General features: G+C 72.0%; 56 protein-coding genes and 1 pseudogene (2 of these 57 only partly in view). 28 read left to right on the plus strand and 29 right to left on the minus strand.

Going from position 1 to position 54970, the window contains the following annotated elements; translation table 11 throughout:
• Positions 1–170, minus strand: the 5' portion of a protein-coding gene (locus AB0F15_RS05005; RefSeq protein WP_360265317.1) for a methyltransferase. 616 nt of this gene lie to the left of the window's left edge; only the first 170 of its 786 coding nucleotides appear in the window; it begins with the start codon at positions 168–170; the stop codon falls past the left edge of the window.
• Between the two features lie 28 nt (positions 171–198).
• Here AB0F15_RS05005 and AB0F15_RS05010 point away from each other — a divergent pair, with 28 nt between their 5' ends.
• Both AB0F15_RS05010 and AB0F15_RS05015 read left to right on the plus strand, forming a co-directional pair.
• Positions 199–1647: a PLP-dependent aminotransferase family protein gene (locus tag AB0F15_RS05010; RefSeq protein WP_360265320.1), complete on the plus strand. Its 1449-nt coding sequence runs from the start codon at positions 199–201 to the stop codon at positions 1645–1647.
• Positions 1648–2142: 495 nt separating this feature from the next.
• Positions 2143–3912, plus strand: a complete 1770-nt coding sequence (locus AB0F15_RS05015; protein ID WP_360265322.1) for an MFS transporter — start codon at positions 2143–2145, stop codon at positions 3910–3912.
• 72 nt (positions 3913–3984) lie between these two features.
• Here AB0F15_RS05015 and AB0F15_RS05020 read toward each other — a convergent pair whose 3' ends face one another.
• A complete protein-coding gene (locus tag AB0F15_RS05020; protein ID WP_360265325.1) occupies positions 3985–5085 on the minus strand; it encodes an acyltransferase in 1101 nt (366 codons plus the stop codon).
• A gap of 327 nt (positions 5086–5412) precedes the next feature.
• Between AB0F15_RS05020 and AB0F15_RS05025 the strand changes: the two genes are divergently transcribed.
• The gene (locus AB0F15_RS05025) at positions 5413–5829 is read left to right on the plus strand and encodes a hypothetical protein (RefSeq protein ID WP_360265328.1); all 417 of its coding nucleotides are present in this window, start codon (positions 5413–5415) and stop codon (positions 5827–5829) included.
• 153 nt (positions 5830–5982) lie between these two features.
• Here AB0F15_RS05025 and AB0F15_RS05030 read toward each other — a convergent pair whose 3' ends face one another.
• Together AB0F15_RS05030 and AB0F15_RS05035 are read right to left on the minus strand one after the other, a co-directional pair.
• Entirely contained in the window at positions 5983–6642 is a 660-nt protein-coding gene (locus tag AB0F15_RS05030) for a peptidylprolyl isomerase (RefSeq protein WP_360265332.1), read from the minus strand.
• Positions 6643–6667: 25 nt separating this feature from the next.
• A complete protein-coding gene (locus AB0F15_RS05035; protein WP_285989316.1) occupies positions 6668–6925 on the minus strand; it encodes a DUF2631 domain-containing protein in 258 nt (85 codons plus the stop codon).
• 94 nt (positions 6926–7019) lie between these two features.
• On the opposite strand from AB0F15_RS05035, the gene dxr reads away from it, so the two are divergent.
• From dxr to AB0F15_RS05055, 4 genes and pseudogenes are all read left to right on the plus strand, one after another.
• Positions 7020–8222: a 1-deoxy-D-xylulose-5-phosphate reductoisomerase gene (gene dxr / locus AB0F15_RS05040; protein ID WP_360265335.1), complete on the plus strand. Its 1203-nt coding sequence runs from the start codon at positions 7020–7022 to the stop codon at positions 8220–8222.
• Between the two features lie 3 nt (positions 8223–8225).
• Positions 8226–9458 (plus strand): annotated as a pseudogene (locus tag AB0F15_RS05045) (site-2 protease family protein).
• A gap of 113 nt (positions 9459–9571) precedes the next feature.
• On the plus strand, positions 9572–10723 hold the full coding sequence (gene ispG, locus AB0F15_RS05050) for a flavodoxin-dependent (E)-4-hydroxy-3-methylbut-2-enyl-diphosphate synthase (protein ID WP_360265338.1): 1152 nt from the start codon (positions 9572–9574) through the stop codon (positions 10721–10723).
• A gap of 34 nt (positions 10724–10757) precedes the next feature.
• Positions 10758–11351, plus strand: coding sequence for a class I SAM-dependent methyltransferase (locus tag AB0F15_RS05055; RefSeq protein ID WP_360265341.1), 594 nt, complete (start codon positions 10758–10760; stop codon positions 11349–11351).
• On the opposite strand, the gene AB0F15_RS05060 is transcribed toward AB0F15_RS05055, so the two are convergent.
• Entirely contained in the window at positions 11340–11594 is a 255-nt protein-coding gene (locus AB0F15_RS05060) for a hypothetical protein (RefSeq protein ID WP_086853692.1), read from the minus strand. The genes AB0F15_RS05055 and AB0F15_RS05060 overlap by 12 nt on opposite strands.
• An 84-nt stretch (positions 11595–11678) precedes the next feature.
• Here AB0F15_RS05060 and AB0F15_RS05065 point away from each other — a divergent pair, with 84 nt between their 5' ends.
• Positions 11679–12485: a helix-turn-helix transcriptional regulator gene (locus AB0F15_RS05065; RefSeq protein WP_360265345.1), complete on the plus strand. Its 807-nt coding sequence runs from the start codon at positions 11679–11681 to the stop codon at positions 12483–12485.
• Complete coding sequence (locus AB0F15_RS05070) at positions 12482–12874, plus strand: VOC family protein (RefSeq protein WP_360265348.1); 393 nt, start codon at positions 12482–12484, stop codon at positions 12872–12874. Before AB0F15_RS05065 ends, AB0F15_RS05070 begins: the two co-directional genes overlap by 4 nt.
• Before the next feature lie 13 nt (positions 12875–12887).
• Here AB0F15_RS05070 and AB0F15_RS05075 read toward each other — a convergent pair whose 3' ends face one another.
• Positions 12888–13094 (minus strand): DUF4177 domain-containing protein, encoded by a 207-nt coding sequence (locus tag AB0F15_RS05075; protein WP_360265350.1) that lies wholly within the window; start codon positions 13092–13094, stop codon positions 12888–12890.
• 100 nt (positions 13095–13194) lie between these two features.
• On the opposite strand from AB0F15_RS05075, the gene AB0F15_RS05080 reads away from it, so the two are divergent.
• The 3 genes from AB0F15_RS05080 to map all read left to right on the plus strand — a co-directional run bounded on the left by AB0F15_RS05080 (position 13195) and on the right by map (position 16782).
• Positions 13195–14049, plus strand: coding sequence for a GNAT family N-acetyltransferase (locus AB0F15_RS05080; RefSeq protein WP_360265353.1), 855 nt, complete (start codon positions 13195–13197; stop codon positions 14047–14049).
• A 61-nt stretch (positions 14050–14110) separates the two neighbouring features.
• Positions 14111–15901: a penicillin-binding transpeptidase domain-containing protein gene (locus AB0F15_RS05085; RefSeq protein ID WP_360265356.1), complete on the plus strand. Its 1791-nt coding sequence runs from the start codon at positions 14111–14113 to the stop codon at positions 15899–15901.
• A 23-nt stretch (positions 15902–15924) separates the two neighbouring features.
• Entirely contained in the window at positions 15925–16782 is an 858-nt protein-coding gene (gene map / locus AB0F15_RS05090) for a type I methionyl aminopeptidase (protein WP_360265359.1), read from the plus strand.
• Positions 16783–16786: 4 nt separating this feature from the next.
• Here map and AB0F15_RS05095 read toward each other — a convergent pair whose 3' ends face one another.
• The 5 genes from AB0F15_RS05095 to AB0F15_RS05115 all read right to left on the minus strand — a co-directional run bounded on the left by AB0F15_RS05095 (position 16787) and on the right by AB0F15_RS05115 (position 20725).
• Positions 16787–17590 (minus strand): ABC transporter permease, encoded by an 804-nt coding sequence (locus AB0F15_RS05095; RefSeq protein WP_360265363.1) that lies wholly within the window; start codon positions 17588–17590, stop codon positions 16787–16789.
• Positions 17590–18546: an ATP-binding cassette domain-containing protein gene (locus tag AB0F15_RS05100; protein WP_360265366.1), complete on the minus strand. Its 957-nt coding sequence runs from the start codon at positions 18544–18546 to the stop codon at positions 17590–17592. Before AB0F15_RS05100 ends, AB0F15_RS05095 begins: the two co-directional genes overlap by 1 nt.
• A 27-nt stretch (positions 18547–18573) precedes the next feature.
• A complete protein-coding gene (locus AB0F15_RS05105; protein WP_360265369.1) occupies positions 18574–19416 on the minus strand; it encodes a DUF4097 family beta strand repeat-containing protein in 843 nt (280 codons plus the stop codon).
• A gap of 55 nt (positions 19417–19471) precedes the next feature.
• Complete coding sequence (locus AB0F15_RS05110) at positions 19472–19960, minus strand: hypothetical protein (protein WP_360265372.1); 489 nt, start codon at positions 19958–19960, stop codon at positions 19472–19474.
• Positions 19961–20041: 81 nt separating this feature from the next.
• Positions 20042–20725, minus strand: coding sequence for a FadR/GntR family transcriptional regulator (locus tag AB0F15_RS05115; protein WP_360265375.1), 684 nt, complete (start codon positions 20723–20725; stop codon positions 20042–20044).
• A gap of 48 nt (positions 20726–20773) precedes the next feature.
• Between AB0F15_RS05115 and AB0F15_RS05120 the strand changes: the two genes are divergently transcribed.
• Complete coding sequence (locus AB0F15_RS05120; RefSeq protein WP_360265378.1) at positions 20774–21991, plus strand: MFS transporter; 1218 nt, start codon at positions 20774–20776, stop codon at positions 21989–21991.
• Between the two features lie 10 nt (positions 21992–22001).
• Here AB0F15_RS05120 and AB0F15_RS05125 read toward each other — a convergent pair whose 3' ends face one another.
• On the minus strand, positions 22002–23396 hold the full coding sequence (locus AB0F15_RS05125) for a mycothione reductase (RefSeq protein WP_360265380.1): 1395 nt from the start codon (positions 23394–23396) through the stop codon (positions 22002–22004).
• Between the two features lie 95 nt (positions 23397–23491).
• Positions 23492–24349, minus strand: a complete 858-nt coding sequence (locus tag AB0F15_RS05130; RefSeq protein ID WP_360265383.1) for a M15 family metallopeptidase — start codon at positions 24347–24349, stop codon at positions 23492–23494.
• A gap of 161 nt (positions 24350–24510) precedes the next feature.
• Between AB0F15_RS05130 and AB0F15_RS05135 the strand changes: the two genes are divergently transcribed.
• Together AB0F15_RS05135 and AB0F15_RS05140 are read left to right on the plus strand one after the other, a co-directional pair.
• A complete protein-coding gene (locus AB0F15_RS05135) occupies positions 24511–25335 on the plus strand; it encodes a serine protease (protein ID WP_360265386.1) in 825 nt (274 codons plus the stop codon).
• 19 nt (positions 25336–25354) lie between these two features.
• Positions 25355–25786 carry a GNAT family N-acetyltransferase gene (locus AB0F15_RS05140; protein WP_360265389.1) on the plus strand — a complete coding sequence of 144 codons (432 nt, stop codon included), beginning with the start codon at positions 25355–25357 and terminating at the stop codon, positions 25784–25786.
• Positions 25787–25795: 9 nt separating this feature from the next.
• Here AB0F15_RS05140 and AB0F15_RS05145 read toward each other — a convergent pair whose 3' ends face one another.
• The 3 genes from AB0F15_RS05145 to AB0F15_RS05155 form a co-directional block, all read right to left on the minus strand.
• Positions 25796–26971 carry an 8-amino-7-oxononanoate synthase gene (locus AB0F15_RS05145; RefSeq protein WP_360265392.1) on the minus strand — a complete coding sequence of 392 codons (1176 nt, stop codon included), beginning with the start codon at positions 26969–26971 and terminating at the stop codon, positions 25796–25798.
• A gap of 99 nt (positions 26972–27070) precedes the next feature.
• Positions 27071–28612: a DEAD/DEAH box helicase gene (locus AB0F15_RS05150; protein ID WP_360265395.1), complete on the minus strand. Its 1542-nt coding sequence runs from the start codon at positions 28610–28612 to the stop codon at positions 27071–27073.
• Positions 28613–28936: 324 nt separating this feature from the next.
• The gene (locus AB0F15_RS05155) at positions 28937–29905 is read right to left on the minus strand and encodes an RIO1 family regulatory kinase/ATPase (RefSeq protein ID WP_360265398.1); all 969 of its coding nucleotides are present in this window, start codon (positions 29903–29905) and stop codon (positions 28937–28939) included.
• A gap of 271 nt (positions 29906–30176) precedes the next feature.
• On the opposite strand from AB0F15_RS05155, the gene AB0F15_RS05160 reads away from it, so the two are divergent.
• Entirely contained in the window at positions 30177–31706 is a 1530-nt protein-coding gene (locus AB0F15_RS05160) for an NAD(P)/FAD-dependent oxidoreductase (protein WP_360265400.1), read from the plus strand.
• A gap of 9 nt (positions 31707–31715) precedes the next feature.
• Here the strand turns inward: AB0F15_RS05160 and AB0F15_RS05165 are convergent, their stop codons facing one another.
• Complete coding sequence (locus AB0F15_RS05165; RefSeq protein ID WP_360265403.1) at positions 31716–32609, minus strand: MBL fold metallo-hydrolase; 894 nt, start codon at positions 32607–32609, stop codon at positions 31716–31718.
• 81 nt (positions 32610–32690) lie between these two features.
• Here AB0F15_RS05165 and AB0F15_RS05170 point away from each other — a divergent pair, with 81 nt between their 5' ends.
• The gene (locus tag AB0F15_RS05170) at positions 32691–33542 is read left to right on the plus strand and encodes a LysR substrate-binding domain-containing protein (protein WP_360265405.1); all 852 of its coding nucleotides are present in this window, start codon (positions 32691–32693) and stop codon (positions 33540–33542) included.
• A 27-nt stretch (positions 33543–33569) separates the two neighbouring features.
• Here AB0F15_RS05170 and AB0F15_RS05175 read toward each other — a convergent pair whose 3' ends face one another.
• Entirely contained in the window at positions 33570–34124 is a 555-nt protein-coding gene (locus AB0F15_RS05175) for a suppressor of fused domain protein (protein ID WP_360265407.1), read from the minus strand.
• 83 nt (positions 34125–34207) lie between these two features.
• On the opposite strand from AB0F15_RS05175, the gene AB0F15_RS05180 reads away from it, so the two are divergent.
• Positions 34208–35278: an FAD-dependent oxidoreductase gene (locus AB0F15_RS05180; RefSeq protein ID WP_360265410.1), complete on the plus strand. Its 1071-nt coding sequence runs from the start codon at positions 34208–34210 to the stop codon at positions 35276–35278.
• Between the two features lie 5 nt (positions 35279–35283).
• On the opposite strand, the gene yaaA is transcribed toward AB0F15_RS05180, so the two are convergent.
• Positions 35284–36030 carry a peroxide stress protein YaaA gene (gene yaaA / locus AB0F15_RS05185; protein WP_360265413.1) on the minus strand — a complete coding sequence of 249 codons (747 nt, stop codon included), beginning with the start codon at positions 36028–36030 and terminating at the stop codon, positions 35284–35286.
• A gap of 55 nt (positions 36031–36085) precedes the next feature.
• On the opposite strand from yaaA, the gene AB0F15_RS05190 reads away from it, so the two are divergent.
• Entirely contained in the window at positions 36086–37039 is a 954-nt protein-coding gene (locus tag AB0F15_RS05190; protein ID WP_360265416.1) for a GNAT family N-acetyltransferase, read from the plus strand.
• Between the two features lie 19 nt (positions 37040–37058).
• On the opposite strand, the gene AB0F15_RS05195 is transcribed toward AB0F15_RS05190, so the two are convergent.
• Positions 37059–37961: a 2-hydroxyacid dehydrogenase gene (locus AB0F15_RS05195; protein WP_360265418.1), complete on the minus strand. Its 903-nt coding sequence runs from the start codon at positions 37959–37961 to the stop codon at positions 37059–37061.
• Between the two features lie 251 nt (positions 37962–38212).
• Between AB0F15_RS05195 and AB0F15_RS05200 the strand changes: the two genes are divergently transcribed.
• From AB0F15_RS05200 to AB0F15_RS05210, 3 genes are read left to right on the plus strand one after another with little or no spacing between them, the layout of a single operon-like run.
• Positions 38213–39961, plus strand: coding sequence for a proline--tRNA ligase (locus AB0F15_RS05200; protein ID WP_360265421.1), 1749 nt, complete (start codon positions 38213–38215; stop codon positions 39959–39961).
• Positions 39961–40821, plus strand: coding sequence for a hypothetical protein (locus AB0F15_RS05205; protein ID WP_360265424.1), 861 nt, complete (start codon positions 39961–39963; stop codon positions 40819–40821). Before AB0F15_RS05200 ends, AB0F15_RS05205 begins: the two co-directional genes overlap by 1 nt.
• Before the next feature lie 28 nt (positions 40822–40849).
• Positions 40850–41524, plus strand: a complete 675-nt coding sequence (locus AB0F15_RS05210; protein WP_360265427.1) for a hypothetical protein — start codon at positions 40850–40852, stop codon at positions 41522–41524.
• On the opposite strand, the gene AB0F15_RS05215 is transcribed toward AB0F15_RS05210, so the two are convergent.
• Entirely contained in the window at positions 41502–43562 is a 2061-nt protein-coding gene (locus AB0F15_RS05215; protein WP_360265599.1) for a DUF2156 domain-containing protein, read from the minus strand. The genes AB0F15_RS05210 and AB0F15_RS05215 overlap by 23 nt on opposite strands.
• A 174-nt stretch (positions 43563–43736) precedes the next feature.
• Complete coding sequence (locus AB0F15_RS05220) at positions 43737–44432, minus strand: haloacid dehalogenase-like hydrolase (protein ID WP_360265430.1); 696 nt, start codon at positions 44430–44432, stop codon at positions 43737–43739.
• A 104-nt stretch (positions 44433–44536) separates the two neighbouring features.
• Here AB0F15_RS05220 and AB0F15_RS05225 point away from each other — a divergent pair, with 104 nt between their 5' ends.
• Complete coding sequence (locus tag AB0F15_RS05225) at positions 44537–45538, plus strand: ABC transporter permease (RefSeq protein WP_360265433.1); 1002 nt, start codon at positions 44537–44539, stop codon at positions 45536–45538.
• Here AB0F15_RS05225 and AB0F15_RS05230 read toward each other — a convergent pair.
• The 6 genes from AB0F15_RS05230 to AB0F15_RS05255 form a co-directional block, all read right to left on the minus strand.
• Complete coding sequence (locus AB0F15_RS05230) at positions 45476–45886, minus strand: secondary thiamine-phosphate synthase enzyme YjbQ (RefSeq protein WP_360265435.1); 411 nt, start codon at positions 45884–45886, stop codon at positions 45476–45478. The genes AB0F15_RS05225 and AB0F15_RS05230 overlap by 63 nt on opposite strands.
• A 16-nt stretch (positions 45887–45902) precedes the next feature.
• Complete coding sequence (locus tag AB0F15_RS05235; RefSeq protein WP_360265438.1) at positions 45903–46547, minus strand: response regulator transcription factor; 645 nt, start codon at positions 46545–46547, stop codon at positions 45903–45905.
• 9 nt (positions 46548–46556) lie between these two features.
• Positions 46557–47825 (minus strand): sensor domain-containing protein, encoded by a 1269-nt coding sequence (locus tag AB0F15_RS05240; RefSeq protein WP_360265441.1) that lies wholly within the window; start codon positions 47823–47825, stop codon positions 46557–46559.
• A gap of 195 nt (positions 47826–48020) precedes the next feature.
• On the minus strand, positions 48021–48221 hold the full coding sequence (locus AB0F15_RS05245) for a hypothetical protein (protein ID WP_360265444.1): 201 nt from the start codon (positions 48219–48221) through the stop codon (positions 48021–48023).
• A 7-nt stretch (positions 48222–48228) separates the two neighbouring features.
• Positions 48229–49338 (minus strand): acyl-CoA desaturase, encoded by a 1110-nt coding sequence (locus AB0F15_RS05250; RefSeq protein WP_360265447.1) that lies wholly within the window; start codon positions 49336–49338, stop codon positions 48229–48231.
• Positions 49339–49348: 10 nt separating this feature from the next.
• Positions 49349–50416, minus strand: a complete 1068-nt coding sequence (locus AB0F15_RS05255; RefSeq protein ID WP_360265450.1) for an FAD-binding oxidoreductase — start codon at positions 50414–50416, stop codon at positions 49349–49351.
• Between the two features lie 93 nt (positions 50417–50509).
• Here AB0F15_RS05255 and AB0F15_RS05260 point away from each other — a divergent pair, with 93 nt between their 5' ends.
• From AB0F15_RS05260 to AB0F15_RS05280, 5 genes are all read left to right on the plus strand, one after another.
• The gene (locus AB0F15_RS05260; RefSeq protein WP_360265452.1) at positions 50510–51169 is read left to right on the plus strand and encodes a TetR family transcriptional regulator; all 660 of its coding nucleotides are present in this window, start codon (positions 50510–50512) and stop codon (positions 51167–51169) included.
• A gap of 123 nt (positions 51170–51292) precedes the next feature.
• Entirely contained in the window at positions 51293–52405 is a 1113-nt protein-coding gene (locus AB0F15_RS05265; RefSeq protein ID WP_360265455.1) for a Re/Si-specific NAD(P)(+) transhydrogenase subunit alpha, read from the plus strand.
• Positions 52402–52713, plus strand: a complete 312-nt coding sequence (locus tag AB0F15_RS05270) for an NAD(P) transhydrogenase subunit alpha (RefSeq protein WP_285989380.1) — start codon at positions 52402–52404, stop codon at positions 52711–52713. Before AB0F15_RS05265 ends, AB0F15_RS05270 begins: the two co-directional genes overlap by 4 nt.
• Positions 52710–54098, plus strand: coding sequence for an NAD(P)(+) transhydrogenase (Re/Si-specific) subunit beta (locus tag AB0F15_RS05275; protein WP_360265458.1), 1389 nt, complete (start codon positions 52710–52712; stop codon positions 54096–54098). The genes AB0F15_RS05270 and AB0F15_RS05275 overlap by 4 nt, the downstream gene beginning before the upstream one ends.
• Positions 54095–54826, plus strand: a complete 732-nt coding sequence (locus tag AB0F15_RS05280; RefSeq protein WP_360265461.1) for a lipoate--protein ligase family protein — start codon at positions 54095–54097, stop codon at positions 54824–54826. Before AB0F15_RS05275 ends, AB0F15_RS05280 begins: the two co-directional genes overlap by 4 nt.
• Before the next feature lie 108 nt (positions 54827–54934).
• Here AB0F15_RS05280 and AB0F15_RS05285 read toward each other — a convergent pair whose 3' ends face one another.
• Positions 54935–54970, minus strand: the end of a protein-coding gene (locus AB0F15_RS05285) for a histone-like nucleoid-structuring protein Lsr2 (protein ID WP_360265464.1). It continues 498 nt past the right edge of the window; the window shows 36 of its 534 coding nt (coding positions 499–534); the start codon falls outside the window, past its right edge; it ends in the stop codon at positions 54935–54937.

Below are 54970 nucleotides of genomic sequence, written 5' to 3' on the forward strand. Positions count from 1 at the left end.
CGGGCCACGAGGTGGACGGTCTGGGCGCCGACGCCACAGCCGACCTCCAGCACCCGGCTCCCGGCGGGGTAGGCCGTCCCGGCGTGCAGCAGCCCGGCCAGGGTGTCGGCCTGGTCGCCGAGCCGGCGGGCCTCGGGTGCGGTGTATCCGTGCACGTAAGTGGTGTCCATGAGCCCAGCGTCCTGCGACAATGGTCCGATGGACAGAGCCAAAACCTCGTCCTCCGAGGGGTCCATAGGGTCGGACTTCCTCCAGTTGGACGTCCGCGCGGCGCCGCCGGGCGGCCGCGCGGACTGGCTCGCCGGGCAGCTGCGCGCCGCGATCGCCGACGGCAGGCTGCCGGTCGGCGGCCGGCTGCCCGCGTCCCGGGTGCTGGCCGCCGAGCTGCGCGTGTCGCGCGGGGTGGTCACCGAGGCCTACCAGCGGCTGATCGACGACGGCCACGCCGCGGGCCGCGGCCGGGCCGGCACCGTCGTCGTCGCCGCGCCCGTGCTGCCGCCGGACCCCGGGCCGGACCGGTCACCGGCGAAGGTGATCACGCGGTCGCCGGACGCCAAGGTCTTCGACGAGGTCCGTGCGGCCCCGGCCCGGATCGACCTCACTCCCGGGGTGCCGGACCTGACGGCGTTCCCGCGTGGGGCGTGGCTGCGGGCGGAACGCGCGGTGCTCGACGAGCTCGAGCCCGCCCACTTCGGCTACGGCGATCCGCGCGGCGCGCCGGCGATGCGGCTGGCGGTGTCGCACTGGCTGGCGCGCTACCGCGGGATCCGCGCCGACCCGGGTGAGATCATCGTGGTCGCCGGGGTCGCGCAGGCGCTGACGCTGCTCGGCGAGGTGCTGCGGCAGCACGGCGTCGACGCGATCGCCGTCGAAGACCCGGGGTCGCTCGGCGCCCGGCAGCACCTGCAGCACTGCGGCCTGGCGACGCCGCCGGTCCCGGTGGACGACGACGGCCTGCGCGTCGCCGACCTGCACGCCCCCGCTGTGCTGCTGACCCCGGCCCACCAGTTCCCGATGGGCGTGGTCCTGGGGGGCGAGCGCCGTCGCGACCTGATGCGCTGGGCGGCCGACGGCGGCATCGTCGTCGAGGACGACTACGACGCCGAGCACCGGTACGACCGCGCGCCGGTGCCCGCCGTCCGGTCCATGCTGCCCGAAGTCTGTTACACGGGCAGCGTTTCGAAGCTGCTGGCGCCCGCGCTGCGCGTCGGCTGGCTGCTCGCGCCGCCGCGGTTCCGGGACGACCTCGTGGCCGCGAAGCGCTTCGCCGATCTGGGCAACGCGGTGCTGGCGCAGCTGGTGCTGGCCCGGCTGATGGAGACCGGCGAGCTGGAGCGGCAGCTGCGGGTGGTGCGGGCCCGGCACCGCCGCCGTCGCGACGCGATGGTCCGGGCCCTCGCTGCGGAGCTGCCGTCCGCGGTGGTCCACGGCGCGGCGGCGGGCCTGCACCTGACGATCACGTTCGACGCCGGGGTCGACGACGTCGCCGTGGCGGCGGCCGCGCTGGCGGAGGGGGTGAAGGTCCAGCCGTTGTCGTGGCACCGCCAGCGGCCGGGCCGTCCGGGGCTGGTCCTGGGCTACGCGGCGCGGACGGCGACGGAACTCGCCGACGGTGTCGCCGTACTGGGCCGGCTGGTCCCTCGGTAAAGTCCTTGGCGGGCTGGGCGGCCACGGTCTCTGGTCTCTCATGTGAGAGAGCCGTGCCCGCTGCGTGCTGGTCGCGCGATCCGATTCCTCTCAACCCGGCACACCGCACCTGATGAGGTCGCCGTGCGGCGCGTGGCCGGACGGGTCGACGTGTCGCACGGTGTGGCCGGCGACTTCTCGCCGTCGCGTCCGGCCAACTCACCGACCGGACCGGCCAACTCGCCGCCGTTCCCGGTGAGTTGGCCGTTGGGGGCATTGAGTTGGCCGTTGGGGGCACAGAGTTGGCTTCACCGGTGAGCGGCAAGTCGCGCGCTCGAGTCGTCCACAGTCCCCTGGAGTCATCCGAGTTGCCCGCAGCCGTTCAGGTAAATAGTCCTCAAAGGACAGTCAAGCGCCTGTGATCATGCTCTCCCCGGCATTTCGCGCCGTTGGTTGCCATACGCAAGCAAGTTGCTTAGCCTAGCTAAGGGACTTTGCGAGCGGAAGGGCTGCACAGTGGCGGAACGCCGGACGTATTCGATCGCGGAACTGGGGCCGCGGTACAAGTGGATCGCGCTGTCCAACACGACGCTGGGCATGCTGATCGCCACGATCAACTCCTCGATCGTGCTGATCGCGCTGCCCGACATCTTCAAGGGCATCGGCATCAACCCCCTGGAACCGGCCAACACGAGCTACCTGCTCTGGATGATCATGGGCTTCCTCGTGGTCACCGCGGTGCTGGTGGTGAGCTTCGGCAGGCTCGGCGACATGTACGGCCGCGCGAGGATGTACAACCTCGGCTTCGCCGTCTTCACCGTTTCTTCCGTCATGCTGGCCGTCACCTGGTTCGGCGGCGATGCGGCCGCGTTGTGGCTGATCGGCTGGCGGATCGTGCAGGGCGTCGGCGGGGCCTTCCTGATGGCGAACTCCTCGGCGATCCTCACCGACGCCTTCCCGGCCAACCAGCGTGGGCTCGCGCTCGGCATGAACGGCGTCGCGGCCATCGCGGGCTCGTTCCTCGGCCTGGTCGTGGGCGGCGTGCTCGCCCCGGTCGACTGGAACCTGATCTTCCTGGTGTCGGTGCCGTTCGGCGTGATCGGCACGATCTGGGCGTACCTCAAGCTGCACGACACCGGCGTCCGCAAGCACGCGCGGATGGACTGGTGGGGCAACATCACCTTCGCCGTCGGCCTGATCGCGGTGCTGATCGGCATCACCTACGGCATCCAGCCCTACGGCTCGTCGCCGACCGGCTGGGGCAGCCCGTTCGTGCTGAGCTGCCTGCTCGGCGGCCTCGCGGTGCTGGTCGCGTTCGTGGTCATCGAGTCGAAGGTCGACAACCCGCTGTTCCGGCTGTCCCTGTTCAAGATCCGGTCGTTCACCTGGGGCAACGTCGCGAACCTGACGGCGTCGCTCGGCCGCGGCGGGCTGCAGTTCATCCTGATCATCTGGCTGCAGGGCATCTGGCTGCCGCAGCACGGCTACACGTTCGAGCAGACGCCGCTGTGGGCGGGCATCTACATGCTCCCGATGACGGTCGGCTTCCTGCTGGCGGCCCCGACGTCGGGCATCCTCGCCGACCGGATCGGCAGCCGCCTGCTGGCCTCGACCGGGCTGCTGATCACGGCGATCACGTTCCTGCTGCTGATCATCCTGCCGGTGAACTTCGACTACTGGGCGTTCGCGGGGATCCTGCTGATCAACGGCATCGGCATGGGCATGTTCTCCTCGCCCAACCGCGCCGAGGTGATGAACAGCCTGCCGGCGGACGCGCGCGGCTCCGGCGCGGGCATGATGACGACGTTCCAGAACGCGGCGATGGTCCTGTCGATCGGCTTCTTCTTCAGCCTGATCATCTCGGGCCTGTCGAGCAGCCTCCCCTCGACGATGAAGGCGGGCCTGCTGGCCCACGGCGTCCCCGACGCGGCGGCGTCCCAGGTGGCGAACCTCCCGGCGGTGGCGGTGCTGTTCGCGGCGTTCCTGGGCTACAACCCGATCCAGCAGCTCCTGGGCGGCCAGCTGTCGGCCCTGCCGCCGGACCAGGCGGCGTTCCTGACCGGACGCAGCTTCTTCCCGAACCTGATCTCGGGCCCGTTCCAGTCGGGTTTGGCGGTGGCGTTCGGCTTCGCGATCGTCGTCTGCCTGATCGGCGCGGTGGCCTCGCTGCTGACGAAGGACGCCCGCCCGGGCGGCCGCGAGTCGGTGGGTGAGGAACTGGCCGCCGTGGCCGGGGAGTCGGGGAGCGGGCCGAGCGAACTGGTGTCGCCGGCCGGCGAACGCTGAGGCGGGTGGTTTCGGAAGCCGGGTGCCGCGGTGGCACCCGGCTTTTCCGTGCGCGGGGATGGCCCGCGGGCGTCAGGCCACGACGAGCGCGGGCTCGGCGACCTCTTCGGTCACCGGCGTGGCCTTCCTGGCCCGGCGCCGGGCGATGATCCGGCGTCCGACGTCGATCATCGGCACCTCGACCCAGCGGTAGAGCAGGTCGGCGGCCAGCAGCCCGGCGATCGTCACCGCGACCGCGGTGAGCGTCCGGTGCGGCGCGAACTGCGGCATGGCCGCTCCCACCGCCACCGCGACGACGCCCTGCATGAGGTAGAGCGAGTACGACCGCTCCCCGACGAACCGCATCGGCCGCCGCGAGAGGGCCCAGGCCAGCGGGCCACCGCCGGCGACCAGCGACGGCACCAGCAGGGCGGCGAGCAGGATGTAGCCGGTGCCGGTGATCGAGCCGCCGTCGTCGTGCAGGAAAGCGCCGATCTCGCCGAACATGGTCTGCACCGCGATCAGCGCGGCGGCGACGACCAGGCCGACGGCCGGGCGGGTGAACAGCCGGAGCGCGGCGAAGCCCTTGCGGTGGTGCAGCACGATCGCGAGCGTGCAGCCGATCAGGATCGGCGAGTACGCGCCGGCGTACGGCATGAAGGGGATCAGCGCGAGCATGATGGCGACGAGGCCGAGCGAGAGGCTCAGCCGCTTGACGAAGCCGAGCGCGCCCAGGCCGAAGGCGAGCAGCGGCCACACGAGGTAGAACTTCTGCTCGACGCCGAGGGTCCAGGCCTGGCCGAACAGGGCCATCTGGTGGTATTCGCCGACGAAGGCGACGTTCCACGGCAGGGCGGCCACGATGCCGCTGTGCCGCAGGCCCATGCCGCGGAAGTAGGCGAAGACGACGACCACGCCGATCACGACGTAGTAGACGGGAAGAATGCGGAAAGCGCGGCGGATGTAGAACTCCGGCAGCGAAACCCGGCCGGTGCGGGCTTCCTCGCGCAGCGCGAGCGTGGTGATCAGGTAGCCGGAGAGCACGAAGAACAGGTGCACCCCGATCCAGCCGTTGGCCCTCGCCCAGCTGGGCCCGCCGTAGTGGAAGACGACCACGAGCACGGCGGCGACGGCACGCACGCCGTCGAGGGCCGGAAATCTTCGGGTCGCCAGGTACTCGTCGTGCGTCATCATCGCGTGATCCCCCCACGAAGCCAGCGGCTGAACCCGCCCAATGTAATCGGGCGATCCCGGCATTAACTCGTTGGGGTGAGATTTCGGTGAGGTTGGTGATGGACGGTGCGCGGAGGTGGATCGCTGCCGGTCGTGGTGAGCGGCTTGCCCGGTGTCATGTCCGCCATGGCTGGACACCGACTGAGTTGCCGGCCGACCACGGCTCGCTGGATCTTCACCGGGTGCGCCGGCGCCCCGTCGAGCGGCCCGTCGGGGTCCGTCGGGGTCCGTCGGGATGATCACTGCAGGACGAGCGCGGTCGCAAGTTTGCTCGGCGGCCGACAGGACTTGCTGAACATCTACGGTGGGTTCCTCAAGCAGATCCTGGACCCGAAGAACCCGGTCGTCCACGACGTGGATCCGCCGACCCCGTCCCCGCTGCTGCCGGCCCAGGCCTCGGCATGGGACAACTGCGGCGGCGGGGTGCTGCGGGACGATTTCAACGGCGGAACCAGGAGGACCGGCTACGCCTGCGACGCTTCGGATTCTTCCGCTCAAGCCGGTGGTCGTAGCCAGAACCTGGGCAACAGGCTGCAATTGCCGGTCTCGGTGGTGGGGTCCAGGGCCTGTGGTGCTGCCGGCCCGCTCTCGGACTGGGATTATGTCACCACAGGAATCGACCTTTTATCCGGAATGAGGCGAAGTGAGCGAAAATATCGCAAGAGTTTACGGCCGACGTGGAAATTACGCCTTGGCGCAGCTTGATGGCCGAAGATATCCGGGTCTGCTGATTCAGGGTGACTCCCTGAAGCAGGTGGAGGTCCTCGTCGACGAGGTTATGGGTGAAGCGCGGCTCGGATTGCCGTACTGAGTTGTGGCGCCGGAAGACCTCGTGTCCGGAGTGGGGAGCTGGCCGGTCTACCAGCCGACCGTGGCCCGCTGAATCTTCACCGGCTTTGCCGGCGCCCCGTCCAGCGGCCCGTCCGGGTCGGTCGGGATGATCCCGTCGGCGACCATCCGGTCGATAGCCGACATCCCCCGAACCACCCGCCCCAGCACCGAGTAGTTGGCCGGGATGTTCGCGAACGAGTGCACGATGAAGAACTCCGATCCGTTCGTCCCCGGCCCCTGGTTCCCCATCGCAATGGTCCCCCTCGGGTACGTCTCGGCCCCCGATACCTCATCCGGGAACTCGTACCCCGGCCCACCCTTCTCCACCTCATAGATGTCCCCGCACTGAAGAACACCAAGGCGAGCGGAGTTGGAAAGCCGCCAGCACTGCGACCGGTCATAGAACCGTTGCAAAACCAGCGAAACCATGTTGTGCACCGCACAAGGCGCCGCCCCGCCACGATCCAGCCGCACCGTCACCGGCCCATAGTTGAACCGGAACGTCACATCGACAGTCCCGCGCGTCGAAGCGAAGGGCAGCGGGCGCACCACCGCACGCGCCGCCGGGTTGTCCGGGGTGGGCGTGAACGTGCACCGGACCACCGGCACCGAAGCCGAGGCCGACGCAGGAGCCGCCACCAGGGCACCCAACACTGACAAAACAGCCAAACCCCAGCGCAGCTTCATGCCAGGGACGTTAGCGAAAAACCGACTACCGGCGCCAGGCCGTGCGCCGCTTGCGGATGTCGAGCACCAGCAGCAGGACGAGGAACAGGGCGAGCCCGACCAGCCAGACGTTCTCGGTGTTGTTCTCGTGGTTGCCCTTGATCATCACCAGCAGGATGATCGCGCTGACCCAGCCGGCGATGCGGGTGGCCTTCGGGAACGAGCCGTGCCAGCCCCAGGCCGCGGACGGCTCGTCGCGCGGGTCGACCTCGGGCCGCCTCTTCTCGACCGCCTTGCCTGCCACGATGAACTCCTCAAACCCCGTGAACCTCGGACCCGCCGATGATCCCACACCTCCGGGTGCGCCGCGGAGACGCCCCGCGCGACAATGACCGGCGATGACTACCTCGCGAAGCGTTCTCGTCCTCGGCTCGACCGGGTCCATCGGCGTGCAGGCCCTCGACGTCGCCGCGCGCAACCCGCACCTGTTCCGGGTGGCCGGGATCGCCGCGGGCGGTGCCGATCCGGCCGCGCTCGCCGCGCAGGCGCTCGCCCACGGTGTCGAGGCCGTCGCCGTGACCCGGGCCACGGCCGCCGAGGACGTCCAGCTCGCGCTGTACGCCGAGGCGCAGAAGCGCGGCTACGACCAGGGCGAGTTCAAGCTTCCGCGGCTCTTCGCGGGCTCAGACGCCGTCACCGAGCTGATCGACGCCGTGCCCGTCGACACCGTGCTCAACGCCCTGCCGGGCTCGCGCGGTCTCGAGCCGACGCTGCGGGCCCTCGCCACGGGGGCGACTCTCGCGCTGGCCAACAAGGAGTCCCTCATCGCCGGCGGGCCGCTGGTCCTCGCCGCGGCCAAGCCGGGGCAGCTCGTGCCCGTCGACTCCGAGCACTCCGCCATCGCCCAGGCCCTGCGCGCCGGGCAGCGGAGCGAGGTCGCCCGGCTCGTCCTCACCGCCTCCGGTGGCCCGTTCCGCGGCCGCAAGCGCGCGGAGCTGGCCGGGGTCACCGTCGAGCAGGCGATGGCGCACCCGACGTGGTCGATGGGCCCGCTCATCACGATCAACTCCGCCACCCTGGTCAACAAGGGCCTGGAGCTGATCGAGGCGGCCCTGCTCTTCGACATCGCGCCGGAGAAGATCGACGTCACCGTGCACCCGCAGTCGATCGTGCACTCGATGGTGACCTTCGCCGACGGCTCGACGATCGCCCAGGCCAGCCCGCCCGACATGCGGCTGCCGATCGCGCTCGCGCTGCACTGGCCCGACCGGGTCCCCGACGCGGCACCCGCCTGCACCTGGGACACCGCCGCGACCTGGACTTTCGAGCCGCTGGACGACGAGGCCTTCCCGGCCGTCGAGCTGGCCCGGCACTGCGGCAGCGAGGGCGGCTGCCTGCCCGCCGTCTACAACGCCGCGAACGAGGAGCTCGTGTCCGCTTTCCTCGCGCAGAACACCAGCTTCACGTCGATAGTGGACACTGTTTCCGAGGTGGTGGGAGCCGCCGACGAATGGCGTCGCGAGCCACGCGACGTCGAGGACGTTCTCGCGGCCGAGCGCTGGGCTCGCGCCCGGGCCGGTTCGATCATCGAGGGGAAGTAGCGGGTGCTCGCCTACATCATCGGCGTCGTGCTGTTCGCGCTGGGGATCTGTGTCTCGGTCGCGCTGCACGAAGCCGGGCACATGGTCACCGCGAAGGCCTTCGGCATGAAAGTCCGCCGGTACTTCGTGGGCTTCGGGCCGACGGTGTTCTCCTGGCGCCGCGGTGAGACCGAGTACGGCCTGAAGTGGATCCCGCTCGGCGGGTTCTGCGACATCGCCGGCATGACCGCGCTGGACGAGGTGACCCCGGACGAGGCGCCGCGCGCGATGTGGCGGTTCAAGACCTGGAAGCGCACCGTCGTGATGTCGGCCGGGTCGATCACCCACTTCATCGTGGGCTTCGTGGTGCTGTACCTGATGGCCGTGACGATGGGCCTGCCGAGCCTGGCGGCCGCCGACGGGCCCAAGCCGGTGCTGGCCACGACCTCCTGCGCCGTCTCGACCACCACGAAGGAGCAGGCCGAAGCCCAGGCCAAGAACCCCTCCTGCCCGCCGGGCGCGCTGACCCCCGCGGCGACGGCCGGGCTGCGTCCCGGTGACACGGTGCTCGCCGTCGGCGGGAAACCGGTCGCGACCTGGGAGGAGATGCTCACCGCCGTGCAGGCCACCAGCGGCCGGACGGTGTTCGAGGTGCAGCGCGGTACCCAGAAGCTGTGGCTCGTCGTCGACGTGCCGAAGGTGCAGCGCTAGAACGGCTCGGTCGTCAAGGAGGTCGGCATGATCGGCGCCTCGCCCGACGTGCCGCCGTTGACGACGCAGTACGGCCCGGTCGCCGCGATCGGCGCCACCTTCGGCTTCACCGGCTCGATGTTCGCCGAGACGGCCCAGCGGCTCGTCCAGTTCCCGGAGCGCATCCCCGCCGTGGTCACCGCGATCTTCGGCGGCGAACGCGACAAGAACACCCCCGTCAGCGTCGTCGGGGCGAGCCGGCTCGGCGGCGAGGCCGTCGAGAACGGCATCTGGGTGGTGTTCTTCCTGCTGCTGGCCAGCCTGAACTTCTTCATCGGCGTGTTCAACCTGCTGCCGCTGCTGCCGCTGGACGGCGGGCACATCGCGGTGGTCTGGTACGAGCGGGTCCGCGACTGGATCCGCGCGCGGCGGGGCAAGGCGGCCGGGGGACCCGTCGACTACACGAAGCTGTCCGGCATCACGATGGCCCTGGTCCTCGTCGGCGGCGCGGTGACGCTACTCACGGTGACGGCTGACATCGTCAACCCCATCCGGATCGGCCAGTAGTCACACGGAGGAGGTGCGGTCCCCCGGGGACCGCTCACTCCTGCCGTAATGCTGCTCACCGTGACGGTTGACATGGTGAAGGTCGCCCACTAGGGGTAGGTACGCTGGAAGCCGTGACCGTCGCACTGGGTATGCCCGCCCTGCCCCCGCCCGTCCTGTCCGAGCGCCGCAAGACTCGCCAGCTCCGGGTGGGTTCGGTCGGCGTCGGCAGCGACCACCCGATCTCCGTCCAGTCGATGACGACGACCCTCACCTCCGACGTCAACGCGACCCTGCAGCAGATCGCCGAGCTGACCGCCGCGGGCTGCGACATCGTCCGCGTGGCGTGCCCGTCGGCCGACGACGCCGAGGCGCTGCCCGCGATCGCGAAGAAGTCGCAGATCCCGGTGATCGCCGACATCCACTTCCAGCCGAAGTACGTCTTCGCCGCGATCGAGGCCGGCTGTGCCGCGGTGCGCGTCAACCCGGGCAACATCCGGAAGTTCGACGACCAGGTCAAGGAGATCGCGCAGGCCGCGAAGGACCACGGCACGCCGATCCGGATCGGCGTCAACGCCGGCTCGCTCGACAAGCGGATCATGGACAAGTACGGCAAGGCGACCCCGGAGGCGCTGGCCGAGTCGGCGCTGTGGGAAGCGTCGCTGTTCGCCGAGCACGACTTCCACGACATCAAGATCTCGGTGAAGCACAACGACCCGGTGGTCATGGTGCGCGCGTACGAGCTGCTCGCCGAGCAGTGCGACTACCCGCTGCACCTCGGCGTCACCGAGGCCGGGCCGGCGTTCCAGGGCACCATCAAGTCGGCCGTCGCGTTCGGCGCGCTGCTGCGCCAGGGCATCGGCGACACGATCCGCGTCTCGCTGTCCGCGCCGCCGGTCGAAGAGGTCAAGGTCGGCATCCAGATCCTGCAGTCGCTGAACCTCAAGCAGCGCAAGCTGGAAATCGTGTCGTGCCCGTCGTGCGGGCGCGCGCAGGTGGACGTCTACACCCTCGCCGAGCAGGTCACCGCCGGGCTCGAGGGCATGGAGATCCCGCTGCGCGTGGCCGTCATGGGCTGCGTCGTCAACGGCCCGGGCGAGGCCCGCGAAGCCGACCTGGGCGTGGCGTCGGGCAACGGCAAGGGCCAGATCTTCGTCAAGGGCGAGGTCATCAAGACCGTGCCCGAGCACGCGATCGTCGAGACGCTCATCGAGGAGGCCATGCGCATCGCCGAAGAGGCGGGCGAGACTCTCGGCGAGGGCGCGCCGGTGGTCACCGCTGGCTGACCTTCTTTCGGACGACGCTCTCGAGGAGTCGGCCGTGGTGGCCAACCGCGCGATGAACCGCGAGCGCCGGTTGGCCGGTCGCGACGGCTATTCGCGGGTCCTCGGCTTCGACATCCTCGGCCTGCCGCCGGGTGCCCGCTGGCTCGACCTCTGCTGCGGTAGCGGGCGGGCGCTCCTGGACGCGGCCGAGGCCCGGCCGGACCTCGACATCACCGGCGTGGATCTCGTCGGGTACTTCGCGGCGTCCGGGCCCGTCCGGCTCGTGACGGCGTCGATCGCGACGTGGGAACCCGCGGGCCGGTTCGACCTCGTCACCTGCGTGCACGGGCTCCACTACGTCGGCGACAAGCTGGGCGCGCTGCTGCGGGCGGCGTCCTGGCTGAGCGACGGCGGCGTGTTCGTGGCGAACTTCGACATCGCGGGAATCCAGGCGCCGGGCGGGACGCGCCGGGTCCTGCGCGCGCTGCGCGAAGCGGGTTTCACGGACGACTCGCGGAACCGCCGGATCCGGCGTGACGGCCCCTTCGCGGGCGCGCTGCCGTTCCGGTACCTCGGCGCCGACGACCGGGCCGGCCCGAACTACACGGGCCAGCCCGCCGTCGGCTCGTACTACGAGCTAGCCCTGTAGGTGGTGCTGGGCGGCGTCCCGGATCTGCAGGCGGACGTTCTCCAGCGCGGCCGCGACTTCGTCGATCTGCTGGGAAGCGAGCTGGATGGCGCCCTGGATCGCGGTCGCGGAGGACGTCTCCCCGAGCAGGCCGAGCACCTGGGCCTGCAGATCTTCGAGATCGCTCTTGGTGGCGAGGGCGATGCCGGTCGGCACCTGGTCGGCGAGCAGCTCCAGCTGCTGCGCCTGTTCCTGGATCGTCATCGGGGGGTTTCCTTCCGCGGTGGGGACGCACCTCCCGTGTTAGCAGACGCGGAACTGTCGGTGGTGACGTTTACGCTCGCATTCGTGAGCGTGACCTGGGCCGTCCGGCAGCCGCACCCGGTGGTGCGGCCCCTGGTCACGCGCTATGTCGGGTACGCGCAGGACGACGTGACGCTGGCCGTCCACCGCGGACTGCCGTCCCGGCACGTGACGCTCGTCATCAGTCTCGCCGGCCCGGTGCGGATGGCGGGGCAGAGCCTGCAGGCGCTGGTCGGCGGGCTGCACACGCGCGCGGTGCTGATCCGGCAGGACCGCGTCCAGGAGGGGCTGCAGCTGGAGCTCGACCCGCTGGGCGTGCGGACGCTGTTCGGGGTCACGGCGGCGGAGCTGAGCGGCGAGGTCGGTGATCTGGCCGCGTTCGGGCTGGGCTCGCTGCCGGAGCGGCTGCGGGAGCTGCCGACGTGGGAACAACGGTTCACGCTGCTCGACGACGTCTTGGCGGCCCGGGCCGTGGAGCCGGTGGCGCCGCCGCCCGAACTGGGGGAGGCGTGGCGCCGGATGCGGCGCGCCGACGGGCGGGTGCGCGTCACCGACCTCGCCGGCGAGGTCGGCTGGAGCCGCCGTCACCTGGGCGAGCGGTTCCGCGCGGAGCTGGGGCTGGCCCCGAAGCAGGTGGCGCGCGTGCTGCGGTTCGAGCGGGCCGCGCGGTTGCTGCGCCGCGGTCACGCCGACCTGGCGGCGCTGGCGGTGGAGTGCGGGTTCTACGACCAGGCGCACCTGACCAACGAGTGGCGCGCGCTGGCGGGCTGCACGCCGGGGACGTGGATCGCCGAGGAGCTCCCGTTCCTCCAAGACCAGGAGCGGCCGGCCGGCCCAGACTCACCGGCATGACTCCTGAACCGAACGTGTGGCCGGCCCTGCGTTACGACGACGCCCCGGCCGCGGTCCGCTTCCTCGTCGACGTCCTCGGCTTCACCGAAGCGCTGGTGGTGCCCGAGGGAGCGCTGATCGCGCACGCCGAGCTGCGCTGGCCCGAGGGCGGCGCGGTGATGCTGGGCAGCGTCCGCCCGCCGGACGGCGTCCACGACGCGATGAAGCCGGGAACGGCCGCGGTGTACGTGGTGTCGGACCGGGTGGACGAGGTGTACGCGAGAGTGCGGGCCGCGGGCGCGGAGATCACGGCGGAGCCGGCGGACACCGAGTACGGCTCGCACACGTTCAGCCTCCGCGACCCGGAGGGCAACGCCTGGACGCTCGGCACCTACCGCGGCGCGGCCTGACCTCGCCCGGCCGCTACTGAACGGGCCGCTCGAACGTCACCAGCAACCCTTCGACCCCGCCGGGCCCGATCCGCCCCTTCACCTCCGCCGAAGTGATGGCCTTCAGCTGCCACCCGTCCTCGGCGTGGTCGTTCAGCAGCTTCTCGAGCTTCCCGCCGGACAGCTTGCCGCCGATCAGCTTCTCGCGGACCTCGACGACCTTGTACGTATACCGCTGCATACGCCCGATTCTGCCCGGAAAGCCCGGCTTCGGCAGTTCATCGCACCGTGTCGGGAGGCTTGCGTTCCGTTCAGCAGCCGGATCTGGCACCCTGGAACCCGTGTTGCGGCTTGCAGGTGCACGGCTGCTCGATGATCGGGACTATCCGGCGGTCCGTGCCGCACTGGCCGCCGACCCGGTGGGCAGCTGCATGGTCAGCGCCCGGGTCGAGGCCACGGGCCTCGACCCGTGGCGGCTCGGTGGTGAGCTCTGGGCCGCCGACAGCCGTCCGGTCCGGTCCGGGCGGCTCCAAGGGCTGTGCTTTTCCGGGCCCAACCTCATCCCCCTGCGCGGCAACGCGCCCGCGTTGCGCTCCTTCGCCGATCGCGCGCTGCGCCGCCAGCGGACCTGCTCGTCGCTCGTCGGCCCGGCCGAGCAGGTCCTCGGCCTGTGGGACGAGCTCGAAGGCGAGTGGGGCCCGGCCCGCGAGGTCCGCGACGACCAGCCGCTGATGGCCCTCGACGCCACCCCGCTCGTGGCCGCCGATCCGCTGGTCCGCCCGGTGCGCCCGGACGAGGTCGAGCGGTACCTGCCCGCGGCCGTCTCGATGTTCATCGAGGAGGTCGGCGTCGATCCGCGCAGCGGCGACGGCGGCGCGAGCTACCGCGCCCGGGTCACCGAGCTGATCGGGGCCGGCCGCGCGTTCGCCCGCTTCGAGCACGGCGAGGTCGTCTTCAAGGCCGAGATCGGGGCCATGTCGGCGACCGTCGGGCAGATCCAGGGTGTCTGGGTGCACCCCGAACGCCGCGGTGACGGGCTCGGCACGGCCGGCACCGCCGCGGTGGTGAACCGGCTCGTCCGCGGCCTGGGCCGCACCGCCAGCCTCTACGTCAACGCCTACAACACCCCGGCCCTCGCGGCCTACCGCAAGATCGGCTTCGAGCAGGTCGGCCAGTACGCGACGGTGCTGTTCTAAGCACTCTTCCGTGGCGGCGTTTCAGCCCGGTCGAAGCTCGCTGACCAGGCACTATCCCGCCATGAGTGCACGTCGAAACCGTGCTCTCGCGGTGCTGCTGCTCGCCGCCGCGACCACGGCCGGGTGCTCGGGCGACAGTCCCGAGGACGCCCTCTCCGCCTTCCTGGACGCCGTCGCGTCCGGGGACGTCGCCGCCGCGGCGGCGAACACCGACTCGCCCGAAGCCGCGAAGACCGTCCTGAGCCAGGTTCGCGGCGTGCTCGATCCCGAATCCCTCGACGTCGAGGACGAAGAGGTGAAACAGCCGGACGGCGACGTCGTGACCGCCGGCTACCGGCTCACCTGGCACCTGCCGCACGGCCGCACCTGGTCCTACCGCGCCGACGCCCAGCTCCGGGCGGCCGAGAACGGCTGGCAGGTCCACTGGCAGCCGACGGTCGTGCATCCCCAGCTGGCCGTCGGGCAGACCCTCGGCCTGCTGCCGCAGCTGCCGGAGACGGCGCCGGTGCTCGACCGCGACGGCGTGCCGCTGATGCGCCCGCAGACCGTGATCGGCGTCGTCGTCGACCCGCAGAAGGCCGGCGACGCGAGTGCCGTCGCCGGGACCCTCGCCAAGGCGCTGCACCGGTACGAGCCGTCGGTCACCGGCCGGTCGGTGCTGGACGGGATGAGCAAGACCAAGCCCGGCGACGCCTACCCGGTGATCACCCTGCGCGCCGGCGACTACCAGCGGGTCAAGCCGGCTATCTACGACCTGCCCGGCGTCCGCTTCGCCAGCCAGGAGCGCCTGCTGCCGGTGACCCGCGGGTCCGGGCAGCAGGTGCTGCCGGGCATCCGCGCGCTGGTCGAGCAGCAGCTGGCCGGGGCGGCGGGCTGGCGGATCGTCACCCGCGACGTCACCGGCGGCGAGGCCGCCGAACTCAAGGCCGAGCCACCGCGGGTCGCTCCCGCCGTCACCAGCACGCTCAGCGCGAAGATCCAGGCCGCGGCCGAAAAGGCACTGGACACCGAGCCCTACCCGGCCGCGCTGGTGGCGATCCAGCCGTCGAGCGGGGACATCCTCGCCGTGGCGCAGAACGCCGCCGCCGACGACGAAGGCTCGCTGGCACTGTCCGGGCGCTACCCGCCGGGGTCGACGTTCAAGATCGTCACGGCCGCGGCCGCGCTGGCCACGGGCGACGTCGAGCCCGGCAGTCCGGTCGACTGCCCCGGCACCACGACGATCGAGAACCGCTTCGTGCCGAACGAAGGCCGCTTCGACCTGGGCCGGGTGCCGCTGAAAACGGCGTTCGCGCGATCCTGCAACACGACCTTCGCCCGGCTCGCCGCCGGTCTCCCGGGGCCGGCGCTCACCGACACCGCCCGCTCGTTCGGGATCGGCGCCGACTTCGTGGTCCCCGGCCTGACCACGGTCACCGGCGACGTCCCGGCCAGCGATTCGGCCGTCCAGCGGGCGGAGAACGGCTTCGGCCAGGGCCGGGTGGTGGTCAGCCCGTTCGGCATGGCGCTGGTCGCCGCCACCGTGCAGGCCGGCAAGGTGCCGGCGCCGTCGATCGTCAAGGGCCTGCCGGCGGAGACGAAGAACGTCGGCGACCCGCCGTCGCCGGACGTCCTCGACGCGCTGCGGGGGATGATGCGGGAGGTCGTCACGGCGGGCACCGCGACCGGGCTGCGGGACATCCCCGACGTCGCGGGCAAGACCGGCACCGCCCAGTTCGGCGACGGCTCCCGCTCGCACGGCTGGTTCGTCGGCTACCGCGGCGACCTGGCGTTCGCCGTGCTCCTGACCGACGCCGGGTCGTCCAAACCGGCGGTGCAGGCCGCGCACCGGTTCCTGGCGGGGATCGGCTGAGCGGACCGTCGTAAGGTGGGGGCATGTCCGTTCGTGCCCCGCTGGTTCCCGGCGTCCAGACGCCGCGCCGTGACGTCCCCAGTTCCATCGCCCGTCCCGAGTACGTGGACAAGCCGGCGCCGAAGCGGGACACCGGCAGCGGCGTGCGCACGCCCGAGGTGATCGAGGCGATGCGGGTCGCGAGCCGTATCGCGGCCCAGGCGCTGGAAGAGGGCGGCAAGGCGGTCAAGCCGGGCGCCACCACCGACGACATCGACAAGGTGGTGCACGAGTTCCTGCTCGACCACCACGCCTACCCCTCGACGCTGGGCTACCGCCGCTTCCCGAAGTCGTGCTGCACCTCGCTCAACGAGGTGGTCTGCCACGGCATCCCGGATTCGACGGTGATCGAGGACGGTGACATCTGCAACATCGACGTCACCGCCTACATCGGCGGCGTCCACGGCGACACGAACGCGACGTTCCTGGCCGGCGACGTCTCCGAGGAGGCCCGCCTGCTGGTGGAGCGCACCCGCGAGGCGACGATGCGGGCGATCAAGGCGGTCCGGCCGGGCCGTCAGCTCAACGTCATCGGCCGGGTCATCGAGGCCTACGCCAAGCGCTTCGGCTACGGCGTGGTCCGCGACTTCACCGGCCACGGCGTCGGCCCGGCGTTCCACACCCCGCCGACGGTGCTGCACTACGAGGAGCCCTCGGTGGAGACGGTGATCGAGGAGGGCATGACCTTCACGATCGAGCCGATGATCACCCTCGGCACCATCGACTACGACATCTGGTCCGACGACTGGACCGTCACCACGAAGGACAAGAAGTGGACGGCCCAGTTCGAGCACACCCTCGTGGTGACGGCCGACGGCAGCGAGATCCTCACGCTGCCCTGAGCCGTCAGCTGCTGGTCGCCTTCTGGTAGCAGCGCACCGAAAGCGGCACGAAGATCACCAGCAGCAGCGCGATCCACAGCACCGAAGCCAGCGCCGCGTGCTGCATCGGCCAGACGTCGCGCGGCGGCAGGGCCGCGCTCGTGTTGCCGAACAGTTCCCGGGCCGCCTGGGTGACCGCCGAAACCGGGTTCCAGTCCGCGATCGCCCGCAGCGGGGCGGGGAGCCTGCCGCTGTCGACGAACGTGTTGGCCAGGAACGTGAGCGGGAAGACCACCACCATCGAGACGTTGTTGAACACCTCGGGTTTGCGCACGGCCAGGCCGAGCGCGCCCATGACCCACGACAGCGCGTAGGAGAAGGCGAGCAGCAGGACGACCCCGCCGAGTGCTTCGAGGACGCCGGTGTGGATGCGCCAGCCGACCAGCAGGCCGACCAGGCCCATGATCAGCAGGCTCGCCGTGCTGAGGATGAGGTCCGCGGTGGTCCGCCCGATCAGCACGGCGGCCGGTGACATCGGCAGCGAGCGGAACCGGTCGATGATGCCCTTCTGCAGGTCGTCGGTCAGGCCGTAGCCGGTGACGATGCCGCCCATGGCGACCGCGAGGGTGAAGATCCCCGGCAGCATGAACTCGCGGTAGGACAGGCCCGGGATGTCGATCACGCTGCCGAACACGTAGCCGAAGAGCAGGACGAACATCACCGGCGTGAACACGAGGGACCCGAGCAGGTCCAGCGACCGGAAGATCTTGATCGAGTTGCGCTTGGCGATGGTCACGCCGTCGGTCACGGCCAGCTGTACCGCGTTCATCACACGGCCTCCTTCGCGGTCTCGGCCACCTCGTGGCCGGTGAGGGTGAGGAAAACGTCGTCGAGGGTGGGGCGGCGGACGCCGACGTCGCGGACGTCGACGCCTTCGGCGGCGAGCAGCGCCAGCGCTTCGGTAAGCGCTTTCGCGCCGTGGGACACGGGCACGGTGAGCCGGAAGCCTTCGGCCTGCGGCTCGCCGCTGGCCAGCCGGGCCAGCGCCCGCTGCGCGACGCCGACATCCGCGTGCGTTCCGACGGTCAGTTCGATCCGCTCGCCGCCGACGAGGTCCTTGAGCTCGTCGGCCGTGCCGCGGGCGATCACGCGCCCGTGGTCGACGACGGCGATGCTGTCGGCCAGCCGGTCGGCTTCCTCCAGGTACTGGGTGGTGAGCAGCAACGTGGTGCCGCCCGCGACCAGCTCGGTGATGACGTCCCACAGCTCGGTGCGGGCCCGCGGGTCGAGCCCGGTGGTGGGCTCGTCGAGGAACAGCACCGGCGGGTTGGCCACGAGCGCGCCGGCCAGGTCGAGGCGGCGTCGCATACCGCCGGAATAGCCCCTCACCGGCCGGTCGGCGGCGTCGGCCAGGCTGAACCGGGCCAGCAGTTCCCGGCCGCGGGCCTTGGCCCGCTTGGTGCCCAGGTGGTACAGCCTGCCGACCATCTCGAGGTTCTCCGCCCCGGTCAGCTCCTGGTCGACGGCGGCGTACTGCCCCGAAGCGCCGATGTGCGAACGCAGCTCGTGCGCGTCCTGCACGACGTCGAACCCGGCAACCGTCGCGCGGCCCGCGTCCGGCTTCTGCAGCGTCGTGAGGATCTGGACGGTGGTGGTCTTCCCGGCGCCGTTCGGCCCGAGCACGCCGAGCACAGTGCCTTCCGGCACCGACAAGGTCATCCCGTCGAGCGCGGTGACCTTCCCGTACTTCTTGACCAGTCCTTCGGCCACGATGGCGTCTGTCATGGATCTTCCCCTTTGCGTGTGGAGTCTTCAGGCCCGGCGGATGACGATGTCGCCGGTGTAGGTGTGGGCCTTGACCTCGACCGTGTCGCTGGTCCCGCCCGGTCCTTCGGACGGCGTGAGCGAGTTGTGCACCGAGCCGGTCAGGGAGTTGAGCTCCAGCCACGCGGCGCTGCCCTCGCGGATGCCGACCTCGATCTCGCCGACGGCCGTGTCGAGGACGACGCGGTCGCGCATGACCTCGCCGAGCCGGATGTCGCCGGCGGCGGTCTTCGCGTTGACGCCGGCGTGGGCGACGTCGACCAGGATGTCGCCGTTGGCCGTGCTGACGCGCAGGTCGCCGGTCACTTCGCCGACGCGGGTCTCGCCGTTGGAGTTCTTCAGCACCGCGGTGCCGTCGATCCGGCGGATCCGCAGCTCGCCGGAGCCGGTGCCGATCTCGGCGTGCCCGGTGGCCCGGTCGACGAAGACGTCGCCGGTCGCGGTGTTCGCTTCGAGCCGCGAGGTCTCGTCGAGGTGGATGTTGCCCACGGACGTCTTGAGCCGGCTGTCGCCGAGGCGGCCGGTGACGTGGTAGTCGCCCATCGCGGACGTCGCCTTGACGCGGGAGCCGGCCGGCAGCTCGACCGTGACGTGCAGTGCGCCGCCCTTGCCCCACAGCTTGGTGGTGTACTTCGGGCCCTTGACCAGCAGCTCGCCGTCGGCGAACTCGACCCGGGTCTTGGCCGCGGCCTTGACGTCCTCGGTGTCGCCGGGATCGGCCGGCCGGACCTCGACGGTGGTTTCGGGGTGGTCGCCGGCGACGATCCGGACGTCGGCCATGCTGACGTCGAGCGTGGCCGTGATCGGTTCGGGGGTGGCGAAAACTGGCATGGCTGCGCCCTCCTGGGGTGCGGTGAGAGTGTTTGCGCTGGTCGGGGAAAGCGGGTCAGCGAACCCAGCCGGTGAACTTTTCGCCGTAGCCGGAACGGCGGTGCGCGGGCCGGCTCGCGTCCGCGCCGAGTGCGGTGTTCGCGGCCCGGACGAGCCAGGCGTTGATGGAAAGCCGGTCGCGGCTCGCGGCCTCCTCGACCCGCTGCTTCAGCTGGTCGGGGAGCCGCAGGTTGATCCGGGAGACGGCGCCGTCGTCGGCCTCGGGCGGCGGCGGGACCTCCGCCGGAGCCGGTTCGGGCGCCGTGGGCAGGGAAACCGCGAACTCCGGTTCGCGGCGGCGAAGGCGTACTTCGACGGAGCCGGGAGCGAGGTCGCGGGTGATCTCGTCGGCCGCGGCCGACAGCGCGTCGAGCAGGGTGAGCCGGATGGCGGACTCCAGCGGGGAGGCCAGCCGTTCGGCCAGGGTGACAGCGTCCTCGCCGGCCGCCTCGGCGGCGACCGCGAACTCGCGGCGGAGGCTGTCCACGAAGGGCGTCAGGTCCATGGCACTACTGTGGCACCGCGACGGTGCCACGACAACCCTGAAATGGCACCCTTAGGGGCCATCGATCAATAAACTCGCAGGTCAGGCGTGTTCGATGCGCTCCAGGAGCTCGTCGAGGAACCCGCACGCCTCGGCGGCGGCCCGGTCCGGATCGCGGTCGGCGATGGCCGCGGCGAGGCCTTCGTGGCCGATTTCCGGGACGTGCTTCGCGCCCGGCGTGATGGTGGACGTCGCCGCGACGCTGGCCGTGATGACCTCGGTCAGCCCGCGGTAGAGCTCGGTCAGCAGCCGGTTGTGCCCGGCGCGGACGACCGCGCAGTGGAATTCCGCGTCCGTGCGCGCGAAGTCCTGCCACCGTCCCTCGCGCAGGTCGGCCTCGCGGCGGGCGAGCAGCGCCCCCAGTTCGGCGACCTCTTCCTCGGTCCGCTCGACGGCGGCGAGCCGCGCGCCTTCGACCTCCAGGGTGCGCCGGACCTGCAGGACCTCGCGCAGTTCCGAGCCGCAGAGCCGGCGGATCGCGCCGGAGACCTCGCTGGTGGCGCGCACGTAGGTGCCGTCGCCCTGGCGGACCTCCAGGAGCCCGGTGTGCGCCAGCGCGCGCACGGCTTCGCGGACGGTGTTGCGGCCGACGCCGAGCTGCTCGACGAGCTCGAGCTCGGTGGGGATGCGTTCGCCGATGAGCCATTCGCCCTGCGTGACCGCGGTCCGCAGCTGCTCGATGACCTGGTCGACGAGGCCGGCCCGGCGCGTGGTGGCCAGAGGCACAGAATTATCCCTTCATCCAATCATCCTACGTATGCGATAGTAGCGGGCATGCGCGTCGAACACCGTGAACCCGAGCTCGACGGCGCCGCCGAGCTCCGGACGCCGGGCGTGGTCGCCGCCGGGGCCCTGCTCGCGGTCGCGGTGGTGCTGACCGCCCTCAACCTGCGCCCGGCCATCACCGGCGTCGGGCCCATGCTCGCCGAAATGCGCCACGACCTGGGCACTTCCGTCGTCTGGGCCGGCGTGCTCACGACGTTGCCGACACTCTGCTTCGCCGGCGCCGGGCTCGCGGCGCCCCTGCTCGCCCGCCGGGCCGGCATCGGCGTCGCCATCGCGATCGCGCTGGCCGCGCTCGCCGCCGGGCTGGTGCTGCGCGTGCTCGACGGCCCGGCCGTGGTCCTCGGCGGCACGCTCGTCGCCACCGCCGGGATCGCCCTGATCAACGTGCTCATCCCGGTCGTCATCAAGGGCTCCTTCCCGGCTCGCATCGGCCTGCTGACCGGCGTCTACACCGCGGCTCTGCAGGGCGGCGGCGCCCTCGGTTCGGCCGTCACCCCGCGGCTCGGCGACGCCTTCGGTGGCTGGCGCCCGGCGCTGGGCGGCTGGGCGGTGCTGGCCGTCGTCGCGCTGCTGGCCTGGATCCTCGCAGCCCGCGGCACCGGCCGGGCACCGCGGCCCGCCGACGGCGCCGAGGGCGGTCGTTCACTGCTCCGCAGCCGGCTGGCCTGGATCGTCACGGGCTTCTTCGGTCTCCAGGCGTTCTACGCCTACGCGGCGATGGGCTGGTTCCCGCAGGTGCTGATGGACGCGGGCGTGCCGCGCGACGACGCCGGGCTGCTGTTCGGCCTGGTTTCCCTGATCGCCGTGCCGATCAGCCTGGTCGTGGCCCCGATGGCGGCGCGCCGGCGCGGGCAGAGCCCGTGGATCGTGGGGCTGAGCGTGTTCGGCGTCGCCGGGACCATCGGGCTGATGCTCGCCCCGTCGTGGTCGCCGCTGCTGTGGAGCATCCTCGTCGGGCTCGGGATGAGCGTCTTTTCGCTCGGTCTGACCGTGATCGCGCTGCGGGCGCGGACCGGCGCGGACACCGCCCGGCTGTCCGGGATGGCGCAGGGCTTCGGCTACCTGTTCGCCGCGCTCGGGCCGTTCCTGTTCGGCTTGCTGCACGACCTCGCGGGCGGCTGGGCCGTGCCGCTGGCGATGCTGCTCGGCCTCCTCGGCGTCCAGATGGTGTTCGGCGCGCTCGCCGGCCGCCACCGCTTCGTCTGAACCCGCGGGCTCAGTCCAGGGGCAGGCTGAGCAGCGCGTTCTCGATCAGCTCCGGCATCGCCGGGTGGATCCAGTACTGGCCGCGCGCCATGCTCCGCGCGTCGAGGCCGAAGCTCATCGCCTGGATGAGCGGCTGGATGACCGAGGACGCCTGCGGGCCGATGATGTGCGCGCCGAGCAGCTGCCCGGTCGCCGGGTCGGCCAGGAGCTTCGCGAAGCCCGTGGTGTCCTCCATCGCCCAGCCGTAGGCGATCCCGGCGTAGTCCTGCTTCGAGACCACATAGGACAGACCGAGGGCGCGGGCCTTCTGCTCGGTGAGCCCGACCGACGCCACCTGCGGGTGGGTGAAGACCGCGTGCGGCACGAACCGGTGGTCGGCGGTGATCCGCTCGTCCGGGTGCAGGAGGTTGTGCTGCACCACGCGGGCTTCGTGGTTCGCGACGTGCTTGAGCTCGTGCGGCGACGACAGGTCGCCGAGCGCGTAGATGCCCTCGACCACGGTCTCCTGGTGGTCGTCGACCACGACGTGCCCACTGTCCACTGTGGTCACTCCGGTGGCGGCGACGTCCAGCAGGTCCGAGTTCGGACGACGGCCGGTGGCGATCAGCAGCACGTCGCCTTCGACGGTTTCGGCGCCGTGGGGCCCTTCGAGGTCCAGCGCGACGCCGGTCGCGGTCCGGCGCGCCCGCACGGTCTTGCGGTCCAGGCGGACGTCGAACCGTTCGGCGGCCAGCTCGGTGAAGCGGGCGCTGACGTCCTCGTCCTCCGAGCGCAGCAGCCGCCCCGAGCGGTTGACCAGCGTGACCTGCACGCCGAACGAAGCGAAGACGTGCGCGAACTCGGCCGCGATGTACCCGCCGCCGAGGATGACGATGCGCTCGGGCAGCTCGTCGAGCCGCATCACGGTGTCGGACGTGTGGTAGCCGACCGAGTCCAGGCCCGGGATGTCCGGGATCACCGGACGGCCGCCCGCGGCCAGCACGAAGCGGTCGGCGGTCAGCACCTCGTCCGGGCGCCCGTCGCCGAAGCTGACCCGCAGCTCCTTGTGGCCGGTGAAGCGGCCGGTGCCTTCGTAGACGTCGACGTTCGCGTTGTCCTCGTGGCTGCGGCGGTACTCCGCGCCGCCCTCGGCGATCGGGTCGATGCGGCCGAAGACGCGGTCGCGGATGTCGCGCCAGCGCACGCCCTTCAGCTCTTCGTCGACGCCGTACTTGGCGCTGTGCGAAGGCGTGTACGCGACGTCGGCGGCGTACACGAACATCTTCGTCGGGATGCAGCCCACGTTGAGGCAGGTGCCGCCGAAGGTGCCCTTCTCGACGATCGCCGTCTTCTTGCCGGCGAAATCCGGGCCGGGGATCGAGTTCCCCGATCCCGTCCCGACGATCACCAGGTCGTAGTGGGGCACTGCATCCTCCGCGGGGTCGGTCCGGTCGGTCCACCCTAGCCAACCTCGCCGCGGAGGCGGGTGTTCCCGGCTGTGCTCAACGTCGTATTACGTGGTCAGTGGCCGGTCGCGGTGAAGTGCATCCGGTCGGTCGGGCTGCGCCAGTTCCCGCCCCAGCTCCACCCGATCGCCGCGAACGCGCGCACGGTCGCGTCGCCGGGCCGGACCATGCCGGGCCGGTGGCGCGCACGGTCGACGTACGCCGAAGCCAGCTCGGGCAGCACCAGATCGCCCTGGGTGTAGGGGTTGCAGAACGGGTTGACGTCCACGGCAAGCCCGTAGGCGTGCGCCGACCAGGTCGTCTGCCCGCGCGCCGGCCGGCAGACGAACGCGCTCGTCGAGTTGCCGTCCCCGGTCGGCGGCGCGGTCAGCTCGGCGGGGCCGGTCACCCGCATCTCTTCGAGGGGGAAGTGCGCGGCGAAGAGCCGTCCGAAGACCTGGGTGATCCCGGTGGCGCCGGACGCGTTGACCAGCATTTCGCCGGTGTGCGCGCGGCCGTCGAAGCCCCAGAAGGACATCGTCAGGTAGCGGAGGTCGCCGGCCCGGACGGGGCAGGCAGGCTGCCAGGTGCTGCGGGCGAGGACCCCGGCGGGCACGGCGCCGATCGCCGAGGCGTACGCGTTCCCGGCCGGCGGCGGAAGGAGGTCTTTTGTCTGAAGTGCCCGGTTCACCAGTTCGGGTGGTGTCGGCTCGACCGCGCCGAAGCCGTCCGGGCGGCGGGGGAGCGGACGAGCGCCGACCTGCCAAGCGACGGCGGGCGCGCTCGACGTCGCCGGTGCGGCCGGGGTGCGCGCCGCGGTCGTCGCCGATGGGGGCGGGGAAGGCGCGGGCTGCGGCGCCGACGGCACGGCCGCCGTCGAACACGCGCTCATCAGCAGCGCCAGTGCTCCGCACGCTGCCGCTCTCCGCCACATCCGGCCAGCTTGGCAGAACCGGCCGGCGCGGAGACCACCCGTTCCAGTGACACCATTTTGGGCCCCCTCGGCTTAGGGTATTGAGCGCACGTCGTTCACGCACCGGAGTTGTCCGGGTGCCGAGTGCTTTGCTCCGTGCTGCGTCGAAAAGGGGAAGTCCCATGTCCGTGAAGTCCCGTCGATCCCTGCTGTTCGCGAGCGGCGCGCTCCTCGCGGTCGCCGCGGTCGCCGTCCCGGTCGTGGTGGGCACGGCGGCGGCCGACCCGGGAGCCGCCGGGTCCGGGAACCAGGCGCGGATCGTGGGCGGCAACCAGGCTTCCCTGTCCGACCACCCGTACGCGGTGTACCTGACCGACGCGGGCGGCAACCAGTTCTGCGGCGCGGTGATCATCAGCTCCACGTCGGTCGCGACGGCGGCGCACTGCGCCAAGGCGGTGGCGAAGCAGGACGTCCGCGTGGTGGCCGGCCGGGAGGACAAGCGCACCGACGCGGGCGAGGTCCTCGGCGTCTCCAGGATCTGGATCAGCCAGAGCTACACCGACCCGACGCAGGGCGGCGACATCGCGGTGCTGACCGTCCGCGGCCAGCTCGGCTACCGGCCCGCGAAGCTGCCCGACAGCGGTGACGCGGGGCTGTACGCCACGGGCACCCAGGCGACCGTGCTCGGCTGGGGCCGCATCGCCGACGGCGGCGCCCGCTCCGACTACCTGCGCAGTGCCCAGGTCCCGCTGGTGTCGGACAGCGAATGCCACGCCGACTACAGCGTCTACGACCAGCGCAGCATGGTGTGCGCGGGCTACGACAAGGGCGGTGTCGACGCTTGCCAGGGCGACTCCGGCGGCCCGCTCGTGGTGGGTGACACGCTGATCGGCATCGTGTCCTTCGGCGAAGGCTGCGCGAAAGCGGGCAAGCCGGGCGTCTACACGCGCGTCTCGACGTACAGCGACGACGTCAAGGCCCAGGCCAAGCCCCGCCTCCTCGGCTGAGCGTGCTAAGCAGGGCAGCATGCCGACCCTGCACGACGCGACCGGTCCGGAGCTGACCGCCGCCCAGCTGCACGACGTCCTCCGCCTGCGCATCGACGTGTTCGTCGTGGAGCAGAAGGCCGCGTACCCCGAGCTCGACGGCCGTGACCTCCTCCCGGACACCCGGCACCTGTGGTTCGAGGACGCCGGCGAAGTCGTGGCGTACCTGCGGGTGCTGCTCGACCCGGGCGGGGTCCGCCGCATCGGCCGCGTGGTCACCGCCGCCCACGCCCGCGGCGCCGGGTTGGCGGCCCGCTTGATGGACGCGGCCCTGACGGTCCCCGGCGAGTACGTCCTGGACGCCCAGACTTACGTCCAAGGCTTCTACGCCCGCTACGGCTTCGTCGCGGAAGGCCCCGAGTACACCGACGACGACGGAATCCCCCACATCAGAATGCGCCGCTTCCCCTGACGTTCCCGCTCAGGCGTTCGCGCCGCGCGGTGCCGTGGCGGTGATCACCTTCACCGCACGGTCCACATCGGACTCCGTGAGATCGGCCCGCGCCGTCAGCCGCAGCCGCGAGATGCCGTCCGGCACCGACGGCGGCCGGAAGCACCCGACGCGGATGCCCTGCTCGGCGCACGCCGCCGCCCACGCCACCGCCGCCTCCGCGGACGGCGCCTGAACCGAAATCACGGCGGCGTCCGGCATGCTCGCCTTCAACCCGGCCGCCTTCAGCGACATCGCCAGGTTGCCCGCGTTCTCGAGCACCTTCCCCGCCAGCCCCGGCTCTTCCTTCAGCGCGTGCAACGCCGCCAACGCGCCCGCGGCGCTCGCGGGCGCCAACGCGGTGTCGAAGATGAAGCTGCGAGCCGTGTCGATCAGGTGCTTGATCACGCGACGCGGCCCCACCACGGCACCGCCCTGAGCGCCGAGGGACTTCGACAGCGTCAACGTCGTGACGACGTCGGGTGCGTTCGACAGCCCGGCCGCGTGGACCGCGCCACGACCGCCCTCACCCAGGACACCGAAGCCGTGCGCATCGTCCACGAGCAGCGCCGCCCCGTGCGAACGGCAGATTCCGGCCAGCTCGCCGAGGGGGGCGAGGTCGCCGTCGACCGAAAACACCGAGTCGGTCACCACCAGCGCCCGCGGCTTGCGCCGGGTCGCCAGCGCGCGCTCGATCGCCGACGGCGTCGCGTGCGCGACCGCGGCGACGTCGGCCCGCGACAGCCGGCAGCCCTCGATCAGCGACGCGTGGATGTACTTGTCGGTGACGATCGCGGACTCGGACCCGGACAGCGCCGTCACCGCGCCGAGGTTCGCGGTGAAGCCGGACGAGAACACGAGCGCCGCCTGCGCGCCGCAGAACCGGGCGAGCTCCAGCTCCAGCTCGGTGTGCAGCTCGGTCGATCCGGTGACCAGCCGGGACCCGGTCGAGCCGGCGCCCCAGCGCAGCGCGGCGGCCGCGGCGGCGCCCGCGACGCGCTTGTCGTGGGCCAGCCCGAGGTAGTCGTTGCCGGCCAGATCCAGCTCGTCGGCCCGCGCGGGACGCGGCCGCAGCTGCCGGACGAGTCCCGCGGTCGCCCGCTTCTCCGCTTCCACGTCGAGCCAGTCGAAAACCTCGTCGGGCGGGGGTGTCGGCGGCGTAGTCACGTCCCGCAGTCTCCCATTCGCGCCTCGAGCCGCCGTGCGGCGGCCCCGGAAACGCCGGAAGCCCCGGACCAGGAGGTCCGGGGCTTCCGAAGGGACAGATCAGCTGTCGTAGCCGCGACGCGGGCCACGGCTCGGGCGGCCGTAGCCACCGCCGCCGTTGGCCGAGCGGGGCTGACGGCCGCGGCCGCCGAAGCCGCCGGGACGGCCTTCGCGGGAACCCTGGCCGTAGCTGCCACGGTCACCGCCGCGCTCGCCACCACGGTCACGGTCGCCGTAGCTGCTGCGCTCGCCGCCGCGGAAACCGCCACCGCCGCCGCGACGCGGGCTCTCGCGCCGACGCTCGACGACCGGCTCGCCGCTGGGCTCCTTGGCGCCGGTGATGCGGGACAGTTCGGCGTCGCCCGGGCGGACCGTGGTCGACTCGGCGCGCACGCCGGCGCGGTCGGTCAGCCGGCGGACCATCCGGCGCTGGTCGTTGGTGACGACCGTGACGACGACGCCGGACGCGCCGGCGCGCGCCGTGCGGCCGGCGCGGTGCAGGTAGTCCTTGTGGTCGGCGGCCGGGTCGACGTGCAGCACCAGCGAGATGTCGTCGACGTGGATGCCGCGGGCGGCGACGTCCGTGGCGACCAGCACCGGGGTGTGGCCTTCCTTGAAGTCGGCGAGGACGCGGTTGCGCTGCCCCTGCGTCTTCCCGCCGTGCAGAGCCGCCGCGTTCACGCCCTGCTCGCGCAGCCGCTCGGCGAGACGGTCGACGTGGTGCTTGGTGCGCACGAACATGATCGTGCGGCCATCGCGGGCGCCGATCTGCGTGATGACGTCCTGCTTGTCCTGGTGCGAGACCTGGAGCACGTGGTGGTCCATGGTCGTGACGCTCGCGGTCGACGGCGCGACCGAGTGCGTGACCGGGTCGGTCAGGTACTGCCTGACCAGGCGGTTGACGTCACCGTCGAGCGTCGCCGAGAACAGCAGGCGCTGCCCGCCCGGAGGGGTGAGGTCCATGATCTCGCGGACCTGCGGCATGAAGCCCATGTCCGCCATCTGGTCGGCCTCGTCGAGGGCGATGAAGTTGCAGTCGCCCAGCGACGCGGTGCCCTGGCGGACGTGGTCCGACAGCCGGCCCGGCGTGGCGATCAGCAGGTCGACGCCACGGGCGAGGGCGTCCGCCTGGCGGGCGAAGGCCATGCCGCCGACGGCCGTGCGGCACCACAGGCCGAGCGACTTGGCCAGCGGGGTCAGCGAGTCGGCGACCTGCATGGCCAGCTCGCGGGTCGGGACCAGGATCAGCGCGCGGGGGCGCTTCGGGCGGGCCTTGCCCTCGGCGAGCCGGGTCAGCATGGCCAGGCCGAAGGCGAGGGTCTTGCCGGAGCCGGTCTGGGCGCGGCCCAGGATGTCGCGGCCGGCCAGCGCGTCCGGGATGGTCGCGGACTGGATCGGGAACGGGGTGGCGATGCCCGACTCGGCCAGCGCGCGGAGCAGCGGCTCCGGCAGGCCCAGCTGGGCGAAGGTCTTGGTGGCCACGAGCTCGACTGCGTCGTCGCGCAGCATGTCCCCGCCCGCCGGGCGCGTGCGCGGCTTGCGGTCGGGACGGCCCGCGTGAGCGGACGTCGAGGAAGGGCCGGAGTTGAACGTGACGGTCACAAATGCCTCTCGGACGTGGTTCGTCGCAAGGGAGGCCCGGGCAGCCCACGCGCAGAGCAGGGCAAGATGGTGTGCGATGGGCGTTCACAGGGACGGACCCGGCACACCGTGTCATCGCTTGCCGACACTGCGCGCCGCTTGGGTTACGGATCACCGCGAGCCAATCGGTGGCTCTGGAGGCGACGGACACCAACTCATCCACGCCGCCGGTTGCGGTCTGTGCTTACTGTACCCGAACCGGAGCTCGGACTACTCATCGAGGTCACCGGTTGTGGGCGGCGTCGCAGTCGTGGCGCGGGCCACCAGCGCGACGCCGCCGCCGATTCACCCGATCCCGGCGGCGGAAACGAGCTCGGCCAGCAGGTTTCCGGTACTCGTGACGTGCTCGCCCAGTCCGCGGCCGTGGAACCAGCCGGCGAGGTTGCGCACGTCCCGTGCCAGGAACTCGACGCCGCCGGGGTTGGCGACGACGTCGACGACCTGGGGCAGGTCGATCACCACCAGCCGGCCCCGGTGCACCAGCAGGTTGTACGCCGAGAGGTCGCCGTGGGCGAGCCCTTCGGAGGCGAGCAGCTCGAGTGCCGCGGTGGCCTGGAACCAGAGGTCCTTCAGCTCGTCCGGATCCGGGCGGACCTGGGCCAGCCGCGGCGCGGCGGTGCCGTCGTCCTCGCCGAGGAACTCGAGCAGCAGTTCCGTGCCGTCGCGCTGCACCGGGTAGGGCACCGGCGCGCCGAGCGTCCACAGGCGACTCAACGCGGCGAACTCCGCGACCGCCCACTGTTCGGCGATGAGGTTGCGGCCGAACGCGCTGCGCTGCGCCATCGCCCGGTTTTCGCGGGACCGGCGCATCCGCCGTCCTTCGAGGTACCCCGCGTCGCGGTGGAACAGCTTGTGTTCGTCGCTGCGGTAGCGCTTCGCGGCGAGCAGCGTGCCGGGGGTGCCGGGCAACCAGCGCCGCAGGAGGTGGACGTCGGCCTCCTTGCCGGTCTTGAGGACGCCGAGGTCGGTGTCGACCGCGGCGAGCTCGGTGACGACCCAGTCCGGCCGGGGCAGCGGGCCGTGTTCGGCGTCGTCCCAGGTGGACCAGCGGTCGGCGCCGTCGGGCAGCTGGTTTTCGGTGTAGGCGTCGTCGCGCAGTTTCGCGAGACGGACGCGTTCGCCTTCGGTCAGCCGGCCGCTGCGCGCGGGTTCGGGTTCGGTGTCGAGCCGCCCGCGGCGGCGGGAACGCGCCTCGCGGCGGGGGGAAGGTCGTTCGTCAGCGAGGTCGAAGTCTTCGAAGTCGTGCTGGCGCACTGGGGGTTTCTCCTCGATCAGGGGATGCCCACCGCGCGCGTGGTCAGCGTCGGGGGGCGGGTGGGTGGGGGCGCGAAAGGGCCCGGACATCCATCACGACAGGCACCCCCGCTCTCGCACGCACCCCGGCTCCCTGCCGGAGGCCCTCAGCTTGCCGGACCGATCCGGGGCCGCGCAACCGAATTGCGCGAACGGCCCGTTCGTGACGTTTCCTTGAATTCCGCCCGCCGCCGTGGTCACGATGAACGGGCAGGCCGATCGAGGAGGACGGATGGATTCGTACGACGTGGTGGTCGCCGGCGGCGGGCACAACGGGCTGGTGGCGGCCGCGTACCTGGCGCGGGCGGGCCGGTCGGTGCTCGTGCTCGAACGGCGCGGCGAGACCGGGGGTGCCGCGGTCTCCTTCCGCGCGTTCGACGGCGTCGACGTCCGGCTTTCCCGCTACTCGTACCTGGTCAGCCTGCTGCCCCGGAAGATCGTCGCCGACCTCGGCCTCGACGTGGACCTGCGGCGGCGCCGGATGTCGTCCTACACCCCGGCGGGCGGCACCGGTCTGCTTGTCGACACGGGTGACGACGAGCGGACGGCGGCGTCGTTCCGCGCGCTCACCGGGTCAGGGGCGGACTTCGAAGCCTGGCAACGGTTTTACGCACTGACCCGGCAGGTCGCCGAGCGCGTCGCCGGCACGCTCACCGAACCCCTGCCGTCCGAAGTGGACTTCAGGGCCCGGGTCGGCACCGAGGCGTGGCCGGTGCTGTTCGAACGGCCGGTGGGCGAGACGCTCACCGCGTGGTTCGGCGACGACACCGTGCGCGGAGTCGTGCTGACCGACGCGCTGATCGGCACGTTCGCTTCCGCGGGCGAGGCGGACCTGCGGCAGAACCGTTGCCTGCTCTACCACGTCATCGGCAACGGCACCGGCGATTGGGACGTGCCGGTCGGCGGCATGGGCGCGGTCACCGGCTCGCTCGCGGCGGTGGCATCGGCGGCGGGCGCGCGCCTGGTGACCGGGGCGGAGGTGCTGGCGATCGACCCGGACGGCGAGGTCCGGTACCGGCGGGACGACGCCGAGCACGTCGTCCGGGGCGGGCACGTCCTGGCCAACGTCGCACCGGAGACGCTCGCGCGGCTGCTGGGCGAGGAACCGTCCGGGCGCCCGGAAGGCGCGCAGCTGAAGGTGAACATGGTCCTTTCGCGGCTGCCGGCGCTGCGCGACCCGCACGTCCGGGCGGCCGAGGCGTTCGGCGGCACGTTCCACGTCAACGAAACCTTCGCGCAGCTGGAAACGGCGTACCGCGAGGCGGCGGCGGGGCGGATCCCCGCGCTGCCGCCGTGCGAGATCTACTGCCATTCGCTGACCGACCCGTCGATCCTCGGCCCGGCCGAACGCGCGGCCGGCGCGCACACCCTCACCCTGTTCGGCTTGCACATGCCGGCGCGGCTCTTCGCGGGGCGCAACGAAGAGGCACGCGAAGAGGCGTTGCGCGCGACACTGGCTTCGCTGAACAGCGTGCTGGCCGAGCCGATCGAGGACTGCCTGCTGACCACGCCGGACGGCCGGCCGTGCCTGGAGGCCAAGACCCCGCTCGACCTGGAAGCCGAACTGGGCCTGCCGGCCGGCCACATCTTCCACCGGGACCTGTCCTGGCCGTTCGCGCAGGACCCGGCGCAGGCCGGCAAGTGGGGCGTCGAGACGGCGCACGAACGCATCCTGCTGTGCGGTGCGGGAGCGGTGCGGGGAGGAGGTGTCAGCGGCATTCCCGGCCACAACGCGGCCATGGCGGTCCTCGGCGTCCGGTGACCTCCGGCGTCACGCGTGCTCGGTGCACAGGCACGCGACGCCGGGTTCGATCCACTCCCGGCCGGTCCACTCCGGGTGGCGTTCGACGAGGAGCGCGCGGACTTCGGCGGTGAGCTCGTCCCGCCCCATCGCGGAGTCGCGGCGACGCCAGGTTTCGTCCCGCAGTTCGCGCAGGTAGTCGCGGACGTCGGTGAGCACCGGAAGGCCACCGACCTCTCCGTGGCCCGGGACGACCACCCGCGGTCCGGTGGCGGCCAGCCGGTCCAGCACCGCGAGCCAGCCCACGCCCGAGACGGCCGTGTCGTGCGGCGGGAACCACGGGAAGATGGCGAACTGCCCGGTCTCGGCCAGATCGCCGGTGAACAGCACGCCGGCGTCGGGCACCTCGACGACCTGATCGCCCTTCGTGTGGCCGCGGCCGGTGGGGCGCAGCCGGACGGTCCGGCCGCCGAGGTCGAGCGCGTACCCGTCGTCGTAGACCACGTCGGGGGTGGGCACCCGGACGCCGTCGAGGCGGCGGGCGATCGGCTCGCCGAGGCCGCGGAACATCTCCAGGTAGCCCGGGCCCGCGGTGGCGAGGTCGTCGGCCTGGCCGCGGTTGACCAGGTAGGTGGCCTCGCCGGCGAACACCTGTGCGCCGAACGCGTGCTCGGGGTGGAAGTGCGTCGTGGTCAGGTACAGGCGGCGGCCCTTCGCCACGTCCCGCGCGAAGGCGAGCACCTGCGCCGCGTTGGCGGTGCCGATGCCCGTGTCGACGACGAGGACGGCCTCGGTGCCGCCGACGACCCCGATGTTGGGCACCAGGTCGACGTGGTCGTTCGGGATCACCAGCAGGCCGGGGGCGATCTCCCGGGCGCCGGAGACGCGCACGGCGGGATCGGTGAGTTCGGCGGGTTCGGTCATGCCCCGATTCCACGCCGCGCGGGCGCGGACGTCCAAGACCGGTTCGGTGCGGCCGATACCGGGCGCATATCGTCGCCGGTCATGGAGCTGCGCACGTTGCGGTACTTCGTCGCGGTCGCCGAGGAACGCCACTTCGGCCGGGCCGCCGCGCGGCTGCACATGAGCCAGCCGCCGCTGAGCCGGGCGATCAAGCAGCTCGAAACCGACGTCGGTGCCGTCCTGCTGCTGCGCTCCGCCGCGGGCGTCACGCTCACCCCGGCCGGCGCGGCGCTCCTGGCCGAGGCGCGGGCGCTGCTCGACCAGGCCGACCAGGCCCGCGTGCGCGTCGCCACGGCGGCGGGCGCGCCCACGCTCACCGTCGGCATCCTCGGCGACGGCGCCGACCCGGGTGCGACGCGGCTCGCCGAGGCCTACCGGCGGCAGCACCCGGACGTCGAGGTCCGCGTCCGCGACGCCGACCTGACCGACCCGACGTGCGGGCTGCGCGCCGGGCTGGTCGACGTCGCGCTGACCCGCGGGCCCTTCGACGAAACCGGCCTGACGGTGCACGAGCTGCGCGCCGACCCGGTGGGCGCGGTGCTGCGCGCCGACGACCCGCTGGCCGGGCGCGACCACCTGGACCTCGCCGACCTGGCCGGACGGCGCTGGTTCCGGTTCCCCGACGGCACCGACCCGCGCTGGCAGGCGTACTGGCACGCCGGCGAACCCCGCGAAGGGCCGGTGGTGCGCGCGGTCCAGGAATGCCTGCAGGCCGTGCTCTGGAACGGCACCGTCGGGCTGATGCCGCTCGGCCACCGGCCGCCGGGCGAACTGGTCGTCGTCCCGCTGGCCGGCCTGGCACCGAACCCGGTGGTCGTCGCGTGGCAGGACGGCGAAGCCACCCCGCTGATCCGCTCGTTCGCCCGGATCGCGACGGCCGCCTACCGGGTCTGAGCCCGCTGGGCCACCGTCGCCGGCTGTCTAGACCACCGGGGGGCGACGGACGTCGTAGAGGTCCCAGTCCAGCTGCCAGAACGCGTCGATCCCGTGCTCGCGGATGTACTTGCGCTCGGTGTCGTGCACCGGGTAGCAGCCGGCGATGCTGACCGGCGCGCCGCCGATGTCGATCAGCGTGTACTGGTGCGCGTCGAGGCTCGCGGGCGCCGAAACGGCGAACGCCGTCATCGCCGACTCCGGCGCGATCGGCTGCCCGAAGTCGATCGTGTCGCCGTAGACGAAGGGGCAGGCGCCCCGCAGCTGCTCGGCGAGGTAGCCGATGGCCAGCGCCCAGACGGGGTCGTCGGACCGGACGCTGATCCACAGTTCCGGTTTCACGCCGTGCCAGTCGGAGTGGTCGGCCAGGGACAGGCCGTAGGTCGCGCCGGTCAGGTAGCGCGGCTCGGGCTCGTCGGCGTAGACGAACGCGATGACGTCGTCGAGCCCGGCCCGCGTCGACGGGATGGGCTGCAGCCGGGGCTCGGCGCCCCCGGTCAGGGTGTCGAGATGGGCGGCATACCGCTCGGCACGGCTCGGCATGGCGCGCAGCATACGACCGGCCGGGCGCCCGCGTGGCGTATCCCGTTGGCCCGGGCGCGGCAAAGTCGGGCAGGGTGGGGCGCATGCGAGTGCTCGTGATCGGCAGTGGAATCGGCGGCGCGGCGACGGCCTGGCACCTCGCGGGCCGCGGTGCGGAAGTGCTCGTCGCGGACGCGGCCCGGCCGGGGACGGCGACCGAGGCCGGCGCCGGGATCGTCAGCCCGTGGACGGCGCGCCGGGGAGACGCGCTGTACCCGCTCGCCGCGGCCGCCGGCCGGTACTACCGGGAATTCGCCGCGGAGCTCGAGGGGTCTTCGTTCGAGGTCGTCGGCGGGATGGTGGTGTCGGCCGACGACGCGGAGCTGGCCGAAACGCACGAGCTGTTGACGTCGCGGGCGGCGGACGCGCCCGGGATCGGCGCGGTCCGGCGGCTGGACCCGGTGCAGGCCCGCGAGCTGTTCCCGGCGCTGGCGCCCGGGCTGGGCGCGGTGCACCTGGCCGGCGCCGGGCGCGTCGACGGGCACCTGCTGCGCCGCGCCCTGCTGTCGGCCGCCGGACGCCGGGGCGCGAAGTTCGTCGAGGGCGAGGTCGCGTTCCGCGCCGACGGCACGGTGGCGAGCCCGGAGGGCCCGCTCGAGGCGGACAGTGTCGTGGTGGCGGCCGGCGCGTGGAGCCGGGAACTGCTGGCCCCGCTGGGGATCGACCTTCCGGTGACGCCGCACCGGGGCCAGATCAGCCACTTCGACCTGCCGGGCACCGACACGGCGGCGTGGCCGGTCGTCCTGCCGCGCGGCGGCCACTACCTCCTCGCGTTCGGCGGCGGCCGCGTCGTCGCGGGCGCGACGCGCGAGGCGGAGTCGGGCTTCGACTACCGCGTCACCGCGGCCGGGCAGCGTGAAGTGCTGGAGAACGCGTTGACGGTGGCGCCCGGTCTCGCGGACGCGACCCTCGCGGAGACCCGGGTCGGGTTCCGCCCCGGCACCCCGGACGGGCTCCCGGTCCTGGGCCTGCTCCGGCCCGGTCTGGCGGTGTCGACCGGCTTCGGCGCGGGTGGGCTGACGAACGCGCCGTTCGCGGGGAAGCTCGTCGCGGCGGTCGCGCTGGGGGAGGACCCGGGTTTCGACCTGAGCCCGTTCGCCCCGGACCGGTTCTGAGGGCCTCAGCCCTCGGTGACCAGTTCCAGCGCGTGCTCGCCGGTGCGCTCGACCACCAGGCCGGCCTTGGTGATCACCTTCACCAGCTGGTCCACTGTGGACGGTTCGGCGCGGGTGGCCGCCAGCACGTGCGCCAAGCGGCCCTTGTACGCCTTGTTGAAGTGGCTCACCGTCACCCGCTCGCCGCGGGCGTTCTCGGTGACCACGCGGACCGTCACCGCGTCCGGGCGCAGCTTCGCGAACGCCGAGTACGTGCCCGAGCGCAGGTCCACGACCAGGCCGTCGACCGCCTGCAGCACCGGCTCGAGAACCGGCTTCCACAGCCCGCGGACGGTGCCGAGGGACGGCAGCGAGGTGCCGCCCGAGAGCCGGTACGCCGGGATCGGATCGGTCGCCGAGACCACGCCGAACAGCGACGACGTCACCGCCAGCCGCCGGTGCGCCTTCTCCAGGCCGGCCTTCGTGAAGCTCTTCACGTCGAGCGCGTCGTAAAGGACGCCGGTGTAGCGGCGCAGCGCCGGCATCGTCGGTGACGTCCACAGCTCCGCGTTGCGCGCGACCTCCCCGGCCTGGCGCTCGGTGAGGCCCAGGGCTGCGATGCTCGCCGGGACGTCGGCGGCCAGCTCGGTCAGCGCGTCGGCCAGCTTCGCGCGCGCCGGGTTCAGCTCGGGGAACGACAGCGCGCCGAGGTCCAGCGGGCCGCCGCGGCCGCCGTCGGCCTTGGTCTCGGAAGGGGGGAGGAGCACCAGCACGTCCCGAGCGTAAATCGGGGTGCACGGGCGCCGCCGCCCGGCCTAGCCTCCGGGCATGGACCTGACCTGGCGCCCGTTGACCCTCGACGACGTTCCGGGCCTTGCCCGGCTGTACGCGGCCGCCGAGGAAGCCGACCGGACGGGTGACCACTTCAGCGCGGAAGACCTCCGCGAAGAGCTGGAAGCCCCCAACGTCGACCTGGCCCGCGCCACCGTCGGCGTCTGGGCGGGTGCTCGGCTCGCCGGCTACGGCCTGGTCCGCCGCCGGGACGCCGCCGACCCGGTGCACATGATCCGGCTCCAGTCGGTCGTGCACCCGGACCACCGGAGCGACGCCGTCGGCCATCACCTGGTCGAGTGGTTCGCGCGCACGAGCCGCGAGGTCCACGAGCGCGCCTTCCCGGGCGCGCCGCTCGAACTGCACCACGGCAGCCACCAGAACGAGCGCTGGATCGCCGGTGTCCTCACCCGTGCGGGCTACACACACGGGCGGACGATGGTGAACATGCGCGTCGGCCTCGCCGATCTTCCGCCGCAACCGCCGCTGCCGGACGGCTTCGAGGCGGTGCCCTTCGGGTTCGAGCACGACCTCGCCGCGCTCGACGCCCGCAACGACACCTTCGCCGGCCACTGGGGCAGCACCGTGTACGAGCCGGCCGCCTGGCGCCACCTGGTCACCGGCTCGAAGGACTTCCGCCCGGACCTGTCGTTCCTGGTGCTGGAAGGCGACAAGGTCCTGGCGTTCGTGCTGAGCCACTTCTACGCGTCCGAAGCCGAAGCGACGGGCGTCCGCGAGCACTACGCCACCTGGGTGGGAACGCGCGAAGCCCTGCGAGGCCGCGGCGTCGCGTCGGGCCTGCTGGGGCACACCCTCAAGGCGGCGAAGGACGCGGGGTTCGACCGCTCGGCCCTCAACGTCGACGTCGACAACGCGCACCGCGCACTGGGTGTGTACGAGCGGTGCGGTTACCGCGTCGACGACGAATGGCACGTGTACGTGCTGTCCTGACCCGGGGACGGCCCCGCCGTCAGTGCGCTACGAGGTTGAGCAGCTCCTCACCCTGCACGTACCTCCGCAGCTGCTCCGCCGCGAGCTTCTTCGCGCGCGGGTAGAACGACGCCGACCCGCCCGCGATGTGCGGGGTGATGACCACGCCCGGCACCGTCCACAGTGGATGATCCGCGGGCAGCGGTTCCGGGTCCACGACGTCGAGACCGGCGCGCAGTCGCCCGGTGCGCGTCTCGGCGAGGAGCGCGCCGGTGTCGATCGCCGTACCGCGGCCGACGTTGACCACGAGGGCGTCGTCGGGCAGGGCGGCGAGCTCGTCCGGGCCGATCAGGCCGCGCGTCGCGGGGGTGTCCGGCAGGACCAGCACCACGATGTCGGCGTCGGGCAGCAGCGCGGGCAGCTCGCTGACGCCGTGGACGCCGTCGTCCGGACGGGGGCGGCTCGCCACCCGCGTCACGAGCGCGTCGGCGGCGACGAGCCGGCGTTCGACGGCCTGCCCGATCGAGCCGTACCCGACCAGGAGGACCCGGCTGTCGGCCAGCGACCGCGTGTGTTCGCGCACCCACTCGCCGCGCGTCTGCTGCGCGAACCAGCGCGGCAGGTCCCGCTGCGCCGCGAGGATGAGCGCGAGGGCGTGTTCGGCGACGCTCAGATCGTGCAGCCCGCGTCCGTTCGCCAGCCGCACGCCCGCGGGCACCAGCGGCACGAGCGCCTCGACCCCGGCGGACAGCGACTGGACGACCCGCAGCGACGGCAGCGCCGTGATCAGCTTCGGCGGCTCCGGCCCGCGGTCGTAGGGCAGCACGTAGAACTCGACGTCCCCGAGGTCGGCCGGCGGCGCACCGCCACCGCCGTAGTAAGCGGCCTCGACTCCCTCCGGCACCTCGATGTCGGTCCAGGGCAGTAGTACGCGAGCGCTCATGCCGCCTTTCTACCCGCTGCGGGGCGCCCCAGCCGGGCAGGCCGCTGACCGGCCGGGCCCCGGCGCCGAGCAGCCGCCCCGCACCACCAACCGGGTCGCCCACCAGGCCGCCCCGGCCGCTCTAGGGCACCGACCAGCCGCACCGGGCCAGGCCACCCGCGCTGCCGCCGAGTAACCCGTTGGAGTCACGGCCGGGGGATTGACTACCCTGAGCGGGACTTTCACACCCGCCCGGCGCAGGGAGCCCCCCAGTGATCACCAGGACTTCGTCGTTGTTCCTTCGCACGTTGCGCGAGGATCCGGCGGACGCCGAGGTACCGAGCCACCGGCTCCTGGTACGTGCCGGCTACGTCCGCCGGGTCGCCCCGGGCGGGTACTCCTGGCTGCCGCTGGGCCTGCGGGTGCTGCGCCGCATCGAAGCCGTCGTGCGCGAAGAGATGAACGCCATCGGCGCGCAGGAGATCCAGTTCCCCGCGCTGCTGCCGAGGGAGCCCTACGAGGCCACCGGCCGCTGGACCGAGTACGGCGACGGCCTCTTCCGCCTCAAGGACCGCAAGGGTGCCGACTACCTGCTCGGCCCGACGCACGAGGAGCTCTTCGCGCTCACCGTCAAGGGCGAGTACAGCTCGTACCGCGACTACCCGGTCACGCTGTACCAGATCCAGACGAAGTACCGCGACGAAGCGCGCCCCCGCGCCGGCATCCTGCGCGGCCGCGAGTTCGTCATGAAGGACTCCTACTCCTTCGACCTCGACGACGACGGCCTGGCGCGCTCCTACCAGGCCCACCGCGACGCCTACGTGAAGCTGTTCGACCGCCTCGGCCTCGAGTACGTCGTCGTGAAGGCGACGTCGGGGGCCATGGGCGGCTCGGCGTCCGAGGAGTTCCTCGCGGTCGCCGAGACGGGCGAGGACACCTACGTCCGCAGCACCGAGTCCGGCTACGCGGCGAACGTCGAAGCCGTCGTCACGCCCGCGCCGGCCGCGCAGCCGATCGAGGGCCGCCCCGAGGCGCAGGTGCACCACACGCCGAACACGCCGACCATCGACACGCTGGTCAGCTTCCTGAACAACGCCGAGCTGGGCCGCACGTTCACCGCGGCGGACACGCTGAAGAACGTCATGCTCAAGACGCGGCTGCCGGGTTCGGCCGAGTGGGAGCTCGTCTGCGTCGCGGTCCCGGGCGACCGCGAAGTGGACATGAAGCGCCTCGAAGCGTCCCTGGAGCCCGCCGAGGTCGAGCTGCTCGACGAGGCCGACTTCGCGAAGAACCCGTTCCTGGTCAAGGGCTACATCGGCCCGAAGGCGCTGCAGGACAACGGCGTGCGCTACCTCGCCGACCCGCGGATCGCCCCCGGCACCGCCTGGGTCACCGGGGCCGACAAGGTCGACCACCACGTCGTCGACCTGCTGGCCGGCCGCGACTTCACCCCGGACGGCACCATCGAGGCCGCCGAGGTCCGCGCGGGCGACGCGTCGCCGGACGGGCACGGCACCCTGGTCGCCGCGCGCGGCATCGAGATCGGGCACATCTTCCAGCTGGGCCGCAAGTACACCGACGCGTTCGAGGTCGACGCGCTCGGTCCCGACTCGAAGCCGATCCGGATCACGATGGGTTCCTACGGCGTGGGCGTCTCGCGGCTGGTCGGCGTGCTCGCCGAGCAGAACCACGACGACCTGGGCCTGATCTGGCCGCGCGTGGTCTCGCCGTTCGACGTGCACATCGTCATCGCGGGCAAGGACGAGACGGTCGCGGCCGGCGCCGAGAAGATCGCCGCCGAGCTGGACGCGGCGGGCCTCGAGATCATCCTCGACGACCGCAAGGCGACCCCGGGCGTCAAGTTCGCCGACGCCGAGCTGCTCGGCGTGCCGACCATCCTGGTCGTCGGGCGCGGCCTGGCCAACGGTGTCGTCGAGGTCAAGGACCGGCGGACCGGCGAGCGCGAGGAAATCGCGGTCGACGCGATCGTCGAGCACCTGGTCAAGCTCGTCCGGGGCTGATGAGCCGGTTCTCACGGCGGTCCGACGACACGACGCCGGGGTACGAGGACAACGCCGCGCTCCGCGGGTTCGGCGGTGACGAACCCGCGGACGCGCCGCGTGCGCAGCCGAAGCGGATCCGGCCGAAGCCGAAGCCGCTGAAGTGGCGGCGAGCGCCGTGGTTCGGCCTCGCGTTCATCGCCCTGGTCGCCGGCGTGCTGAACGCGCTGGGTGTCGGCAAACCGCACCCGGCGTCGTCCTCGCCGCCGCCCGCGCCTCTCGTGGCGACGCCTTCGTCGCACGCGGCAGTCCCGGCCGTGGTCGCCGGCTGGCAGTCCGTGGCGGGGCGCGACGGTTCGTACGCCTACGACGTCCCGCCGAACTGGGAGCCGGCGCCGGCCACGCAGCACGGCTGGGCCGGCTTCAAGCTGATCACGAGCGCGTTCCTGGGCAAGGACTTCTGCGCCCAGGCGACGCTGGGGGGCGCGGGCGTCACCACGGAGCCACTGACGGACCCCGAGGCGGCGGTACGCAAGGCCGCAACGGACCTGTCGGCGGCCGCCTACGGCGGAACGACCCAGGTGACCCCGGGCCCGGCTGCGCAGGTCACGAAGGCCGACGGCTCGGCGATCCCCGCCCGGATCGTGGTCGCCGACGTCGTCCCGGCGGAAACAGGCGAGTGCGCGGCGAAGCACGCGCTGGTGGCGGCGCTGGCGTTCGCGGACGGCTCGGGCGGGTCCGGCGTGGTGGTGGCCTACGCCGACAGCGACCGCGGTGGCCCTTCGGTGCGGGAGGACCTGGAGCGGATCGTGCGCAGCTACCGGTTCGTCCCGGCGGCCGACCGGAGTACGACGACCCCGCCGACGACGACCTACCGCTGAGCGCCCGGATTCGGCAGGCTGTGGGCCCATGGACAGACGGCTCGCGCGGATCCGGATCGCCGCGTTCGGGGTGCTCGCCGTGGCCGGGTTCGTTCTGCTCTTCGGGCCGTTGCTGGCCAAAGCCTGGATCTGGCTGGTCCAACCGCGGAATCCGGAGTGGTGGGGCGCGTCGGGCCAGTGGGCCGGAGGCATCGGCACGATCGGCGCCGTCGTGGTGGCGTTGTGGATCGCCATCCGGGACGGCAGGCTCGCGGAGGCGGACCGGCGGGACCGGGACCTGCGCGAGCGGCAGGAGCAGGCCGCGAAGGTCACCGCGTGGATCGAGCGCGCCGAGCCCGGAGCCGACGCTGACGGCTACATGGTCGTGTCCAACGCGAACGCCGAAGCGATCAACCACGTCGTCGTCTCGTTCGACCTCGTGCGGCACCTGCCGATGACCGGGTCCACCCTGCACCGCGGGCCGGCCATCGAGGACGACGAATACCTCTACGCCATCCTGCCGCCGGGGAAGTGGCGGATGCCGATCCGCGCGGAGTGGCAGCGCCCGGACCTGACTCCGGGCGTGATGCTCGCCTTCACCGATTCGCGCAACGGCCACTGGCTCCGCCTGACCGACGGCAGGCTGATCCCGAAGGACCAGAACGTCATCAGCAGGCGGAACATCCGCTTCCCGCAGCGGATCAGCGTGCCCGAGAGCTACTGACCAGCTTCGCCAGCTGCCGCAGCCGGACGTCCGGCAGGTAGGCCCGGCTCAGCGCCAGCCCGATGCGCGGGAGGTCGGCTTCGTCGCGGAAAGCCAGGTACAGCGGGACGTGCCGCGGCTGGAACTTCGCCTTGAAGGCGTGCAGCGAACGGAAGCCGTAGTAGGGCTCCATCACGCGGCCCAGCGACTCCAGCGCCCGGTCCACCGGCCGCGCCGGGCCGGAGCCGCTGCGGGCCAGCGGCGCACCCGACAGCGAGACGAACCGGGCCCCTTCGTCGCGGAACGCCAGGCACGCCGACGCGATGAGGAACTCCATCACCGGCCGGAAGCCGTGGGGGCTGCGGCGCATGACGTCCAGCGTCCAGCCGCCGATCTTGCCGGCGCCCGTGTGGACCGGCAGCCACGACGTCACGCCGTGGACCGTGCCCTCCGCGTCGACCGCCAGGCCGACCCGCGTCGCCGGATCCATCGCCTCGTCGAGGCCGCCGAGCGTGAAGCCCATCTCCGGCATGGCCTTGCCGGACATCCACTCCTCCGACAGCGCCCGGACCTGGGCGAGGATGGGCTCCGGCTGATCGGCCAGGCGGACGAGCCGGAACTCGATGTCCTGCTTGGCGGCCTTGTTCAGCGCCGACCGGACGTCCTGCCAGGCCTTGCCACGGAACTCGAGGCCGTCGAGGTCGAGCACGTTGTCCTCGGCGACCTGGACGTGCTGCCAGCCCAGCTCGCGCGTCGCCGCGACGGTGGCTTCCGTCGCCGAGAACACGCACGGCACCAGTCCGGAGTTTTCGCACATCGCGGTGAACTCGGTGACCGTGGCTGCCGCGGTGCCGTCCGGCGCGATCGGGTCGCCGAGCGCGACCGCGACCCCGGCGTGCCGGCGGTAGGCGAGGTAGGACCGGCCGTCCTCGCGGACGAAGTAGGTGTTGCGCGGCCAGGTCGTCATCCACGACAGCGTGCTGCCGCCGTGGTGCCCCAGCAGCGTGCGGGCCAGCGCCGGCCCCGGACCCTGCGCGTGGCGCCGCAGCCGGCGTCGGGATGGCACCCGGAAGGCGTGCCGCGCGGCGATCAGGACGGCCAGCTCGACCGTCCACAGGAGATTGTCCACGAAGAACAGCGGCAGGCCGTCGGTGTCGTAGTCCCCGCCGAAGATGTCGGCCACCCCGACGAGCGTCGCGACGGCGAGCCCTTGCAGCGTCACGAAAGCCGACAGCGCGACGGCCCAGCGCCAGGCGACGCGGCTGCCCTTGCGCAGCCCGTTGAGCATCGGCACCACCAGCAGGACCAGGACACCCAGTTCCGGCGCCGACAGCGAAACCCCTTCGTCGGAGCCGAACGGGCCGTCGCCGGGCACCAGGAACATCACGATCTCGGCGATGGTGAGCAGCAGCAGGCCGGCCACGGCCAGCACCCGCCACTCCCGCAGGTTCGGGGTCGCCGGGCCGCCCGCCCGCCGCTCGCCCACCAGGCGCTTGCCGAGCGGGAGCGCCAGCAGCAGCGCGAAGAAGTGCACGAGGTCGGCCAGCGTGCCGACGTAGACGATCGCGACGCCGGCGTACACGCAGAGCCCGGCCCGCAGGCGCAGCGCCCACGGCGGCCGCAGGGTCGCGCTGGCGATCGCGACGGCGGCGAGCGCGCCACCGGAGAACCCGACGTCGAGGCTGCCCGCGACGCGCTCGGCCCACAGCCAGCCGGAGTTGCGGCACAGCGCGAGGAACTGGGTCGCGACGAGCACCGAGACCAGCTGGCCGCCGATGGTCACCGCCATCGCGCGCCGCGTGCCCAGCTTCCACTCGGCGAAGCCGGCGAAGAGCGCGAAGCTGCCGACCATCGGGAGGTAGAACCACGGGATGACGGCGAAGAACGGGCCGGTGAGCATCGTCCACCACCGGCCGGCTTCCAGCGACGGCAGCCCGTAGGCGACGAACGGGTAGGCTGCGCGGTCTTCGGCGGCGTTCCAGAGCGCCCCGCTCGCGACGGCCAGTGCGAGCATGGCGAGCGTGACGCTGCTGGTGAACGGCAGTCGCTGTCTGAGCACCGCAACCGTGTTCCGGATGCGTCCCCCACCGACGGGCCCGGCCGCCGCCCCTGCTTCAGTCATGCGGATGAGTCTGTCGAGTCCGGCCGACGGCGACATCGGGCGTCAGGACGAGATTCCCCCTAGGGGAGTCGTCCGTTCGGCTGAGGGACATCCCCCTCCCGAGGAGGATGGTCAGCCGAGGACGGCCTGCCGGACCGCGTCGGTGTCGGCCAGATCCGGCAGCACGGTGTGCGCGCCCGCCGCCCGCAGCTCCTCGGCGGAGTAGTGCCCGGTGGCCACGGCGACGGAAACCGCGCCGTTGTCCACCGCGGCCCTGACGTCGTTCGGGGTGTCGCCGATGACGACCACGGCGTCGGCGCCGAACTCGGTCCCGTGCTTGACCGCCGCCAGTCCCACCGCGTGCGGGACCAGGTCCGGACGGTGCACCGAGAGCGTGCCGTAGCCGCCGATCTCCAGGTCGAGGTGCTCGTGCAGACCGAACGCGACGAGCTTGTGGCGCGAGATCTCCGGCAGGTTGCCGGTGACGAGCGTCTGGACGACGTCGCCGCGGGCGGCGAACGCGGTCAGCGCCTCCGCCGCACCCGGCAGTGCGCGGGCCGTGTCCGCGAAGGTGTGCCGGTGGCGTTCCGACTCCGCCACCAGGGCCCGGAACAGGGCCAGGATCGTCTCTTCCGTCGCCTCGATGCCGTTCGCGGTGAGCAGGTCGGTCGTCGTCGCGCGTTCCGTGCGGCCCCCGAACACGGGGTGCACGCGCAGGGTCGCCCCGGTCGCGGCGGTGAACGCGGTCGCGTACCAGGCCGCGCCGAGTTCGGTGAAGTCCACCAGCGTGTGGTCGATGTCCCAGAGCACCAGCCGCTTCTTCGTCACGGGTTCGAGGCTACCGGCGCCACTATTCAACACGCGTTGACTTTCGGGAGGCCGCGTCGTACCTTGAGCGTAATTCAACAAGTGACGAATAACTGGAGGAAGTGATGACCCGTCCCGCAGGGGCGCTCGCCCTGGTCGCGGCCGTGGCCGGCGCGCTGGTGGCGGTGGTGCTCGGATTCCTCACCTTCGGGGCCCAGGCCACCGTCGCGCCGGACGGCGTCCCGGTCGCCGTCGCCGCACCACCGGAGATCGCGCAGCGCATCGCCGCCCACGGCGGCGGCCAGCTCGCCTGGACCGTCGCGACCCCGGCCGAGGCGCGGAAACTGCTGGAGGACAAGAAGGTCTACGGCGTGCTCGAACTCGTGCCGGGACCGGTCGCGACGGTGGCGACTGTGGTGACATCGGGGGCGGTCAACCCGGCAGGCACCCAGGTCGCCCAGCAGGCGCTGACCGGCGCCGCGAGTGCGCTGGCTGGTGCGCCGAAGCAGGAGGTCCTGCACCCGGTGGGGGCGGCGGGCCGGGTCGCCCCGCTGGCCGCGAGCGCGCTGGCCTGGATCGGCGCGCTGGTCGCGGGCCTCGCGCTGACCCAGCTGGCGAAGCGGACCGGCCGCACGATCGGCGCCGGCGCGCGGATCCTGCAGGTCACCGGCGCCGGGGTGCTGATCACCGCGGTGGTGGCCGGGTTCTTCGCGCTGTGGGATGCGACGCTGCCGCTGACGGCGGACGTCCTCGGGCTCGTCTTCCTCGCCGCGACGGCGTTCGCGGCGGTGCAGGCCGGATTGCTGCGCCTGCTGGGGGTGCGCGCGATGGCCGTCCTCGCGCCGCTGTACCTGGTGGCGCCCGCGGTGGCCGGGCAGGTGCCGGAGCTGCTGAACCCGGCCTACCGCGCGCTGCTGTGGTCGTGGACGCCGTTCCGGTTCTCCACGGAAGCCCTGCGCAGCCTGCTGCAGGGTGTGCCGGGCGCGCCCGACGTGACGACGGCGCTGTGGGTGCTCGGCGCCCTGCTGGCGGTGGGCCTGCTGGTGACGCTGTGGCCGGGCCGGTCAGCCCGCCAGGAGGCTGAACCGCACCTTGCGGACGGGGTTGTCGAGGTTGGTGTCCACTAGGCAGATCGACTGCCAGGTGCCCAGGGCGAGGACGCCGCCGAGCACCGGGATCGTCGCGTAGGGCGGCACCAGCGCGGGGAGCACGTGGTCACGGCCGTGACCCGGGCTCCCGTGCCGGTGCCGCCAGCGGCCGTCGCGGGGGAGCAGCTCGTCGAGCGCGGTCAGCAGGTCTTCGTCGCTGCCGGCGCCGGTTTCCAGGATGGCCAGCCCGGCGGTGGCGTGCGGGACCCAGACGTGCAGCAGCCCGTCGGTCGCGTCGGCGTCGCGCAGGAAGGCCTCGGCTTCGTGGGTGAGGTCGTGGACGACGGCTTCGGCGCCGGTGCGGACCTCGATCTCGGTGGAGTACATACGCTCCAGCCTAGGCTCAGGAATCCAGGTAGCGCAGCACCGCGAGCACCCGGCGGTTGTCCCCTTCGGACGGTGGCAGGCCGAGCTTGCCGAAGATCGACGTCACGTACTTCTCGACGGATCCGGCCGAGAGGAACAGCTCCGCCGCGATCGCGGAGTTCGACCGGCCCTCCGCCATCAGGCCCAGCACCTCGCGTTCCCGCGGGGTGAGCCCGTCGAGCGCGTAGGTCCGGCGCGTCGCCGAAAACAGCTGGCTGACGACTTCGGGGTCGAGGACCGTTTCGCCGTCCGAGACCCGCCGCAGCGCTTCGAGGAAGTCCGACACCTCGGCGACGCGGTCCTTCAGCAGGTAGCCGACGCCGCCCGCGCGGTCGGCCAGCAGCTGGGCCGCGTACTTCGTCTCGACGTACTGGGAGAACAGCAGGACGGCGCAGCCGGGCAGCTCGCGGCGCAGGGCGATCGCCGCCCGCAGGCCTTCGTCGGTGTGCGTCGGCGGCATCCGGATGTCCACAATGGACACGTCGGGGGTGTGGGCGGTGACCGCTTCCCGCAGCGCGTCCGCGTCCTTCACCGCGGCGACGACCTCGTGGCCGCGGAACGTCAGCAGCTCGACGAGACCCTGGCGCAGGATGGTGGAGTCCTCCGCGATGACGATCCGCATCCCGCGACCCTAGCGGGGCAGCGGCACCCGCGCGGACACTTCGGTCGGGCCGCCCGGCGGGCTCGTGACGGTCAGCTCGCCGTCGACCGTCCGCAGCCGTTCGGCGACGCCGGCCAGCCCGCCGCCCGGCACGAGCCGGGCACCGCCGTTGCCGCTGTCCCGCACGCGCAGCCGCAGGACGTCCCGCTCTTCGGTGACTTCGACCAGCGTCCGCCCGCCGTGCTTCGCGGCGTTCGTGAGCAGCTCGGCGGCGCTGAAGTAGACGATCGTCTCCAGCGAGGGCGGCGGGCGGCGCGGCAGGTCCACCGCGACCCGCGCGTCGATCCCGGACGTCGCGACCAGCGTGGCGAGGGCGACGTCGAGGCCCGCGTCCAAGGCGCCGGGGTGGATGCCGCGGGCGAGGTCCCGCAGCTCGGTCAACGCCTGCTTGGCGTTGGTGTGCGCCGCCGTGACCAGGGCCTTGACCTGCGGCAGGTCGACGTCCGCCAGCTCGTCCTTGGCCAGGCCGAGCTTCATCGCCAAGGCGACGAGCTGGGCCTGGGCGCCGTCGTGGAGGTCCCGCTCGATGCGCCGCAGCCGCAGGGCGGCGTCCTCGACCGCCGTCGCGCGGCTCGCCTCCAGGTCACGCACGCGTTCGGACAGTTCGCGCTCGCCGAGCAGGCCGACGACCAGCAGCCGGTCGAGCGCGGCGAAGGCGTGCGTGACCCGCGGCAGCGCGACCAGCACCAGCAGCCCGGACGCCGACCAGGCCAGCGCACCCGCCCAGGTGTCGGCTTGGATGTCGAAGACCGCCAGCCGCCGTTCACCCAGCGGGAACCAGAAGAAGCAGTAGGGCGTGGCGGCGAGGGTGTAGAGCGTCGCGGAGAAGACGGTGAGCAACCCGGCGAAGCTGAGGGGGAGGCGGAGGAGCAGGTAGCCGGCGGCGCGCCAGCCCGCGGGGTCGCCGACGCGGGCTTTCACCCAGCTCCACAGCCCGGGTTTGAGCTCGGGACGCCGTGGGGCGGGCACGCTGACGCCGAGCAGGGCCCGGGCGAGCCGCCGGTGGGCGGTGCCGAGGCCGCGGGCGTAGAAGACGGCCCCGGCGAGCACCAGGAACCCGAGCAGGACGGGCGTCAGCCACAGGCCGAGCGCGAGGACGGCGAGGAAGCTGAGCAGCGAGAAGCCGGTGAGCGGGCCGGCGAGCCACAGCCAGAGGTACTCGGCCCGGAAATCCCGCGTGACGAGGGGGCCGAAGACGCGGCGCAGCGGGTGGGGCCGGGGCAGGTCGAGGCTGGTCACGGGTTCAGTCTCGCCGGGGCGGCGGCCGCTGCCCACCCGGTTTTCCCCCGACCACCACCCCGGATCGCCCGGATCGCCCGGGGCGCCCCCCGGTTCCACGCTACCGGGCGGCACCGACAGTTCCGCCGGCTGAAAGCCGTGAGGACCACCTCGAGGAACGTGAAGTTCCTCGAGGTGGCCCTCACGAAGGTCGGGTCAGGGCAGGTCCGGGTCGTCGTCCCGGGCCCGCTGCGAGGCTTCCCGCATCTCGATGACGTCGGTGAGCCAGTCACCCGTCTCCCGGGCGATGTCGCGGACCGCGCCGGTGATGATGCTCGCGATGTTGCCGACGTGCGTCGCGGCCGATTCGGTGATCACCTGCAGGGTGTCCTTGTCTCGTTCGAACTGACCCACCATGTCACCCTCACGCTGCTCGGAGCTGCCAGTCGGGTTCCACGGTAACCGGCGACGGCGAACTTTGCGGAAGAGCCAGCTTCACGATCTTCTTCGCCACCGACCAGAGCTGCTTGCGCAGCGGCCCCGTGTGGTACGGCAGCCCGTACTTCTCGCAGATCGCGCGCACCTCGCCGGCGATCTGCGGGTAGCGGCGCGCCGGGATGTCCGGGAACAGGTGGTGCTCGATCTGGTGCGACAGGTTCCCGCTCAAGACGTGGAACAGCGGGCCGCCGCTGATGTTCGCCGAGCCGAGGATCTGGCGCAGGTACCACTGGCCGCGCGACTCCGAAGCCGTCTCCTCCTCGGTGAAGCTCTCGACGTCGGCGGGGAAGTGGCCGCAGAAGATGATCGCGAACGCCCACAGGTTCCGGGTCAGGTTCGCCGTCGCGTTGCCGAGGAACGTCAGCGGCGCCAGCGGGCCGGTCAGCAGCGGGAACAGGACGTAGTCCTTGCCGACCTGGCGCCCCACCTTCCGGACGATCTTCTGCAGCACCGGCACGTTCTCGGCCCAGCTGCGCTCGCCCTTGACCACCCGTTCGATCTCGAGGTCGTGCAGCATGACGCCCCACTGGAAGAAGATCGCCAGCAGCGTCGCGTACACCGGGTTGCCGAGGTAGTACGGGTGCCACTTCTGGGCGTCATCCATCCGCAGGACGCCGTACCCGACGTCGCGGTCCTTGTCGAGGATGTTCGTGTACGTGTGGTGGATGTAGTTGTGCGAGTGCCGCCAGTTCTCCGCCGGCGCCACGGTGTCCCACTCGAACCGCTGTGAGCTCAGTGCCGGGTCGCGCGTCCAGTCGTACTGGCCGTGCATGACGTTGTGGCCGATCTCCATGTTGTCGAGGATCTTGGCCAGCGACAGCGCACCGACGCCGGCGAGCCACGCCGGCGGGAAGAACCCGGCGAAGAGCAACGCGCGCCCGGCGACCTCGAGGCCGCGCTGCGTCTTGATGATTTCGTGGATGTAGTCGACGTCTTCCTGGCCCAGGTCGTCGACGATGCGCTGCCGCAGCGCGTCGAGCTCGCGGCCGAACTCTTCGACCTGGTCCGGGGTCAGGCGATCCTGCAAGCCGGTCATGGTGAACTCCCTAAGCGTCGATCTCGACGTCCCCGACCGGGACGGAGATGCAGAGCTGGATTTCTTCGTCTTCTTCGCCGGAGATCTCGCCCGTCTTCGCGTTGCGGACGCGCCCGGCGGTCTTGAGCTGCGTGCAGGAGAAGCAGATGCCCATCCGGCAGCCGTGCTCCGGCGACAGCCCGGCTTCCTCGGCCTGCTCCAGCAACGGCTTCCCCGAGTTCGCGCACTCGCGGCCACTGCGCTTGAACCGGACCTGGCCCTCGGCGTTCGCCGTGTCGAAGGTCAACGCCGGCGGCGTGAACTCTTCGGTGTGCACGCGTTCACCCAGCTGCTCCCGCACCGCGTCCATCAGCGGCTTCGGGCCGCAGACGAACGCCTCCGCGTCGCGGTACCACGGCGCCACCCGCCGGAGGTGCTCCGGCGAGAAGAAGCCGTTCAGGTCACCGCCCCGGGACTGGGTGTAGGCGTGCACGACGCGCAGCCCGGGGTGCCGGGCGGCGAGCTCGGCCAGTTCGGTGCGGTACAGCGCGTCGGCCGGGCCGTTCGAGTACTGCAGGAACACGATCTCGCCGGCGTGCCCCTCGGCGACCAGCGTACGGGCCATGGCGAGCACCGGCGTGATCCCGCTGCCACCGGCGATCAGCAGCACGCGGTCCGGCCGGGTGGCGGGCAGCGTGAACGTGCCGTCCGGAGTGGACAGACCGACCACCGAGCCGACGCCGAGCGCGCGGTTCAGGTGCCCGGAGACCAGGCCCTGCTCCTTGACCGTGAACTCCAGTTCGCCGTCGTACTGCGAACCGCACGGTGAATAGCAGCGCGTGTGCCGGACGCCGTCGATCTCCACCTGCAGGCGGACGTACTGGCCGGCGGTGAAGCCGGGCCACGCGCGGCTGGGCCGCACGGTGACGGTGACCGTGTCCGGCGTCTGCTTGCGCACCGCCGTGACCAGCCCGCGGATCTCGCGGCGGACCAGCATCGGGTCGACGAGCTCCAGGTACCGGTCCATTCCGTGCGGCGTCAGCAGCGCCTCGGCCAGCGAGGCGAGGCCGCGCACCCGCCGGGGGATGAGCGCCGTCATCGGTGACCTCCTCGGTTACAGTGAACGACCGTACACTGAACAGTGCACTGCAGGAGTGGACGCCCTGTCAACGCGAGACGCGAAGGATGTGACGTGAGCAACGCGGTGGACATCCGTACTCTGGACCCCGTGCCCGAACCCCTGACGCCGGTGAGCCGCCAAGAGCGAAAACTGCGCACCCGTCAGGCGCTGCTGGACGCGGCCTTGGAACTCCTGGCCGATCGGCCGTTCGCGAGTCTTTCCCTGCGCGAGGTCGCGAAGGGCGCCGGCATCGTTCCGACAGCGTTCTACCGGCACTTCGCGTCGATGGAGGAACTCGGCGTCGCGCTGGTCGAAGAGACGACCCGCACGCTGCGCGGCATGATCCGCTCGGCCCGCACCGACCCGGACACCTACCAGGGGATGATCAGCGCTTCGGTGGCGACGGTGCACGAATTCGTCCGGGCGAACGAGGACCATTTCCGCTTCCTCACCCGCGAGCGCTACGCCGGCGGCCCGCTCGCCCGCGCGATCGGCGTCGAACTGCGCCTGTTCTCCGGCGACCTCGCGATCGACCTCGCCCGGTTCGCGCCGCTGCGGTCGTGGAGCACCGAAGACCTGCACATGCTCGCCGACTTGATCGTTTCCGTGATGCTGACGACGATCGTCGAACTGCTGGAAGCCCGCCCGGGTGAAGACGCGAAAATCACCGGAACGGCGGAAAAGCGGCTGCGCCTGGTCCTGCTCGGCGTCCCGCACTGGAAATCGAGCTGAACGTTTCCTCCGCGGCACTCGTATCTTCCGGCAAACCGGCGGAACTTGCGACCCAGGTCACTGGGGACTGTCGGTCCGGCGTGGTACAACCCTCGGATCGTGCCTCGCCGATGAGGAGGTCGTGTGGCGGACAGCGAACAGAGTCAGCAGCTCACCGTGGGTGTGGTGGCCGAATCGCGCCCCGGGGAGCGGCGGGTGGCCATGGTGCCCAAGCTCGTCGGGCGGCTCGTGCAGCGCGGGCTGCGCGTCGTCGTCGAGCCGGGGGCCGGGGCCGGTGCGCACCTGAGTGACGACGCGTACACCCAGGCGGGCGCCGAACTCGGCGACGCCTGGGGCGCGCCGATCGTCGTGAAGGTCAACCCGCCTTCGCCCGGGGAAGTCGCGAAGCTGAGCCGGGGCGCCGTGCTCGTCGGTTTCCTCGATCCGCGCGGCAACCCGGAGGGGCTCGCGAAGCTCGAAGAAGCGGGCTTGCGCGCGTTCGCGATGGAGGCCGTCCCGCGGATTTCCCGGGCGCAGGCGATGGACGCGCTGTCTTCGCAGGCCAGCATCGGCGGCTACCGCGCGGTGCTGCTCGCCGCGCAGAAGCTCCCGCGGTTCTTCCCGATGCTCACCACCGCGGCCGGCACCGTCCCGCCGGCCAAGGTGCTGGTGCTCGGCGCCGGCGTCGCCGGGCTGCAGGCACTGGCCACGGCGAAACGGCTCGGCGCGCAGACCACCGGCTACGACGTGCGGCCCGAAGTCGGCGAGCAGGTCAAGTCGCTCGGCGCGCAGTTCCTCGACCTCGGCATCGAAGCGGTCGGCGAGGGCGGGTACGCCCGCGAGCTGACCCCGGAGGAGCGCGAGGAGCAGCAGCGGCGGCTCACCGAAGCCATCACGAAGTTCGACGTCGTGATCACCACGGCGCTGGTCCCGGGCCGCAAGGCGCCGACGCTGGTCACCGCGGACGCCGTCAAGGGCATGCCTGCCGGGTCGGTCGTCGTCGACCTCGCCGGCGAAACCGGCGGCAACTGCGAGCTGACCAAGCCGGGCGAGGACGTCGTGGAGCACGACGTCACCATCTCGTCCCCGCTGAACCTGCCCGCCGAAATGCCTTCGCACGCCAGCGAGCTCTACGCCCGCAACGTCACCGAGCTGCTGGAGCTGCTCGTGACGAAGGAAGGCGAGCTGAAGCTGGACTTCGAGGACGAGATCGTCGCCGGTGCCTGCGTGGCCGGGCGCGAAGGGAGTGTCGCGTGAGTCCGCTCGTGCAGAACCTGGCGGTGCTGGTCCTCGCCGGGTTCGTCGGCTTCGCCGTCATCTCGAAGGTGCCCAACACCCTGCACACGCCCCTGATGTCCGGTACCAACGCGATCCACGGCATCGTGCTGCTGGGCGGCCTGGTGGTGCTCGGCCTCGGCGTCGACGGTGTGTTCAACAAGATCCTGCTGGTCATCGCGATCGCCTTCGGCACCATCAACGTCGTGGGCGGCTTCCTCGTCACCGACCGGATGCTGTCGATGTTCAAGGCCAAGAAACCCGTCGCCGGTGAGGAGGACGAGAAGTGACCGACTTCGTCGCGATCCTCTACATCGTCGCGTTCGCCCTCTTCATCTACGGCCTGATGGGCCTGACGGGCCCGCGCACCGCGGTCCGCGGCAACTGGATCGCCGCGGTCGGCATGGGCATCGCGGTGATCGCCACCCTGCTCACCCCGGGCATGGGCAACTGGCTGCTCATCGTCCTCGGCGTCGCGATCGGCGCGGTGGTCGGCGTCCCGTCGGCGCGCAAGGTCAAGATGACGGCGATGCCGCAGATGGTGGCGCTGTTCAACGGCGTCGGCGGCGGCGCGGTAGCGCTCATCGCCTGGGTCGAGTTCCGCTCCACCGACGGCTACGCGCACGAGCCGCTCTACATCGCGATCGCGTCGCTGTTCGCGGCGATCATCGGGTCGATCTCCTTCTGGGGCTCGAACGTCGCGTTCGGCAAGCTCCAGGAACTGATCAGCGGCCGCCCGATCACGATGGGCAAGCTGCAGCAGCCGGTCAACCTGCTGCTCCTGCTGGTCGCGCTCGCCTGCGCCGTGTTCATCGTCTCCGGCGGCGACAACGGGTGGCTGATGATCGGGCTGCTCGTCGCGGCGGGCATCCTCGGCCTCACGGTCGTGCTGCCGATCGGCGGCGCCGACATGCCGGTGGTGATCTCGCTGCTCAACGCGTTCACCGGGCTCTCGGCCGCGGCGATGGGCCTGGCGCTGGACAACACGGCGCTGATCGTGGCCGGCATGATCGTCGGCGCGTCCGGTTCGATCCTGACCAACCTGATGGCCAAGGCGATGAACCGGTCCATCCCGGCGATCGTCGCCGGCGGCTTCGGCGGCGGGCCGCCGATCGCGGCCGGCGGCGGGACCAAGGAAGCCCGTCCGGTGCGCGCGACGAGCGCCGCCGACACCGCGATCCAGATGGCGTACGCCAGCAAGGTCGTCGTCGTGCCCGGGTACGGCATGGCCGTGGCGCAGGCCCAGCACACCGTCCGCGAGATGGCGAAGCTGCTGGAGAAGAAGGGCATCACGGTCGCGTACGCGATCCACCCGGTGGCCGGCCGCATGCCCGGGCACATGAACGTCCTGCTCGCTGAGGCCGACGTGCCGTACGAGCAGCTCAAGGAGATGGACGAGATCAACTCCGAGTTCGCCCAGACCGACGTCGCGCTGGTGATCGGCGCGAACGACGTCACGAACCCGGCCGCGCAGACCGACCCGAGCTCGCCGATCTACGGGATGCCGATCCTCAAGGTCAACGAGAGCCGGTCCGTGATCGTCTTGAAACGCGGGATGGCCTCCGGCTTCGCCGGGATCGACAACGACCTGTTCTACGATCCGAAGACCAGCATGCTCTTCGGGGACGCCAAGTCGTCGGTGGGCGAGATCGTGGAGGAACTCAAAGCGCTATGACGACCGGGTCGGACGTCCGTGCCGCGTTCACGGACCCGGCCGAAAACCTGGCGTTCGACGAAGCGCTCCTCCGGGTCGCGCCGGAGTCACCGGTGCTGTGGCTCTGGCGCAACCCGGTTTGCGTCGTGGTGGGGCGCGGTCAGCGGATCGCGCGCGAGGTGCGGATCGACGAGTGCCTCCGCGACGGCGTCCCGGTGCTGCGGCGGGCCAGCGGCGGCGGCACCGTCTTCCACGACCCCGGCAACCTGAACGTGACGCTCGTGCTGCCCGGCCCGGCCGACCGGCCCCTGGAGGCACTCGGCCAGGTGATGAGCGCCGCCGTCGACCAGCTCGGGCTGGTGCCGCGGATCGGCGACCGCGGGCTGTTCGTCGGCGACGCGAAGCTGTGCGGGTTCGCCGTGTTCCGCACCAGGACCGGGCTGCTGGCCCACTCGACGCTGCTGGTCGAGACGGCCGCCGGCCTCGTCGGCCGATACCTGACCGGCGCGCCGCCGGACCCGCGCCCGTTCGACTCCCACCGCAGCCCGGTGGCGTCGCTGGCCGAGCACGGCCTGCGGCCCGGGTTCCCGGCGGTCGAGGCGGCGGTGCGCGCGGCGGCGTCCCAGCTGCTCGGGACGCTCGTGCCCCGCCCGCCGTCCGCGGCCGAGCTGGCGCGGCAGCGGGCGTTGCTGCACACCCGCTACCGCTACCCGTCCTGGCACGCCGACGGCGCCCAGCGCGCGGCCTGACCGCCCCGGCCCAGGCGGTCTGCCGCAGCTGGTCGTGAGTGGTAATCAGGGTTAGAACCCGAATTGCCACTCACGACCACCCGCGGACGTTCTCTGTCTACTGTGGACTTACTCGGCCGCCGAGAACGTGACCGTGGGCACCTT

Origin of the sequence: Amycolatopsis sp. NPDC026612 (assembly GCF_040638285.1) — a bacterium.
Classification (GTDB): Bacteria; Actinomycetota; Actinomycetes; order Mycobacteriales; family Pseudonocardiaceae; genus Amycolatopsis.

What these genes read in the sequence shown, in the direction of transcription:
- dxr (WP_360265335.1), top strand. Translation starts at nt 7,020, where the DNA reads ATGACTACCTCGCGAAGCGTTCTCGTCCTCGGCTCGACCGGGTCCATC.
- AB0F15_RS05280 (WP_360265461.1), top strand. Translation starts at nt 54,095, where the DNA reads ATGACGACCGGGTCGGACGTCCGTGCCGCGTTCACGGACCCGGCCGAA.
- AB0F15_RS05060 (WP_086853692.1), bottom strand. Translation starts at nt 11,594, where the DNA reads ATGACGATCCAGGAACAGGCGCAGCAGCTGGAGCTGCTCGCCGACCAG.
- AB0F15_RS05250 (WP_360265447.1), bottom strand. Translation starts at nt 49,338, where the DNA reads ATGACCGGCTTGCAGGATCGCCTGACCCCGGACCAGGTCGAAGAGTTC.
- AB0F15_RS05210 (WP_360265427.1), top strand. Translation starts at nt 40,850, where the DNA reads ATGGACAGACGGCTCGCGCGGATCCGGATCGCCGCGTTCGGGGTGCTC.
- AB0F15_RS05110 (WP_360265372.1), bottom strand. Translation starts at nt 19,960, where the DNA reads ATGGACCTGACGCCCTTCGTGGACAGCCTCCGCCGCGAGTTCGCGGTC.
- AB0F15_RS05205 (WP_360265424.1), top strand. Translation starts at nt 39,961, where the DNA reads ATGAGCCGGTTCTCACGGCGGTCCGACGACACGACGCCGGGGTACGAG.
- AB0F15_RS05160 (WP_360265400.1), top strand. Translation starts at nt 30,177, where the DNA reads ATGGATTCGTACGACGTGGTGGTCGCCGGCGGCGGGCACAACGGGCTG.
- AB0F15_RS05190 (WP_360265416.1), top strand. Translation starts at nt 36,086, where the DNA reads ATGGACCTGACCTGGCGCCCGTTGACCCTCGACGACGTTCCGGGCCTT.
- AB0F15_RS05020 (WP_360265325.1), bottom strand. Translation starts at nt 5,085, where the DNA reads ATGATGACGCACGACGAGTACCTGGCGACCCGAAGATTTCCGGCCCTC.
- AB0F15_RS05135 (WP_360265386.1), top strand. Translation starts at nt 24,511, where the DNA reads ATGTCCGTGAAGTCCCGTCGATCCCTGCTGTTCGCGAGCGGCGCGCTC.
- AB0F15_RS05130 (WP_360265383.1), bottom strand. Translation starts at nt 24,349, where the DNA reads ATGTGGCGGAGAGCGGCAGCGTGCGGAGCACTGGCGCTGCTGATGAGC.
- AB0F15_RS05010 (WP_360265320.1), top strand. Translation starts at nt 199, where the DNA reads ATGGACAGAGCCAAAACCTCGTCCTCCGAGGGGTCCATAGGGTCGGAC.
- AB0F15_RS05100 (WP_360265366.1), bottom strand. Translation starts at nt 18,546, where the DNA reads ATGACAGACGCCATCGTGGCCGAAGGACTGGTCAAGAAGTACGGGAAG.
- AB0F15_RS05120 (WP_360265378.1), top strand. Translation starts at nt 20,774, where the DNA reads ATGCGCGTCGAACACCGTGAACCCGAGCTCGACGGCGCCGCCGAGCTC.
- map (WP_360265359.1), top strand. Translation starts at nt 15,925, where the DNA reads ATGTCCGTTCGTGCCCCGCTGGTTCCCGGCGTCCAGACGCCGCGCCGT.
- AB0F15_RS05225 (WP_360265433.1), top strand. Translation starts at nt 44,537, where the DNA reads ATGACCCGTCCCGCAGGGGCGCTCGCCCTGGTCGCGGCCGTGGCCGGC.
- AB0F15_RS05235 (WP_360265438.1), bottom strand. Translation starts at nt 46,547, where the DNA reads ATGCGGATCGTCATCGCGGAGGACTCCACCATCCTGCGCCAGGGTCTC.
- AB0F15_RS05030 (WP_360265332.1), bottom strand. Translation starts at nt 6,642, where the DNA reads ATGAAGCTGCGCTGGGGTTTGGCTGTTTTGTCAGTGTTGGGTGCCCTG.
- AB0F15_RS05175 (WP_360265407.1), bottom strand. Translation starts at nt 34,124, where the DNA reads ATGCCGAGCCGTGCCGAGCGGTATGCCGCCCATCTCGACACCCTGACC.
- AB0F15_RS05255 (WP_360265450.1), bottom strand. Translation starts at nt 50,416, where the DNA reads ATGACGGCGCTCATCCCCCGGCGGGTGCGCGGCCTCGCCTCGCTGGCC.
- AB0F15_RS05180 (WP_360265410.1), top strand. Translation starts at nt 34,208, where the DNA reads ATGCGAGTGCTCGTGATCGGCAGTGGAATCGGCGGCGCGGCGACGGCC.
- AB0F15_RS05070 (WP_360265348.1), top strand. Translation starts at nt 12,482, where the DNA reads ATGACTCCTGAACCGAACGTGTGGCCGGCCCTGCGTTACGACGACGCC.
- AB0F15_RS05230 (WP_360265435.1), bottom strand. Translation starts at nt 45,886, where the DNA reads ATGTACTCCACCGAGATCGAGGTCCGCACCGGCGCCGAAGCCGTCGTC.
- AB0F15_RS05195 (WP_360265418.1), bottom strand. Translation starts at nt 37,961, where the DNA reads ATGAGCGCTCGCGTACTACTGCCCTGGACCGACATCGAGGTGCCGGAG.
- AB0F15_RS05165 (WP_360265403.1), bottom strand. Translation starts at nt 32,609, where the DNA reads ATGACCGAACCCGCCGAACTCACCGATCCCGCCGTGCGCGTCTCCGGC.
- AB0F15_RS05105 (WP_360265369.1), bottom strand. Translation starts at nt 19,416, where the DNA reads ATGCCAGTTTTCGCCACCCCCGAACCGATCACGGCCACGCTCGACGTC.
- AB0F15_RS05095 (WP_360265363.1), bottom strand. Translation starts at nt 17,590, where the DNA reads ATGAACGCGGTACAGCTGGCCGTGACCGACGGCGTGACCATCGCCAAG.
- AB0F15_RS05245 (WP_360265444.1), bottom strand. Translation starts at nt 48,221, where the DNA reads ATGGTGGGTCAGTTCGAACGAGACAAGGACACCCTGCAGGTGATCACC.
- AB0F15_RS05170 (WP_360265405.1), top strand. Translation starts at nt 32,691, where the DNA reads ATGGAGCTGCGCACGTTGCGGTACTTCGTCGCGGTCGCCGAGGAACGC.
- AB0F15_RS05075 (WP_360265350.1), bottom strand. Translation starts at nt 13,094, where the DNA reads ATGCAGCGGTATACGTACAAGGTCGTCGAGGTCCGCGAGAAGCTGATC.
- AB0F15_RS05085 (WP_360265356.1), top strand. Translation starts at nt 14,111, where the DNA reads ATGAGTGCACGTCGAAACCGTGCTCTCGCGGTGCTGCTGCTCGCCGCC.
- AB0F15_RS05140 (WP_360265389.1), top strand. Translation starts at nt 25,355, where the DNA reads ATGCCGACCCTGCACGACGCGACCGGTCCGGAGCTGACCGCCGCCCAG.